Origin of the sequence: Candidatus Merdisoma sp. JLR.KK011 (genome assembly GCF_036941125.1) — a bacterium.
Taxonomy (GTDB): Bacteria; Bacillota; Clostridia; order Lachnospirales; family Lachnospiraceae; genus Laedolimicola.
Genome location: NZ_JAYWSZ010000001.1, coordinates 1 through 57,671 on the forward strand (window position 1 = coordinate 1; position 57,671 = coordinate 57,671).

The following is a 57,671-nucleotide window of genomic DNA, read 5'->3' on the forward strand; positions in this document are numbered from 1 at the left end:
TTTCATGCAGGGGCGGTCATCCCGCCCCGCTCATTCCTACCCGTTTACGACCTCGGTGATTTCTCCCTTGATGACCGCCCCTTTGTCAACGGGCTGCACATCGAAACGGTCTCTCACCTTGATTCCGGTCAAATCCTTTTCCCACAACCCCGCACCTTTATCATTGAGGTCGATGGTCAGCACATTCCGGTCAAAGAGTGTGATTGCCTCTTTCAAATCACCGCAGAAAACCGGATGTTTGTACCCTTTGACCGTCGTTCCATCCTCCGCAAGAATCGGCGTGGATTTCAGCGTCTTTTTTGACAGTTTTACAATCTGATATTCCCCGAAAAGCAATTTTCCCTTTGTCTGCAAAGTCGGGTCTTTCTGCAAGATATAGTTGCCGTCTGAATCTTTCAGCTTGTCAAGGAAGTTGAAACCGCTCTGATTCGTGATGACGATGGAGGATGCTGCGATTGCAGGGTCAAGCAGTTCGTTGAAAATATCCTTGAGGCTGTCAAGATTGGAAACGACCACCTCTTTCCCTGCCGTTATTTCATTCAGCTTTTTCAGAATCATCGCATTGCGGGTCGCCTTTGTCTTTTTTGCAATCCATTTGTTGATATACGCCATGATGTTGGCTGCCGTGTCCTCAAGCAGTTCGGCGGTCATCTTGAGGATGCCACCTTTTTTCTTGACCTTGTATTCGATAGGCTCGAAAACAGGTTCATCCATTTCCGGAAAGTCCGCAGCCTCATCCACGTTGTCAAACGGAGTGGATTCCGCATCGACCTCAATGTTCCTCGTGCCTGTCTTTGTGGTCACACCCTCAACATTGACATACTGCTCAAGGTTATCATCGGAACGGCGCAGTTCAATGATGTCGGTTCTGATGTCCTCCGGAATTGTCACGCCGATGCCCTGCTGCCCGTCGTCGTTCGGCGTTGCATCGGATGTCAGTGCGTCCTTGTAGACTTTCACGTCTGCCTCGTCCGGTTCAGTGTGCAGGAATCCGGCTTTGATGATATTGACGAAAGATTTGACAAGGTTCTTTTTGTCAGTCTTTTCACCGCCGACGACCTTTGCCGTTCCTGCCGTGACTTTGTCCTCGATTCCCTCACGCTCCTCCTCGTCCAAATCAAAGAGCAGGTCAAATTTTTCCTGCAACGTCTTGAGTTCCTCTTTCGCTGCCCTTGCCTTATCCAGTTTCCCGTCATTGACAAGGCTCTTGACCTCATTCTTTTTGTCATTGATTTGTTTCAAAAGTTTCTGCATTTCTTTGTTCATGGTCTCTTTTCTCCTCTCCATTCTTTAAATGCCGTAAAAATCCAAATCCGCAAGAATCTCCTGTTTTTCTGCCTCGATTCTCTGATTTTCACGGTTCTCAATCTCTGCGATGACCGCATCGACAATGTCTTTTGTTGTGGTTTCTCCCATTCCCTCCGGAATGTTCGTGTACCTGTCAAAGAAATCCGACGCACACGCTGCGACTGCTGCCCGCTCCTCGACCTCAACATCGAAATACTCTGCAAGTTTTTCCCCGTTGAACCACGTTTCCGCTGCCATGAGAGCCTTGAGTTTATCTCTCGTGACACCGTCTCTCGTGTGCTGCTCATAAATGTCGAGAATGGAATCCTCGCACAAATTCAACTGTTTTATAGATTCCTTGTGGTCGTCCGCATTTCCTATCGTGATGCACAAGGGCTTGTGAATCATCGCTTGTGCGCCCGTTGCGAAATGCAGTTCGTCACATGCAAACATGATGACGGATGCGATTGACGCTGCCATCCCGTCCACATAGCCGACCTTGTGTCCGTTGTACCGCTTTAACTGGTTATAGATTGCCAGTCCTGCAAATACATCACCGCCACCGGAATTGAAATAGATGTCAATGTCCTCATATCCATCCAACTGGTGCAGAAAATCAGCGATGTCCTGCGGGCATTTGTCCTCCTCATACCACATGGATTCCCATGTCGCTGATACGATGTCGCCGTAAAAGTACAAGGAACATCTGCCCTGCCCCTCGTCCTCCATAAAGTCCACATAACCGACCTTTTCCGTCTTTCCGGTGCGCCTGTTCTTTTTTGTGAAATCAAAACGCTTTTTCAGTGCCATTTCACTCACCTCCCTCCTCTGTTTCCCCGTCCTCTGCCTCGTCGGTTTCGTCCGGTTCGTTTTCCTCTGTGACCTGCTGCCCCGTTTCCGGTTCATTTTCCTCCGGTTGCTCCGGTTCGGCGGTCTCCTCCTCTGTCTGACCGCCTTTCTGATACGCTGCCCCCGCCATAGTCAGCGGAACAATGTTTCCATTCGCAAACAGTTCATCGCCTCCCTCTGCATCCGGCATGTCGAGTTTTCTTCTCGCCTCGTTTGGCTTGATGATAGAGCCTCCGACACCCTCTTTCAGATAAGACATTTGTGTCTTTGAATCTGTCCGGAAAAGCACCTTTTCGTTGTACTTGTAATAAAATCCGGAATCCTGCTCCTCCTCCGTTGTCATCTTGTAGTTGATTTCCTCCTCATACTGCTTGATGATGAACAACTCCGTGTCAACGTAGAAAGACAACTGCTGCAATTCACTGTTTGCATAGGATGATTTTGAGTAGTCGTTAATCTGATTCGGCTTTACTCCGAACGCTGCTGCAATCTGTAAAGCTGTGTATTTTTTCAGTTCAAAGAACTGTGAATCAGTCAGTTTGATGTCAAGGGGAGTGAGTTTCATCCCCAACGGCACGGGCAGGATTTTCCCGACATTCTTCGCCCCGCTGCCGAACTCCTCGAACGACTGCCGGAGAGCCTCTTTCGCCCCCTCATTCAGTTCGCCCGTGTATTCAAGCGTTGCTTTCGCTGTCAGCCCGCTCTCATACATTTTGTTCATGAAATCCTGTGACGCTGACGCTCCGCTCACCGTATCTTTCAAAATCTGCTGCACGGGCAGTCCGGTGATTCCGTCAAAACTGAATGATGTTTTAAAGTGCATCACCTCGTCGGTGCTGAAAACGTACTGTCTGCCGGATGTCGGGTCTGTGTAGACGTACCACAAACGCCCCACCCCTGCGAATATCCCCGCATCATCGACAACTATCTGCACACAATTTGACTGCATCACCCACAAGTCAATGATTCGGAACTCTCCCCCGTACCGCTGCCGGATGAACTTTTTTCTCATGTAGACATAGGCGTTCCCGTAATGGTTGCGGTTCATTTCAACGGTGTTCCAAAATACAGTAGGTGTCATGAACGGGTTCGGTCTCTTTGTCAGCAGCTTTGACGTTTCGGTCTGCTCTGCCTCCACGATTCCCTTGTCCGTTCTCTGATAGTATTTGATAGGCATTTTTGCAAGCGTCTCCGACAACATCTTGAGGCATGTGAAATATGTCACCTCTGATGTCGGTTTCCTCCTCCGGCGCAGCCCCAACGATTCAAGGAATGATGTTGAGTTCAGCGTCCTCACGCCCCCGCTGTCCTCCGGTGCGCCCCTCCACCAGTTCACGAAACGGCTTGCAAGCCTCTGAAACGGATTCATTCTCTATTCACCACCTTTCATATATTTCTGATATTGCACAAGCCAGTCATTCACGGATTCATTGATGTCCGGCTTGTATTCCTCTTTCATTGCTGCTTTCCACCCGTCGATGATTGCGTCAATCGGGTCGATGCGGTCTGTCGTGATGTCCTTGTCAATCTTGATTTCCCCATAATTGTTGGAAATGGTCTTTGCATTTGCGATTGACCATGTCAGCAGTTCATCGAATGGAACGACTTTCTTTTTATCGCCCTTTCCGACCTCAACGCCCTCAATCTCGACGTTGCCCGCAAGGATTTCCAGTCTGAAATCTACGGTCGCATCGTTCAACTCTTTCGCCGTCTGCGTCACTGATACGGAATCGAACCCCAACGCCTCAAGGTCTGACAGGAACGCCGACGCATTGTGCGGGTCATAACAAATCAACTGCGGTTTCAAATCATGCTCTTTCACGAGTTCCTCAAGATATTTGATGATGTATTTATAATCTGTCTTGATTCCTCCCAGTGTTTCCGTGACCGTCACAAGACCCTTTTCAATCCATAAGTCATACGGAATCTTGTCAGTCTTGATATGGTCATCAACCCGTGATTTCGGGATGAATGAATGTGTATGTACAAAATACTTTTTCACATCGCCGACCATGTGCGGGATGATGATTGCGATTGAGGTCAAATCCCCTCCGGATGACAGGTCAACCCCGACATAGCATTTTGAGCCTTTGAAATCTTTCAGCGATTTCAGAACGGCGCACATCTTCCACTTTGCAATTTCCTTGATGTACATGGAATTTGACCACTGCATCCACATGTCAAGCTGCTTTACAAGGAAATCCCGCAAGTCCTCCCCGCCCATGTCACGGGCGGTATGTGCGACCGGAATGAGGTTCTCGACCGCATCCGCATCAAACTCAAGAATCGGGTTCGCCTTTATCCAGTTTTCCGGAGTATACCAGTCATCCTCTGCGTCCATCTGTGCGATATAGACGAACTGACTGTCATTCTCGAACACGCCTCTCAAGAGATTGCAGCAGTATTCATATAATTTGTAGCAGGGCGATTTCAAATCGAATCCCGCCGTTGTTATGACTGAAATCAGTGCCGACTTGAGTTTTTTGATTCCACCCTCAAGCAGTTTGTACATCTGATTTGTCTTGTGTGCGTGGTACTCGTCAACGATTCCCAAATACGCACGGTGTCCGTCCAGTGACTTGGTATCTCCGGACAGGGCTTTTATTTCCGAATGAGTGAACAGGCAGTCTATTGTGTGGTTATGCTCGTGTACTCTGAACCACTCCGACAAATCCTCGTCGGAATTGATGAATTTAACAATTTCATCAAAGACAATGTTCGCTTGGTCTTGCTTTGTAGCGGTGCAATATATTTTCCCGTACTTGTAGCCGTCAAAATTGCCGTAATATGCAGCTAAAATCCCATTGATGAATGACTTTCCGTTCTGCCTCCCCAACTGTATGTAGGATGTTCTGAACCGTCTGTATGACTTTTCTTTCGTCCTCCACCCGTTGATTGAGCCTAAAATGAAACATTGGAACGGGTACGCTGTGACGCTTTCCTGCTCCTCGCCCTCTGCAATGGTGAGTTCCTCCGCAAAATTGATGATTTTCTCGGACTGCTCAACATCAAAATAGTATTTGTACGGTGCAGCCTTTGACTTTTCAATGTCGTCAAGATGCCTCTGACATGCCAGTCTGACAAGTTCTCCGGCTGTGATGCGCCCCTCTGTGACGTCAAGGGCGTATTGTGTGCATCGGTCGGTGATGCGCTCCGTTTTCGCCATTATGCGTTAGCGTATTTGCTGAACTTGTTTTCCGGTTTATCTGTTTTCGCTTTCGGAACGACCAAACGGCAACGGCTCGACACCGTCATCCCGAAATCGCCTGCCCCCTGCCGACACTGTTTCATGCAGCGGTCTTGTATAATCATGAGACGCTCACGTTCCCCGTTCACGACCTGCCGTGTTCCGACCTGCACCTGCTCTTTTTCCCCCGTTTTCGGATTTGTCTGCGTCTCATAAACCGGAACATCCAACATCAACGGCGTTTCCCTTATCTGTGCCGTGATTTCGATATATTGTTCCTGTGCAATCAGCAACCTCGCAAGCGCATCACAATCAACATTCGCAATCAGCTTGATTTCAAGCAGGTCTTTCGCAAGTTTCCGGAACTTCTTTTTGAGTTCCGGCGTTAGGTACGGCGGGGGCTTGACCTTGTCATTCGGTGCGACGACCTCGGCGTTTTTCCTCGCCTCAATCTCTGCTTTTGTGAGGTGTTTTTTGCCTTTCATGACCACTAAATCCGTGGGCTGTCTCTGTCCTGCCATTGCAACGTCAACCCCCTTTCTGTCTAGTGTTCATCGGTTTCGTGTCACATTCTGACACCCTTTCCGGCGCACCCTGTTTACTGAAATTCCCGTGGGGAGTTTTCTCAAAGGAAAAGAGGGGGCGTGACTAGAAAAGCGTCACTCAAAACTTTTTCATACCCCCCTGCCTCTCGGAAATGGTATTCAATCAGTGACCTCAACCGTTTCTGTGTTGCTCTCATGCTTGCGTTGCTTTGTTTATATAGTGCTGTGATGGTGCTGTGTGTCTCGTGCTTGAGTGGTATCAAGTTCAGAGGGTTCAATCTCTGCTCCCAGTCCTCCTCAAGTTCCACGATGTGATGTATCGGGTCGGATTCCTCAAGCGTTTTCAATTCATGCAGGACATACAATGCGTATATATCCACATGGTCATAAACACTCATGATGACCGGACGCAATGCCCGCCACTCCCTTGATATATAGAACTCTGCTGCCCTCTGGTCTCTGCGTGTATTGTTGTACACCACATACCTTGACTGCTGCCTCCGCTCGCAGTCCTCACACATCTTGAGTGATTGAGGAATCAGCTTTCCACACCTGCATGATTTCAGCAGCATCATCCATCCTCCTCCCTTTGTTCCTGCTCCTGTCTCTGCTTTTGAGAGGCGGGCAATAGACCGCATCACTGCGCCCTGCTGCCCGCATATAACAGGAGGGCAAACAGGCAAGAAAAAAGCGACTGCATCTCTGCAATCGCTCGTCTCAACTGTTCACCCTACCACAATAACACATTTGAATCGCCTTGTGTTCACCCACTTTTGACCCCCTTTTTCACCCTGTTTTCACTCGCTTTTCACCCCGTTTTGTTCAAATTGTTTTTATTTTCAATGCAATTTGCGTCGTTTTCTAACGCTTTCGCACCGAATAACTTTATTGCCAACCTCGGAATCATTGCCTTGCACCACTTCTTTGGAGAGTTCTTTCCGCATCCGGTCTCTCTGACAACCTCCTCGTATGTCATGCCCTTAATGTATACCGCCTCAAGTGCCTCATACTTGTATGCCTCACCTGCTGCCTCTGCATCCTCTTTCAGCGATGCAAGAGCCTGTTTCAAGTGTTCAAACAGGATGACCGTCTCTGCCCTGCACTCCCTTATTGATTGCAGGAACGCCCGCTCTGCTGATATGTTATATCTGCCCGCATCCGGAATCTGCGACACTTCCGACACCGCATCATTGATATACCGTTCCATTTCACGGTAATTCTCAAGATATAAGTATGTCTTGTCGATGACCGTCTGTTCTTTTTCCTCTTTCACGCCGATTCCTCCGTTTCTGTTACCCTTTCTTTATTCGTCGCTTTCTTCTTTCAGAATATACTCATTCTGCATCCTCTGTAATTCCATCAAGCCCTTTTTGAACTCCATGTCATCACCGTTCATGCAGATGTCGAAAATCTCCTCATACTTCTCAATATTATCGAAAATGAATCTTGCCTCCGCTGCTGACCTGCTCGCATTGAGGAACATCCCTTTGATTGCCTCTCTCATGGTCTCACGCTGCAATCGCTCCTCCTCTGACTGTGGCGGTGTCTCTGCCATCATTTTGTCATAGGTTTTGTCAATTGCATCCGAAATCGGCTTTTTCCATCCAACTCCCACGGACATCAACTGATATTCAATATCCTCAAACGTGTTCCCCTGTGCAATGCCCGTGATTCTGATTTCTTTCTTTCCCTTTGCGGAAATCAGAATCAAATCATCGTCATAGGCGTTCATGTAATAATCGAACTTTGTGTCAAAGTTCTCTTTCGGGTTTATGATGATTTCCGGTTGACTGCTGCCCTCGGTCTTGATGCTTACACCGATATATCTTGCCCCAACCGCCATTGCGTTGATAAATACTGCTTTTAATGCGCTTTTATTCATTGTCCTGCTGCCTCCTGTTTTCTCTTTTCTACTGCGATAATTCCTGCAAATACTCTGTCTGCACATGGAATCGCAATGCTATTCCCTAGCGACATATATCTCGCCGTGTCTGATGAATCTTTTCCGTCTGACCTTTTTTCCGTCCATCCGTCCGGAAATCCGTCAAGCCTTTCACACTCTGTCGGTGTCAGCCTCCTCACTTTATAATTTTGATTTTTTTTGCCTTGTAGCAGATAAAGCGGTATTTTCCATATACTTTCCTTTGGTTCTTCCATTTCCGGAAAGTCTATGTAATAATCAGCCTCATTTTCACAACCTGCCACGCTGCAAATACCCGCTCCCACATCATCAAGCAGATTTTCGGAAATATTATTCTGTTTTACGCACCTTTCGCAAATACACGCCCAATATTTTCCATCCTCGTTTTTTACGAAATCATCAAACAATATTATCTCATTTTCAATTACAAGGCTCGTGTCTCCCCTTATGGACGTATTTGCCCCCGCCGTCTGTGTATTGGCTACACCGCTTATTCTATATCCATGATGCTGATATGCCTCCGCAAACGTCATTTCTTTTCTAACAATCAGAGTTTCGCTGCCTCCCCCGTTGTTTCCCCTGCTTGCCCTTAATGTGCCGATACCCTCTGCGTATACCCCATATCCGCAATCCCTATATGGAATATGCTCTATATTTGTTGTTCCAACGCCTCTTTCAAAACTCCGGGCAATATCCTGTTTCTCCTTTCTGCCCTGCGGAGAATACCCAAGCACGCTTTCGCACTCAAATAATATTTCTCCTGCGCTGTCTCCTGCAAAATCGTGTACAAGGTAGATGCGTTTTCTACGTTGGGGTACTCCCCAATATTGAGCATCCATTCCTCGCCATGCGGTACTTCCTGCGCTGCTTCTAACCATTCCGGCTGTCGCCCATTTTCCGCTTTTAGGTACTGGAATATAGGCTTTTGTGATTTCTTCAAGCACCCGGCGAAAATCCTGTCCTTTATTGCTCGAAAACGCTCCTGCCACGTTTTCCCATATAATGTATTTTGGATATTTTCCATCTGTCGCACCTCTCATTTCATACACGATTCGTATTGCCTCGAAAAATAGATTTGACTTCTTTCCGTCAAGCCCTCTTTGGTCTCCTGCTATCGAAAGATTCTGACACGGTGAGCCGAAACTAATAATATCCACGGGCTGAATTTCTCCTCCCTTTATTTTTCTTATGTCTCCTAACTGCACAACATCCGGAAACTGATATTTTGCAATTTCAATACAATTTTCATCAATCTCACTCGCCCATACTGTTTCTATTCCGTTTTGTTTCGCTGCTAAAGGAAACCCGGCTATTCCATCAAACAGACTTCCTAATGTCATTTTTACATTATTCATCGTCCTGCTGCCCCCTCGCCTTATTCTCTCCCACCGTCTCTCACGATGTTCACTGCCTTGTCAATCAAGATGTACTCCTCTCCTCCCTCGATGTACCCGTCGCCGTTCGCTTTCAAGTCGGCGCATATCTGCCCTAAATTCGCATTTTGCAGCGGTTCTCCGTCCTTATCGACAAGCGATGTCGCCATGATGCAGAATCCCTCCTCAAGTCCGGTGTAGTCCTCAAGGATATATGTCACCATTTTTCTCACCATGCGTCCGGTGTTCCTGCCGTCTGCAAATTCCATCAACTCAAGGATGTCGCCCTTTTTATAGCCCCTGTCATTCTTCCGGAGTTCAAAACTCTTGATATTGCTGCAAGCGTCCTCGAAAAACGATGCTCCCAGTCTTATCTGATGCACTTTCTTACCGCTCTCTCCGGATGCAGAGGGAATATTGTTCATCCGCTCCTCGTCTGCCTTTTCACGGAGTTTTCTTTTTGTTTCCCTGTCGATTTCGTCCTGCTCCTCGGAATACCGCTGTTCTTCGGTCTTATATGCCTCTGCTCGGTTCTTGTACTGGTCGCATTTTGTACACGTTCCGGTCTTTACGTTGCAAGTCTCATATTCTGTACAGGAATAGCACAATGAGGTGATTCCCTCCGGATGCGGTGTCTGATATTCGTCACCTGCTGTCGGATGCTCCTTACTGCCCTCCTGCGTCTCTGTATTCGCCCCATTTTCGCCCGTTTCGGTCTCCGGTGTACTCTTTTCCGTCTCTGACCCGTTCTGCCCCTCTGTGGCGGTCTCTGCGCCCTCTCCGGTGGGTTTCTGCGTGTCCTGCTGCCCCGTCTTTTCCCCTTTCATGGTCTTAATGTCTTTGTGGGAGAGTTCACCGGATTCCTTGAACCTCTCAAGTGCCTCCTGCTGCTCCTCCGTCGTCATTCCGGATAATTCATAGGCAGCAGAAAACGTGAGACGCTCACTTTTCAATTCTTCCTTAAATTCCGGAATCAGATTGTTATTGACTGATTCAATCTGTGCAACCTTTGTCTTTGACATATGCAGCATTGAGGCGATGACATCCCGCAGCCGTCCGGATGTGAGGTCGTACCCTTTTATCTGCTTTCCTGCTGCTTTCATCTTTTCCAGTGATTCCTTGAGGCGTTTTTCCTCCTCAATCATGTCGGCGACGCTCTTATTCCGGTATGCGTTCGCAATGATGATTTCGACCTGCTCCTCGTCCGCATCCTGCGGTGTTGTCAGCTTACTCGTCGCCATTTCAAACTCTTTATAGCCTTTTGAAACAAGCATCTTGAGGGCAAGCCACCGCCTCTCACCTGCAACAATCCTATATTCGCCCTTTTCGCACGGCTCATATACTAACTCAAGATTCTGCTTGAGACCGAATGTCAGAATGTCTCCCGCAAGTTCTTCAACCGCTGCGATGCTGTAAAAGTTCATTTCATTCCGGTACATTTTAAAAATCGAAATATCTTTCGTGCGAAATCTCGCTTTCGGTGTCTCCTCGATGCCCGCCTTGCTATTTTTGTTTAATGCGTCCATGACGCTGAATCCCGTTGCCATGTTCTCTCCTCCTGTTCAATTCCTGCTCTGCCTCTTTTGCTATCCTCTGAAAAATACAGAATCCTTTGCACATATCCGGCAATATTCCGCATGTTTCGCATGGTGGATATAGCGAACCGTCCTGCCTCCTCGGTCTTTTGTCTACACTCATTTTCCTTTAGCCTCCCATCTCGTGACGGTCGCCTATTGCCATCGGGTCAATCATGTATGACCTTTTCAATTCTGAATCTGATAATTTTTTCTTGAGTTCACGGATTTCCTCGTCACGCTTTTTTATGGTCTCAATTTTTATTTTTATAGTCTTTTCTTTTACCTTGATTTTCTCCTCTGCCTCTTTCAGACGTTTCATGATACCCGCTGCCGGACAGTCCTCTTTCAAGTCGCACTCTGTATCTGCCATGTACGCCTCACACATTTCACAAACAGATGTGTCCTGCTGTCCTGCTGCCTCTTTCCAATCCTTATATTTTGGAATCCGTCTCTTTCTCTGCGCTGATTCTAAAATCAGCGGAATCCTTGCAAATTCCTCTTTCGTCATTTCTGAAAGTTCATAGTGCATATCTGATTTTTCGGAATCCATGAACTCACGAATCAATCTCCGCAGACAACCCGTAGACACGATAATTTGCAATGTTCCCGCTGCCTCTTTAAGTAATCGAGAGAGGTCATCGTCTGAAACATCTTTCATTTCATCAATCTCCCTGCACTTTTTCTCATACTGCTCCGAATCTATTTTCTCAATCAATCCGGATGCAAAACCCCGAACACTTTTGAATAGCGTTTCATATTCCCGCAACTCGTCCAGTGTTTCAAGACTTATCGTCACCGTTCCCTCAATAACGCTCATTTTTTCTCTGTCCTCCTGTTCTATTTTTCACTACCTTGCAACGCCCGCACAATCTCACGGTATTCCTTTTCCCTCTCGGAGATTTGAGCCTCCAAAACGTCCAACCGCTTATATAACTGATTGATAACACGAGAGGGCAACTTTTCACCGTTCTTGACTAAAATTCTGATAATCTCATTCCGGCTCACATCGTTCAACTCTGCTAATATTTGCAACTGTGTATTCTGATTCCTTGCATCCCGATACATGCAGCAGATTTCCCTCTCTGTCACGCCCTATCCCCTCTATTCTGTCAGTTTTTGCTTTTTGGTCTCCGTCCGCTCGACATTTATCTCGCCTTTGCTATTCTGTGAAATAGAGGCTTTAACGCCCCCCCCCGTAGGTTCAAAGTGACCTTTGCAAGCCCTCCCGAATATATCTCCTCGACTGCTGCCCGCAGGATGCTCACAATCCCCTCGCCGATTCTTTTCTCCGGTGCAGCATCCTCACCGAAAAGAACGGAAACATTTTTCAACGCTTTTTCTTTCCGCTGCTTTTCTTTCTGATACTCGACCGCCTCCGGACAGGTACAAGACATTGTCGCCTTTTCCTCTGCCTGTGGCTTTGTCAGCTTTCCATCTGCCTCAATCTGCACCATCTGTCCGCAGAATCTACACGGTGCAGTGCTTATGTTATTTCCCATTCTCACACCTCCCTCATAAGTTCCTCAACCATACTCCGATAGTCCTGTGATACGATTCCCCGCCGTGAAAACTCCGGCAATGGTTTCATTGCCATGCTTGCCTTTTCTGCGATGATTGACCGCCGAATTGGCGTTGTGAACATATTCCACCCGTACTCCTCATGCAACCACAACTCCATGTCAAGAGAAGTCTTGTTTTTCTGTCGCATGGTCATGATGATTTTTATTCTCAAATCCGGATTGAACTTTTTTAAATCCTCGACCTGCTCCTCAAGATTGCGGAGAGCCTCGTTTTCATATCCTCCGACCTTTGCGGGCGCAATGACAAGGGATGCGGACAGTAAAATGTTGATGACCACCATGTCAAGCAGCCTCCCGCAATCACAAATACAATAGTCATATGCTCCGGAGACCTCCTCAAGCGCATCCCGCAGCCTCGTGACTTGGTTCTCCTCCTGCTTGAGCATGAGATTCATGTCTGTCCGCATGAGATAGCCGTTCGCCGGAACGATGTCAATGTGTTCATAGCGGGTCGTCTGAATGAGTTCCGATGTTCGGTAATCTCCCCCAACATTGACATGACGCTCAAGCAGTTCACTCAACCCGATTCCCTCCGGCTCATATGCGCCGAACGTCTTTGATGTGTCTCCCTGCGGGTCTCCGTCAAGCACAAGCACACGTTTCCCGTACTCCTCGCCCAATATGTACGCAACGGAATCCGCTGTTGTGGTCTTTCCGATTCCTCCCTTTGGTGACATTACTGCAATAATTTTCATGTTGTTTCCTCCTGTTCTCTCTCAATCAATAATCTCTTTCGTGACATCCGCATCGGTGCATGTATGCCATGCTCTCCCCGACCCTATAAAGCAGAATCCCGAACATAACGAACGCCCCCAGTGTGATGACACCTGCTGCCGTCAATGCTTTTTTCATTGTGCTGTTACTCCCTCCGTGAAATACTCGTTATACGGACACGCCCTGCAATCCTGCTCCATCTGCCCGTCATCCGGATTGTAGCATCCGGAACACTGACCGAAACCGTTCACAATCGGAGGCTTGAATCCGAATTTGACCTGTCTGACCGCTGCCTCGCATTTCTTGAGAAACCGTTTCAACTCTTTGGACTGCTTTTCAATCCTCTGCCACTTTGTCACCCGTTCCACCTCCTCTCTTGACCTTGCCATTCTTGAGGATGCTGTTGTTCGGGATATTCATTCTCAAATTCCGCTCTCTATGATTCCGGTCTGCAAGATTCAAATATTCCGTGAGGACACTGATTGCCTCCTCTGCTGAATAGCAGGTTGCGACAAAATGCCCCACCTCTGCCATTTCCTCAAGGAACTCTTTTTGTTTCTGCGTCCGTGCATTGTTCCCGTACTTCATTTCGATGTAAAGCCCGCAATAACTTCCTTTCGGATATGGGAGAATCAAATCAGAGACACCCGCTTTCACGCCCATCTGTTTCAATTTGACCGCCTCAAGTTTGTTCCTGCTGCCCCCGTTCGGGCAATGATGCAGCCATTTCAACTCCGGAAAATGGTTCATGTTATACTCTGACCACTGGATGACTGCAATCTGCTCCGTGTCCTCACTCCTCATTGCATATTTCATATTCATTTCTTTTTTGCTCCTTTCCGTTGCCCCGTCTGCGGTGCAAACATGATAATATTCGCAGAACAGGCAGACATGACGGCAATCCTTGACCTTGAACATCCACAAAAACCTCCGGAAAAGCTGCCCGATTGTCCTCACCTGCCCTCTCCCTCCTCGCTGCTGAAATAATGATGTCCGATGACCGTGTACGGCGTTCCAAACGAATGAAAACGCCCCTCACGGAAATAAACCACCGAATCCGGAAAAATCCTCTCGTTGACTGCATCCTGCACCGCCTCAAGACATTCATCATCAATCGGCGCAGCCTCAACCGAACCATTGCCCCATGATGAAAATGCCCCGTCCTGCTTGATGACCTCCTCCACCGTGTCCGGAAAATTCTCTGATTCGACCCGATTCAGAATAACCTCCGCAACGGCGACCTGCCCCTCAAACTCCTCCGTCTTTGCCTCTGCAAATACGGTCTTTCCCATGAGTTCAAAATCGTCCAGTGATATGTAGTCAATGCCCTCCCTGCCATATACGGGAACCATGCCCTCAATGTGAGGTTTCACCCACTCCTCAAATTCCTTTTCCTGCTCCGGTTCTGCTGCCCCTGTCAGCGTGTGGACGGTCTGCGTATATGATGGAATCTGTTCAAACTTCCCAACCTCTGACCGCCCCTTTACACACTCCCCGTCATCACTTCTCCCCGCTGCTGCCGTGAGCATGAGGACGGTCGTTGCCACCACTATCAAAAGCAGAATCATCCGGATGCGCTCTCGCCTTTTCCTCCGTCGCCTTTTCATTGTCCTTTTTCCTCCTCATTCTTGCGTTTATGTAGAACATATAATTGAAATCGTTGTAATAAACGCCCGCATCCGTGAAATCAAATTCCGGATACCAACCCGCAAGCACTTCCCGAATGGTATCTTGATTCTTGACCATGCCGTCAACGTATTTCCCTATCGGTTTATAACTGCCCTTGCCCCTCTCCTGCTGCTTTGAATGAACGACTTTGATGTTCGGGTCTTGCAGCCCTTGAGAACTATTCCACCGTTTTTCCGACTTGATGCGTTTCTTTTCCTTGACCATATACCTTGACATTCCGGTGAGACCGTTTTCATCCTTTTGCAGCCTCCTCACCTCATTCCGGCTTGACTGATTCCAACATTTTTCAACCACATCCATGTCAAGCGCACCGTCCATAACAATGTGATGATGCCACCGGATTTCTGCCTCCTCGTTGTACTCTGTCACATAGACATACTTTGCGTTCGGCAATCCCCTCTTTTTTCTCTGATAGTTCACTCTCCGGATGTAGTTCTGCATGTTCTTGATTGCTGCGTCGATGTCTCCGTCCGGAGGGAGGTGGTCGTCATCATAGGTCAGCGTCAACCAAATATCACGGTCGCCGAAATTCTGATTGATTAGCCGTTCCACATACTTTCTTGCATTTTTATCATTCAGATTCTTTTGCGCCTTGCTGTTATCCTTGACAACCCTCTGCCCCTCTTTGGGTACATCATCCATTTTCCGGAACTGCGGGTATATCTCAATTTCAAACTGTTCTCCTGCTGTTATTTCCTTGAGGGCATACACCACCTTTTTTCCGTGGGAGAACATCTGCTCCACAAACCACTCATTCAAATCTGTCAGTGCTTTGTTGTATGCTGCCTCATAGTCATAGGGGATGAACACTCTCCCCTGCTTTTTCCTCTTTCCTTTCCGCTCCATCTGACACACTCCTGTCACACCTGCCTCATATCCCTGTTCATAGGTTTTCGCAGACTTGTTACTATCTATTACAAGGACGCTGAAAACCTTGAAATCCCTTGAAAAATGAGGCTTTTTTCATGATTTTCTGCTTGTGCTTTGGTGTCAGATTTGCTATAATAGATTTGTTAGAACAACTGACACAAAAACACGATTGAAACGGACGACTGCTGCCAACGGTCGCCCGTTTCTTTTTCTCTCTTTCAAGCTGCTGCCTCTTTCTCTCTAACCTGCACCGTCACTTTGACCTGCTCCCGTTCAGAGATTATCCGTGCAATGGTCTCATAAAATTTCTTGATATTCTCTGCGCTCATACGCCGTCGCCTCCTATCCATCTATAAGTCGAACTCATAATCCCACACTCTCTCGTTTCCCTTGAGTTCAATATCTCCATCGTGCATATATGCTTTGCATTGAAAGAACGCCTCCGAATGGTCGTGTGATTCTTTCACTTTGCTTTTGTCAATGTTTATCTCAATCACGCTCATTTTCTTCTTTCCCCGTATAACAAGGAACTTGCAGGAATCCTCCGGTCTTTTACAGAGATAAACTTTTCCATCCCATGACTTTCTGATTCTGCCCTCGCCGACGATTTTCTCCATCGTTTTTCTAGGGGGCTGCATGATAAAATTTCATATTCTTTCACCTCGTCATTTTCCGGTAACTGCTGCCCTGCCGTCTCTGACAGGGCGCATCCTGTCACCTGCTACCGTCATGCCGTTGCGACTGCTGCCTGTTTCCGTTCCTGCTCCTGCTGCCACCTTGCACGTTCCTCCTCTTTCCCTGTCAAATACCCTGCAATGAAAGACTTGTCAGATTCCGGCAATAACAGGAACTTTTCTGCAATGCCCTCAACCATTTCCCTTTTCTTTGCCTTTGCTGTCATGATTGTTCCTCCTCTCTATGACCTGTTTGTTTTATCAATAATCATCCTCAATCTGTTCGTCTGCCTCCGTGTAATACTCTCCGTCATATCCTTTTGACATGAGCCTCTCCCAACACTGGCGACAAACAAGTCTGAATGTGATTCCATGACAATCTCTCGTGAAATCCATATCCTCACGGTCAACCTCGCTATTGCATACCGGACACATCCGGATGTCTCTCTCCTCGAACTTGCAGGACAATCCCCATTCACGCCTCCGGCAATCTTCAACCGTTCCATCCTGCCCCGTCATGAATTTGTGCTTGCATATATCGCAATCATTTCCCTCGTTGAAACTTTTCTGCATCCGCTTTCCTCCTTTGGTGGCTCTCTCGGTCTTTTCAACCCGCTCACCTCTATTCCGGCGATGTCTACCGTGTTTTGATTTTTCACCTTAAAAAATCAAGAAAAACCTGTCATCCGACTATGAACTTTCTAGCAGGTTCACCCGCTGCCATGTTTCCCACGGTATCACTGACTTTGTCTCTCGGCTTGCCATCGTCAGACACAAGGTTGCCATCCTTGCATGACGGGGCGACTGCTGCCCCGTTTCGGCTCATATATTTAATAATTCACTTGGTTTTCATACCCCTTTGAATTTCCTACAATTTCAAACCCGTCACGTTTCGCCCATTTCTTGAGTTGTTTCATCGCATGTGCAAAGTCGCAAGCCTTAATCTCCACATTGCTGAACCCTTTCCCTTTTACCTCAAAATGAAAATCCATGAATCTCCATCCTCTTTTATGTATCACTGGTGGATTTTCGCCAGTGCATCCATGCCCCTCCCCGTAATATCCATAACACGCTCTACTTTCCATTCAATTTTCTCCTCCCTGCTGTCCCGTTTCGACTTTCAGAACGCTTTGTCAAGGTCGAACTTCCCTCCTGCTGCCACATCGTAAAGACGATTGTTTTTATCCTCAATCTTTTCCATTCGTTCCTTGAGAGGTGCTGCCAAATCTCCCAGTGTTGACCATCCCTCAAGAATCTTGATGCAGCTTTCAAGTGCCTCTATCTGCTTTGCGTTTGTCATGAGTTCCATGATTGCCTTTTCCTTTGTCATTGTGATTCCCTCCTGTTTGTTATGTTCGGGAGGCTTTCGCCTCCCTGCCTTTCCTTTATGCTGTGAGTTTGATTTCCCTGTGCTGTGTATCAATGCACTTCATATAATCAAAATCAAAATCCGTGCTATAATGCAGGTCGCATCCCTCATTTGACAATTTTTCAAAATCCTTGTCCTCAAGAGCCTTTATGATGTACTTTCCGGTTTTCACATCAATGTCAACCAGTTCAACATATCTAATGTGAAACCAACATCCGTTTGGAGTTTTTCTGAATCCGCTCCGGTCTCTGATACACATTTTTTTGATGTTCTTTTCCTTTTCCGGCTCCGGAATTGTTTTCAGCATCGGACGGATGCTTTTCACAAAATCCTGTTTGTTGAGTGTGCTGCTCATGTATAATTTTTCTATTGCCTCGAACTGTTCGTCTGTGACTTCCCTTTTTGCAAGTGCCTCAAATTCATGTTTCATCATGGTTCATTTCCTCCTGTTCTGCGGGAGGCTTTCGCCTCCCTGCCCTGTTTTGTTATCTCTTTAACTGAAAAATCATCCCCAAAGCACAATGCAGGAAAAAGTTTTTGATTTCTTTTTCAGTATCTTCATAGTTTGTTCTTACAATCAGAGTGCAGTTTCCGGCACAATTACTCCATGCAATATCAAAATTCATGTATGTGCGACCTTGTAACTGTTCTTTGATTGCCTCGCACTCTCTTTCGCTGAAATATCCTAATTCCTCAAATGTGTATTCTTTCATGTTCGTTCCCTCCTGTTTGTTGTCTATGGTTACATTATAATCGCCTACGGTCACTTTGTCAATACTTTTTGTTGCCTTTGGTAACTTTTTTATTGATTTTTGTTTTTACTCGTGGTATGCTTGAGAAAACAAGGGAGGTGATATGCTTGACGCAAGGTGAGCGTATAAAAGAAACTAGAAAATCCCTCAATCTTACTCTTGAGAAATTCGGTGAAAAAATCGGTGTTACAAAAACTGCTATCTCAAGAATCGAAAAAGGTGAGCGTGGTTGCACCGAACAAATGACAAAAGCGATTTGTCGTGAATTTGGTGTCGATTACATATGGTTGACCACTGGTGAGGGAGAAATGTTTGTTGATTCTGACGATGATTTCATCGAAAAGATTGACCGCATCATGGCAGGTGAGAGTGACATCCGAAAAAATGCAATAAAAGCCCTCGTCAATGCCAGTACAGAGGACATTGAGGCTCTTGACCGCCTCATTGACCTATATTTGCAAGCTAAAAATGAAAAAGACTGACAGTCTTTTCAACTGCCAGTCTCATTCTTTGGTGTAAAGGTACAAAACGAATTTATATATCCTCTTGAGGATTCTTTCGCTATGTATCTTCCCGACTAACTCAATGATAGCCTTTTTGTAATTCAAGGGAACACCACCCCTTTCCGAATCACATTGTAGCACAAATTTCCATGATTGTGGAAATCGTGAGGCACATTTCCATGATTATGGAAATTTTCTCACCTGCTGCCGACATCCTGTCCGGCGTGTGATACAATTATTTGTATTCGGATTCAAACAGGTCAGTGATTTTGACATCAAGCGCAATGGCTATCGTTTCAAGCTGAAACAATGTCGGTGACACCTTGCCGTTTTCGATGTTGTTGAGCGTCGATTTTCCGATTCCGGATTTCTTCGCTAACTCCATCAAAGTGAATCGTTTTTCGGTTCTCTTTTCCCATAACAGAACTTTCACCCTGCTCACCTCCTTTCACAAGGAAGTTTACAAGGTGACATAGTTCACATATAGAAATGGAGGTGCTTTGTGTATGAGTATTCTGAATAGTTATGATGTCAAAGTTGTGGGTGTTACATATGACAATGACGATGGTAGCAGTCGTCAAGAAATTCTCTCAAGGACTGACCGATGCGACCCTCTTTTTATTGATTATTTTGAATATTGCGGGTCTCCCGCATATTCTGTTAATAATTTAGACGGGGAAACAATCGGCAATCTCCCGAAAGAATTATCTGCGGAAATATATAAAAAATATCCCGATTCTTCTCTTGATGCCCGTGTGGTTGACATTCTCGGAGGTGATGACGGTTTAAAATATGGTTGTATGATTCATATTGATGTCTTGAGCAATGACAATACATCCGGTTCATCGGATTCAACACCTAATATCTCAGATGTTCCGATTCAAGCGAAACCTGCATCCGGTTCATCAAACAAAACATACGGCATTATATATATCATTCTTGGAATTATACTTGCTATTCTCGGACTTTTGGTTTTTCTTGTCGCTCCGGTCGGTGGATTGCTTTGCATTGTTGGCGGTATTCTTTCAATCATCATCGGTCGCAAATATAAAAGAAAATCGTCCGGTTCATAATTCCGGACTAAAAAAAGAGCGGTCGCCACGCCAATGGAAACCGCTCTCAAGAAACACTCACACCTCGCAAAATGCACGGTGATGAAATGTCTCTCCGCAAGTCTCATTTTATCACGAAACCGTGCTTTTGCATAGGTTTTATTTTTATACCTTTTTATGATTGGAGTTGATAAAATGAGACGGAAAACCGTTGCATCGGTTGAAAAAATCCTGCTCCGTGTCGCAATATATATCCGTGTTTCGACTGACAGGCAGGTCAAAGAGGGAGATTCCATGCGTGACCAGTTAGCGACCGGACAGAGATACATTGACACGCATGAGAACATGATTCTCGTCGATACCTACATTGACGACGGAATCTCCGGGCAAAAACTCAAGAGAGACGATTTCCAACGCCTCCTCGATGATGTGCGGGCGGGAAAGATTGACCTTGTCATCTTCACCCGCCTTGACCGTTGGTTCAGAAACCTCCGGCATTATCTGAATACTCAAGACATCCTCGACAAGCACGGCGTTTCATGGACTGCCATTGAGCAGCCTTATTTTGACACATCCACGCCCCACGGACGGGCGTTCGTGAATAATTCAATGATATGGGCTGAACTTGAGGCTCAAAACGATTCTGACAGAATCCTCGGCGTGTTCGATGACAAGGTTGACAACGGTGAGGTGCTTTCCGGCTCAACTCCTCTCGGATATTCCATCAAGGACAAACACCTCACTCCGGATGACGATGCGCCGACCGCCGTTGCAATCTTTCAATTCTACCGAAAGAACGGGAATTTGAGTGAGACGCTCCGGCATATGGAATCGGAGTTCGGACTGGTTCGCACTCATGCCAGTCTCAAGAATATGCTCACAAATACAAAATACATCGGAGTGTTTCGGGATAATAAAGAATATTGTCCGGCAATCATCGACCGTGAACTCTTTGAGGATGTTCAAAGACTTCTCTCAATCAATATCAAAGACGGGAAAAAGTATGATTATATTTTCAGTGGGCTTGTGGTCTGCGAGGACTGCGACCACATCATGAGCGGATGTCAGCAGCGTTCTTATGGTCGCCCCCGTGCAGACGGTACACGGACAATGTACAAATATAATAGTTACCGATGCAGACAGGGGATAAACCTGCGCCGATGCCCCAACCGAAAAATTGTCATGGAATCCACCCTTGAGGCGATGATGCTTGACCGCATCCGTCCGGAACTTGAAAAGTATATTGCAGAATATGAGGTTGCGAACCTGCCCGCCATCCGGACGGACGCAAAACGACGGAGTGTCGAAAACAAATTGCAGAAATTAAAGGATTTGTTTTTGAATGACCTCATAACGATGGACGAGTTCAAACTGGATAGAGAAAAGCTACTTTTGCAGCTTGAGAAAATCAATGCAGAGGATTCCCGCCCCGCCAAGGATTTATCATATCTGCGGGATTTCTTGAAAATGGATTTTGAAAGTGTATATGATTCCTTTTCCATTCCGGAAAAGCGTGAATTGTGGCGGTCAATCGTCAAGGAAATCCGTGTTGACCATGAAAAAAATATCCGTATTATTTTTTTGTGATGTTTTTACTACTAACTTTCCCCCTCCGGTCGGCTCGTCGGCCAGCACGATAGCCGGTTTGGTAATCAGGGCGCGGGCAATCGCCACACGCTGCTGCTGGCCGCCGGAAAGATTGGTCGGCATATTTTTCAATTTATCTTCCAGCCCCAGCAGGTGAACGATCTCGTCCAAAAACTTCTGATCCACCGTGTCCCCGTCCAGCTCCACCGGCAGGACTATGTTCTCATACACATTCAGGATGGGAACAAGGTTATAGTTCTGGAAGATAAAACCGATGTTGCGGCGGCGGAAGATGGTGAGCTGTTCGTCGTTCTTCTTTGCCAGTTCTTCGCCCCGGACAATCACGGTTCCGCTGGTGGGAGTGTCCAGCCCGCCCATCATGTGAAGCAGGGTAGACTTGCCGCTGCCGGAGGTTCCCACAACGGCCACAAATTCGCCCTCGTCTACGGAGAAGTTCACGCCGTCAAGGGCGCGGGTAATGTTCGGCTCTGCACCGTAATGCTTTTTTAGGTCAATCGTCTGTAAAATGCTCATATTCAAAACTCCTTTCAAGGCTTTCTGCCTGTTGATAAGGGTATTGTAAAACCCAAATGTCCGCGAAATGTTACAGCGGCCCAAAAAATTCATTGAAAATCGGGGTGAAATGTTACAACGCTCGGACATTTCAAAAATTTCTATGATAATTCCCGTATTTGATCTACCAGAGATTGTTTTTTTATCTGCCGAATTGCCAAATACGAGAAAAGCATTTGGACGGCAAGCATCAGTATAAAATAACTGAACATTTCAACTGTCGGAAAATGATAGCTTACTTTTCCAAAAATACTCATTGCACTAAAGACGGTGCAGAGAAGATACCCGATAAGAGTTCCGCATGATATGGAAAGAAGCAGTACCCCTAATGTATAGAACAGTCCCTCTATCAATAACATTTTTGAAAGCTGTTTACTGCTCAAACCAACCGCTTGCAAAACACCCAGTTCTCGCTTCCGGGTCAAGATGTTTGTTATCAGTGTGTTTAGCAGATTGATAATGCCAAAAACCCCAATAAACATAACAAAAATGTAGACTGGCATACGATAGTTCAATAGTTTTTCGTTGTATGCCTCTACCCAATCATTCAAGGTACTAACATAGAGGCTGGAAGTCGGTGGAATTATCTTTTGGATTTCATCTTTTGCGGCTGTCCATTTACTGTCATCTGTATCTACAATAAATTGATAATTGAGGTTTTCAATAGGAACGATCTTTGACAGCATTTCTAAAGGAATAAATAGCGTATCATATCCGCCATACGGGATATTAGCGTCCACAACTCCCATTACTTTTACTTCCAATGTTTGTCCGCCAACCTCAATCAGAAGTTCGTCCCCAATCGCTGCATCCCACCCAAAAGTTTCTTTCCACTGTGGGCCATTTTCAATAATAATGCCATTATTATTAAGTAGTTCCTGCAAATCTGCTGTACCATCAATCAAATATTCTTCAAGTAATTTTTGAGAGCTTGGCATATATGCGTCTGAAACAATCGGTTCAATATCTCCTGTTGGCATACGAACATTCAAAACGGTGCCTTGGTATTCTTTTATTTCTTCCACACCATCTATGTCCAAAATGGATTCTCTAAAATCTTCTGTGAGCAGATTCGATTTTTGGAGTTCTGAATATTGTTCGCTGTTATGTGCCTGCGGCCCGTAATCGCCTAATTCAAGGCGAATTTCTCCGTAAGGAAAACTCCTACGCGCCATCGCTAAAGGATCAATGGAATTAAAATATGCAGAGCTTGCCATCAGCAAAATTCCACATACCCCTAACGACAGGAGCGTTAAAGCGGTTTTCTTTCTGTTCCTTGCAAAATTAAGGAAAGCTAAATTTTTCGCGGATAGAGAACGATGTAACACTTTTGTACTGTTGGACATTACATCATTATTGCCCGCCATATAACGGACTGCTTCAATAGGCGTAACGTGAGCAGCAATTTTGGCTGGCTTAATTACAGCAATCATAACGCATAGATACACAAACAGAGCTGTGACAGCGGCAATTACAAATACCATTAAAGTGTTCCAGCCTTGTGGGACAAGGACATATCCCGCTATTGCACCGGCTAATATTCCAATCGGAATACCAATTCTGGAAAGATGGAATCCCTCTCTAAAAACGATTTTTTTCATCTGTTTTCCAGTTGCCCCTATTGTCCGCAGTTTCCCATATTCTTTTGTTTTTCTGGCTATGGACACATAGAACAGACTGTAAATAACAAGGGTACAAGCCAAAGCGATAATAAGACTGATAAATGCTATTACAGCGATATATTGACTGCTTCTCTGTTCAATGAGAGAAAAATAATATGTTGAAAACTGCATTTGCTCCGGCTGTATTTCCAATTCTCTGCACAATGTTGATAATTCAGCTTGTATAGCGGCCTTAGACCAACCATCAGATTCATTCAGACGGATATAAGCGGAGTATGCCGGTTCGCTGAGCTTGTTTTCAATATAGGACTGCGACACGAATACGGAATAATTTGAATTTTCGACAGGCAAAATACCACATAAGGTATAATCTTTTTCTCCATCTCCCAGATTTAACGATATAGTATCGCCTATGGATTTGGACAATCCAGTTCTATCAAGAAACGTCTTTGTGATAGCAATTTCATTTGTGGATTTGGGCAATTCTCCCTCTAAATCAGGATATTTTGCTAATTTCATCAGCGTTTCGTCCATTGAACGAACGGTTAATTTGTAGTCCCCATAAGATACTAAACCCAACAAATGACTTACACCCACTTGAACCCTATCGTCATTTACTAATTTCGTAATGGTATCATTATCGACTTCATTGATGATTGCTTGATAACGCCCAGCCGCATCATTTAATGATTTTCGCTGCGAAGCAAAAAAATACAAGGTCGTTGTCATTATCAAACAGGTAGCTAAGGCAATCGTAATGATAATGAGGATGTTTCTACTTTTATCTGCTTTTAAGTTTCGTTTTGCCAACTTTTTTGTAATGGCGCTTGTATCGTTTTCAAAAGGCCATGTCATAGTTGTATCACCTCCATATTTGATAAGGCTATTGTAAAACCCAAATGTCCGCGAAATGTTACGGCGGCCAAAAAATTTCATTGAAAATCGGGGTGAAATGTTACAACGCTCGGACATTTCAAAAAAATTTGCGGCGGGCAGCCGGGAATGGCCGTCCGCCGTGTTCTATTTTGTCGGCAGCATAATGGAAAATTCCGAACCCCTGCCCGGCTCCGAAACTACTCTGATATAGCCGCCCTGCCGCGTTATGATCTTGCGGGCCAGATACAGGCCAATGCCCACGCCCTGTTGTTCGTGTACTTCTTCCTCACGATAGAAGCGCCGGAAAATGGCGGCCTGATTGCTTTCGGAAATGCCCTTGCCGGTGTCGGCCACTTTGATCTCCACATACATTTCCCACAGTACCACCGACACTGTGATTTTCCCGCCTGTCGGGGTGTACTTCACCGCATTGTCCAGCAGGTTAAAAAGGGCTTCGGATGTCCACTTGCTGTCATGGGAAGCAGCCAAATCCTCCGGGCAGTCCACTGACACGGCGATTTCCTTTTTCTCCGCTGCATAAACGATACCACTCATGGCCTGCGCCACGGTATCAAAAAGGCGGCCCGGTTTCTTATCCAACTGGATCACGCCCGTTTCCAGCCGGGAGGTTTTCACAAGGGCCTGAAAGAGAAAATCCAGCTTATCCGTCTGGCTGCGGATTCCCCGGATAAAGTCAGTACGCTCCGCCTCGGTCATAGGCTTTTCCAGCAGGGTGTCCGTTGCCATTTTCAGGTTGCTTACCGGCGTTTTCACTTGATGGGAAATATCCGATACAAGGGCCTGTAACTCCTGCCGTTCCTCGTCCACAAGACGGCGGTTCTCCTGCATGATCTGATAAAGCCTTGCCAGCCGGTGTCCGATTCTGGCAAGCTGGGTTTCGCTGTCCTCTGGACGTTTTGGCGCTTCATTCCCGGCGATCATGTGGTCTAAAGTCTGGCACAGGTCAGCGGTAAACTGTGACAGCCGCTTTCCAAACGCCTGTGTCAGTACAAAAATCCCCACAAGGGCGCACAGCAGCAGCGCCCCACCAGTCAGCAGCACCGCTGCCTGTTTTGTCACAAAAAACAGGGCTATGGTAATCCCGGACATGGAAAGGACAAGTCCCATTGCTACCCGGCCAAACACCCGCTTTACCGAGAGGTTCTTAAACTTCATTTCGCCTCGCCTCCCGTCCACTGATAGCCCATGCCGTAAACGGTCTTGATGTAGGGCGTGCCACCGTCGGATTCAATCTTGCTGCGAATCCGGCTGATGGAGGTTGTCAGGGTGTGTTCATCCACAAATTTCTCGTCTATATCCCACAGCTTTTCCAGAAGCTGCCCACGGGTCAGCACTTGCCGGGGATTTTTACGGAACAGGTTCAGCATTTTGTATTCCATCGGGGATAGGGTCAGGGGCTTGCCGTTTAAGGAAGCTGTCTGCTCCGAGAAGTCCAGAAACAGCCGCCCGTCGTTGTAAATATCCTTGGCCGGTTTGTGGTGTTCCAGCATGGCGAACATGGCTTTGATTTTCCGTTGCAAGGCCCCGATCACAAAGGGCTTTGTGATGTAATCCACCGCGCCCACTTCATAGCCCCGTATCTGGTCGCTCTCCTGATCGTTGGCGGTCAGGAAGATTACAATGGTGTCCGGGTGCTGGGGCTTTATCAGCCTGCACAGTTCAAAACCATTCCCATCCGGCAGGTTGATGTCCAGCAGCACTAAATCAAATTCCCGCTGGCGCAGGACATCAGCTGCGGTTCTGGCATTTAGGGCAGAAGTCAAGCCGTACCCGTCTGCGGTCAGGTTATAGGCCAACATCTTATTCAAAAAACTGTCGTCCTCGACAATTAAAATCTGTTTCATATCCTCACTTCCTTTGCTTTTTGCAGATAGTATAACAGGCAAATGTCCGCGAAATGTTACAGCGGACAAAAAATTTAATTTTTTGCATTTCTTTGTTATAGCAGTTCAAAATCAATGTCATTAAGTTAAACAAGGCTTGTCAGAGGAACCCTGCCATAAATCAGCCATATATTGTGATGATATGAGGATTCTGTTAGCTGTCAGAAGTTCTATAAGCTGATCTGCAGTATAATGGGAAGTTTTTTGGTATAGCAAACAGACAGATTGCATATCTGCCTCAAATAATGGTATACTGTTAGCGGCAGTTGCGCTTTATATGAAACGATAAGCGAAACTGGCTGGTGCTTGGAACCTTAGCTGGCGGGCATAGGTTCTCTCTGGCCTGATCGGCAGTATATAACGGCTGATCAGGTCATTTACGCTTCCGGGACCCACATGGTCTGAAAGGAATGCAAAGCATATTTTTATTGCCATAGACAAATTGACTTGATATTCCCATTTCTCCGTTCTCTTTTCTATGGGAACCTCCATGGTTATAATCGTGCAAAAATTATACAGGGTCATCCGGCTAAGAATCTCGAACTCGATGTATTCCGGAGACTTGGAATGAAAGTTTGCGGTTCCGATTGTATGCTTCAAATCACGGAAAGAAGTTTCCTGGCCCCACCGGAGATAGTAAAGTCGCTTTATCTCTTCCAATGAAAATTCATCCGAGGGGAGATTGGTAAGGATATTCTCAAAAACCCCTTCCGCTATCTGAAAACGAACCACACGCAGCCGCATATGGTATTCCGGAGAGTTGTCCGAGATAAAGTCAAAGGGGACAGTTTTGCATATATAGCGGTACAGGGGGGCTGATTCCGGGTGCTGCATTTTCTTTCTGGCCCTGGACCGGGAAAGGATAACTTCTGTCCAGCCATCCATCCGGTCCGTCAGGCTGTCGGCTGCAAGGAGACGTTTTATGTTGATGTCTTTGGTGCGGATGGCAAAGAAACAGCCTTTTTCAATGGCATGTGCAAAGACGTTATAGCTGGAAAACCCCCTGTCAGCCACGAAGATTGGGAAACCGCCATAAATATAGCGGTCAATGAGCTGGCAGATAGCGTGAAATTCATTTTTGAGTTTTCCCGGCTGGAGAACCACATCCAAAAACCTCTTGGAAAGCAGGTCATACAGAGAAATGGTATGGAGAGAGTTGAAGCCTCTTTTAGACCTTCCGCTTGTAGGATGGAAGGTGGAAGGGTCCCCAGGGTTCCGGGCAATGTTAAATTCACAGCCGTCTACGGCAATGAGGGAATACTTGCCCCAAAGCCCTTTTGCCGGGAAACGAAGGTTAAACTGCGTGAGGACATGTCGGAAAGCTTCGGGAAGGAGCTTGGCCCGCTGTTGGATGAAGGAGGAAGCAGAGGGGATTTCATCGGGAAGGAAATAAAAATATTTCAATAGTTCGTGGTTGATGCAGCCGCTTTCCATAGAGAGAAAGAAACGGATGAGTTGAGCAAAGCCCAGCTTACGGTTACGGGTAAAGTCCTTTTTTGGTTTTTTAACGAAGCAGGCAGTGTTGCAGGCCATGTTGTCCACGATCGCCCAAAGAGTGGACTTGACCTTTTGAGGAAATGACATATAAGTACCTCCTTGAAATTGAAATAATAGTTTTGTCTTCAATTTCAAGGGCCGCTCTCGCCGCCTCTTAAAATATAATCAGCAGCGAGAGCGGCCGCACATTTTAGGCTCTGTGTCAACCACTTTTTGAGAAATTTATTGATAAATTTGAGTTAGACCATAGGATAAGATTTTTTCAATCAGCTTAACTTAATGACATTGCGTACCGAGGTCTAACGCCACAACTACGGTTACTTTCTTCACAAGTATCTTTTCCTTATGATTTTCACCGATTTTGTTGAAACTGAAAAATGTCACAAAGTGCATAAATTCAAGGATTTCTAGGTATCTTTCCTTTGTATCAACACCACAGTCTCCACATGTGTCGGAGCTACTATGTAAACACAATTTTTCAGCCTCGTCAGTCATATAGGAACACAATTTCTATCTTATGATTTATTAAAAAAAAGTCATTTCTTTTTACTCATCAAGCATTAGCTTTCCTTTTTTTGCTTTTGCTTTCAAACGTGCCATCTGCTCTTTTTCTATCTGTTGGATACTCTTTTCTGGAGTGGGTAAATCCTCAGGCATTGTCCAGCCAATCTTTTCTATTGCAGTCCGCACCTCTCTCCCCACAGAATAATGAACCGACGTTACCGTTTTTAGCATTATCAACCTCATCTTTTCACAACTTTTCTTCAGTCCGGGATATGCTAAATAGATTTGCAATCAATTCCGTACTATCCATATAATTAAGGATTTTCTGTCCAACTTCCAATCCCTTTTTTATATGAATATCATCTACATCTAAGCCGCCATACAACCCCATATGACCTGCATTTTGAAAAATTGCAAATTCCTCATTTGTAATAACACCTGCTTTATACGCTGTTTCTGCAAACATATCTGGACAATTCATAATCCTTTACAACCTTGTTTGTTGCTCCCACTTTCACGATTTTGCTGACTTCGGCAAAATCGTGAAAAACAATATGTCCACTGTTCTCACGGGCAATCATTGCACGTTTTATCACACCAGTAAAATTTCTCCACTAAGTGTAATCCAAGGCAACTGCAAGTTCTCTCGCACTCCAAAATTCTGAACCATCCTCACGAATCTGTTTATTATCTTCAAACCATTTATATTCTTCTGCAATCAGTTTCATATACAATCCCCTTTTTCTGTATAGTCTTTAAATAATTCCGCATTAGGAAAAATATTTAAGAAATTATTTAATTCACCTTTCATAAGAACTCTAATACATATTAGATTATTCTTTGCCCGTGAACATGCAACATATATCAACTTTTGCGAATCGTTTCTTTTCTTTGCTTTTCCTTCTGTAAACGGAGAATATATCAAAGAAAAATCATACTCACTCCAAAAATATTCCTCCATCACAACAATGACAGATGGAATACTCGTTCCTTTCGTCTTATGCATCGTTATATATTCTGTTTCTTCATTAAGATACCTTGTATAATTCAATACTTCTGAAAATTTTAATTCGTCAGAAAAAAATTCTGTAATAAACCTTTCTTTTTTCCAACGAGATTCATAATCTTCAAATTCTTCTTTAGAACTCAATTCTAAACTATCTTTCATTTTATTAAACGTATTTTTCCCAGATAAATATTGCTTTTTGAATTTCTCATAAAAATTATCCGACTTAAGCTGTTCCAAAAAATTAAAATTCCTCTCAATAATATTCTTATAGGTTTCTGTTTGCTTTATAAGCTTTTTTGAACAAGCTATTTTAATAACAGATTTTATTGAAAGGTCTTTGCTACTTACAATTTTATGCATAATGTCATAAAGCTGTTTCTTATCATTCGCATTGTGAATTATATATCCACCTTTTCGTACCAGCTGAATTAATAAATTATAGTCTTTTGCCAAAAAAAGATTACATAAATCAGCCACATCCAGCGCTTGAATTGAACACAAATACTTTTCTATCCTATCTTTAACATCTGCATATCGATCATCAAAGACTTTATACAACTGTTGAAATCCATTTTTCTCTGCGATTGCTTTATTTGTTAAAATAAGGACTTTTGAATCGTCAGCAAACTTTTTTGCTTCCAAGAGAGCTTCATTTATTACTGACTGATACTCTCTTTTCTCTTCAGGAGAACTAAATGCAGATGGTTTGCTATCTACAAGCGAATACATCACTTTTACAAAACCATGTCTATCTGCTTCATTTTCATAAATACCATTGTCAAGTTTTTTTAATGCCACATTCTGATTAAGACCATCCAACCTAAGAGAGTTGATTACATCAAGAACCTCGTATGAGCACCTAAAATTATCCTGTTTTAAAATCGGTTCAAGCGTTCCATCATTTATGAAAATGTCAAGATCATCAATACCTTCATCATATATGGATTGCATATTGTCACCAAATAAACCTATAGCCACTCCATATGTCTGACTTAAAGTTAGTATATCACAAAGTACCTCTTTCTGAGTATCCTGATATTCATCTATAAAAATGTAATCATATTTGTCCGAAATTATTTTCCCCAATAATGGATACTTTTCAAATAGTAGATGGAAAAGCACAAGCAAGCCATCATGTCCATAACTCAAATCATTTAGCCCATCAAATTTTGTTTGATTATAATAAATAGCTGAATATTCCTTACCATCAATAATATCCATAATTTTCCCATTCAACAACCGAATTTTTTTATTAAGAAACTCATTATATCCCTCCGGCTCCTTATCATACTCTCTTTTCCCTGTTACCTTTTCAGTATTCTCTTTGCAAATTCTATAAAGATTAGACGCATATTTTTCATATGCTCTTTTATATTTCTCATGCTCCATTTTTTTATAATCAGCTTCTTTCTGCTCTTTCAATTGTTCCGCACGAACCATTTCCGGCACAAAAAACAACTCAGAGATAACAGATTTTATATTCTTTTTGTAATGCCCAATCAATCCGTATAAGAAAGAATGGATTGTACTTATCAGATATTGTTCTCCTACCCTCCCTACTATCTCATCTACCGCCGCATTTGTATGTGTAATACATATAACCCTTGCTTTAGGATGTTCTGTTTTTATATAGAGGAGAAGTTCTTTAAGAGACTCTGTTTTTCCGCTGCCTGCACCACCTTGCAAAACAAAACTTTTTCGTGAATCGATGCATTTTTTACACCTATTCATAGCATTTATTGTTTTTGTAACCATTTAATGCCCTCCTGTATGTATGAAGGTGCACTCCAATTTATTTCTTTTGTGTATGCCAAAAATAAAATGGATGATGCAAAATCGGACTTCTTTTCAATAACAGATTGCGTAAAATTATATCTATTATTCACTGAATCCTCATCTTCAAATTCTTTAATATTCTTCAACCCTCTTATACTCTCCAAATTATTTTTTAAATTCTCAAAATTCATGTTAATAAACGCATCCTCAAAACTTCTCGCATAATAACCGTTTTCCTCCATTTGATAAGTCACATATATTATTGGACTTACACATTCTTTCTTATGAAGTAATACTTCTTCAAACCATGTCTTATATCCAGCTTCATATTGTTTTTTATATTCTACATCTTTCTTTGCTTTGTCCTCATCGTATTTAGGAATATCAAAAAAATATTTTATTGACGCATTGCTTGTACCGCTGGTCTCATTACATTTCACAGGGCAAGATATATACCGAATTCCTTTATCTGTTGTTTCAGGTTTTATTGTATCTATATCAGTTATAATCAATGTGGGGATTTCCAAAAAATCCAGGAAATGACAAAATGCTTTTGAATTTGCCCCCGATTGTATAATTGTGACATTTTGAGCTGTCAATGGAATATAGGATGGCTTAATCTTGGGATTTATTTTGATTGTTTCCTCTTCTTTTTTTAATTCTACTTTATCCATATTGGAAATAAAGTGCTGAAGTAATATGCCTTCCGAAATTCCTTCAATAAAAATTGCCTTATCCGCAAAAAACAACTCAGATGATTCAATAGAAAGATATTGTTTTAAAAATTGAAATTCTTCCATCTCATTTGCATACTTTTTACTTAACTCTTGATAGAAATTCTTAATAACGATATTAGAAAACCCATTATCATCTTTCACGCAGGACATATAACGAATATTCTCAAATGGATGACTTGCAACAATGTGTGGGGAATGTGTCGTTATTATAGTTTGCATCCCAGGAATTCCACATACAACTTCACTCACTTTACGGGAAAATATGTATTGTAGCTGTGGATGGGTATGTGCCTCTGGCTCCTCAATACATAATAATTTGATATCACTTTTATTACACATAAAATTGTTCTTTTTTATTTCGATATTAAGTAAAAGGTAAAGAATATTCATATGCCCCAACCCATTCAAATATTCTGGCAACTGCTTTTCATCATCACCGTATACAACCTCTGAGGCATCAGAAAAAATCTCACTAGCTTTTAAATTTGATTTTACTTTCAGTTCTCCCATACCCAAGAATTCTTTGGCTGTATTTAAAAAACTTTCAAAAAAGGCATCATATTTTACGTTTAAGGAATCATCCATATCTTCAATCAATTTGTTAATTCCTTCAAACTTATCTGGTGCAGATATATTTAAATTATTGAAATAATTTGTTGTCAATTTTGAAAGGACTTTCATTCCCCCTTTTTCTTCTGAACTTGAAACACTCCTCTTCGCATGAATAATTTCAAAGTCAATAAGCTTTTTTACATCCTTTAAATTTTTCTTAATTAAGCGATAACGATTTTCAGTTTTTAGGTCATCCAAGCTATCAAAAGTGTAGAGTCTTTTTTCTAAATACTCATGCAGATATTTCTTTATATATTTTTCCTTTGCTATTTTTCCTGCATTCTGTATGCCTTCTAGCAACTCTTCTTTTTTTATTGCACATTCAAATAATAAGTTTACATCCTTTCTATCTGGCTCTAAATCAACAATAAATTCAGAAACATTGCATAAATCATCATCTTCTTCATACTCTATATTTAAAATCAATTGGATCGCCATTTCTGTCTCTTCTGTTTTCTCATTAAATTTTAGAATTTTTCTACGTTGTGTTATAGAGAAATCATTGAAATCAAACCCCAATTGTCCAAAGAATTTCTCAAACAAAACCATCAGAGAAGTTTTTCCCGTATTATTCCTTCCAATCAAAAGACACATTTCATTATCAAAATCCATTTTAGAATTTGATAAAATTCTAAAATTACGGACTGCAATTTCTTTTATACGCATATATACTCCTAATCATTAGCATAAAATCATTTCATTTTTTCTTAATTGTGTAATTGCCTAAAACAAGCATTTCTTATAATCTTTTCTTGAACCTGTCGGAATTTCCGACAAGTTCATATCCCATCTATTCTCACACATTATAAATTATTTTTCTGTTCCTCATCCAACCATTCCTTCAATTTTCTCTGTAACAACTTTTTATCTGGCAGATATAGTTTATATTCTTTTGCATAAATGTTAGCATTCTCTGGAAGTGTCAAATTCACAAGAGCCTCATCACTCTGCTTGCAAAGTAAAATACCAATCGTTGGATTTTCATCTTCAACCCTTTCATAACGGTCAAAATAATTCACATACATCTGCATCTGTCCTAAATCCTGATGCGTAAGTTCATCAATTTTAAAATCTATAAGGACATAGCATCTTAATAGTCGGTTATATAGAACCAAATCCACATAAAAATTTTTATCATGAAATGTAAATCTCTTTTGGCGCTGTTCAAACAGAAAACCCTTACCTAATTCTAAAAGAAACTTTTGCATCTTTTCTATTACTGCTGATTCCAAATCACTTTCATGATAAGAAGCCCTGTCTTCTAATCCCGCAAATTCCAATACATATGGCGTATGTAAAATATCTTGCGGTTTTTGCGGAACAGCTCCTTCATTTGCCAGCCTCATCACATCATTTTTATCTCTGCTTAATGCAAGCCTTTCATACAAGCTAGAATGAAATTGTCTTTTTAAAGTATTTACATTCCAATTCGAGCGTATTGCCTCGTTCTCATAAAAATCTCTTTCATCCCTGTTTTCTATACGCATAAGCACCTGATAATGCGTCCAACTGAGTTTAAAAGGTAGATTGTTATATGCCATTTCCAATTGTCCAATTCCCGATTGGATAATTTCAAAAGTCTGCTCGAATCGTCCAATTCCCGACTGGATAATTTCATCTTCCCTGTCTTTATATGCCACATAAAACTGTCGCATCCCTGCCACATTGCTTCTTGAAAAACCTCTACCATATTCTTCTGTCAGATATGCCGACAAAGAATCTACTATTTTAGCTCCATATTTTGCCCTTTCAGAGCCTTGTTGTTCCTGTTCAACAATATATCTCCCCAGCAAAAAACTTGTGAGTATCGTAATTGCATTTGCCATTTGTCCCATATTGTTTCTGGCACTATCAATTAACTTCTTTGATTTATCATATAAAGTCTGAAATTCTTTATTATCTATCATTTCCTTTTTTTCATTCTTCACTCTTGCACCTCCAAATAGTATCTTAACTATACATAGTTAGTATTATATGATAGCTTTAGATAAGCAACACAAGCATTGAAATTATATATCTCTTTTTCGGCTAATCATTCCAAATATCTTTCAGTTGTTCGGAAATTCCGAACAACTGATTTGTCCTCTAATGTTTTCTTATTAAACAAATTCCTTTGTACCCCCACACCCCACATCAACCACCGCCGAAACCTCAAAATACTTCTCTATCCTCTTATTCCGATTCCCCGCTTCATCTTCTACAAACACAAAATGCCTGTAAAACTGCTTAAAATAAAGGATTTCTAGATATGTTTCCTTTGTATCCACACCACACATTCTGTATGAACCGTAAACGGAAAAAGATCCACCCCAACAGCCTTCTCCACCCGATACCCCCGCCCCTGCAGCAGTTCCAGATCCCGCACCAAGCTCGTAGGCTTACAGCTAATATAAACAATCCGCTCCACCCCAAAGTCAATAATCCTCTGAAGCGCCTTCGGATGCACTCCGTCCCTGGGCGGATCGAGCACAATCAGATCCGGCTTCTCCTCAAGCTCATCCACCACCTTCAACACATCCCCTGCAATAAAGCTGCAATTTGCAAGCCCATTAAGCCTGGCGTTCACCTTAGCCGCCTCCACGGCCTCCTCCACAATCTCCACTCCCACAACCCGTTCCGCCACAGGCGCAAGCATCTGGGCAATCGTCCCTGTTCCGCTATAGAGATCAAAGATCACCTTATCTTTTGTATCCCCAATATAGCTCCGTGCCGTCTCATAGAGTACCTCCGCCCCCAGGGAATTCGTCTGGAAAAAGGAAAAGGGCGAGATCCGAAACCGAAGCCCTAAAAGCTCCTCATAAAAATAATCCCGTCCATAAAGAATCTCCGTCCGGTCGCTCTGCACCACATCCGCCAGGCTGTCATTGAAGACATGAAGAATCCCCACAATCGTTCCCTCAAGCTTAAGCTCCAGAAGCCGCTCTACCCAGGGCCCGTCAGGCGCCTCCATCTGACTGCTTGTCACCAGCGCCACCAAAAGCTCCCCGGTTCTGACCCCTTTACGCACCAAAAGATGGCGCAGATACCCCGTATGGCGGAGCTTATGGTAAAAAGGCAGCCCCTCCCCTTTAAAATAATCCAGCACACAAGAAAGAATCTTCCGGTAATCCTCGTCCACAATCCGGCATTCGTCCACAGTCACAATATCATAAAAGCTCCCCCTCCTGTGCATGCCAAGAGCCAGAGGTCCGTCCTTTTCCTCATCTCCAAAAGAAAATTCCATCTTATTCCGGTAAGCCCCGCGGCAGGGACTCTCCTTCACTCCCTCGAACTCGTAAGGCTCCAGAACCACACTGTCCAGAAGGGCCTTAAGCTGGCTGCCCTTTAAGCGAAGCTGCTCCTCGTAGGGCAGATTCTGATAAGTACATCCTCCGCAAGCTGTAAAATGCGGACACTCCGGCTTGATTTCCAAAGGAGAAGGCTCCAGAACCTCCAGCAGCCGTCCCTCGCATTTCCCCTTTCGGATCTTATTCACCTGGAAACGCACCTTCTGCCCAGGAACTGTATTCTTAACCAAGGCGCTGTGCTCCTCACACCGAACCAGACCCTTATTGGGAAAATCCACCCTTTCCACCATACCCTCGTAAATCTGCCCTTTTTTCATTATTTTCTCCTCACATTCTTCTCGTCATCATCCTTCGGCCAGCGGAATAAGACCTGTCCCACAAGGGCGCTGCCCCCCGAAAATCAAAATCAGCATCACCAGATAAACATACAGGCTCACTCCCCGGAACACAAACTGCAGGTTGGAAATAATGGAAGCCAGAATAATCATCCCAATCACAAACTGTCCCAAAGGATTTCTCTTTTTCCTCATCTTTTCTTCCCCCCTTTTATGTATTATAACATCCTGCCGGATATCATTTTCTCTTTCCAATTGAAAAAAAGGGCTGCCGCCTGTGCAGCAACCCCTTTCCTGCTCTCTTATTCTTCCTCGTCCTCTCCGTCCTCAAAGAAGTCATCGTCGAAGTCATCGTCAAAATCATCCTCAAAATCTTCCAGATAGTCGGGAGTAAAGAAACGGTATACCGCATAAGCGATACCGGCCACGGCTGCTACAGCCCCAATAATTGCCAGAATCCAAAGCACCGTGTTTTTATTCTTCTCTTCTACCTCTCTCTTATGAAGCAGCTCATTCAATTTTGTTGCTGTCAGAAAATCTTCCATCTTATTCATCGCACGCACCCTTTCTATTCGTTGTTTGCAATTCATGCTCTGCCTGCGGCCCGCATCTTCCAGCGCTGAATCTCAATCCGCTTCATGCGCCTGCATGGCCAAAGCTCACATTCACTAAGTGCTCATATTATACCACAAATATATTCAAATTACTATCATTTCCGGAAAAATTATTTGCATAATCTTACAATTTGTAAAGGGCAGCCGTGATGGGAGGAAACCGGCTTTACTGCCGCTATAGCTTCTTAAGTTTGGCGAAGGAAGCAAACAGCCTCTTAATCCCGGCTGTGTCAAACTCCACCTTCACCTCATAATCCTTCTTCCCTTCCGTAATCTCCAGCACCGTCCCGTCCCCGAACTTAATGTGCCGCACCCGGTCTCCCACCGTATAATCCAGCCCGGAAGCCTTTTTCACCGTAAGGCTCTGGGTTTCGTAGGGCTTAGCCCGGAAGCTCTCCTTCGGCTGAACCCAGGCCGGCTGCTTCGCTGTGTTAGACGGCTTTTCGGAACTCCTCTTTTTATTTCTGTTCTCCAGATACTCCTGGGGAATCTCCCGGATAAATCTGGAAACGGCGTTGTACATGGTCTGTCCGCGAATCATCCGCTGCCGGGCCGCCGTCAGCATCAGCTCCCGCTTCGCCCGGGTAATCCCCACATAGCAGAGCCTTCGCTCCTCCTCAAGCTCCTCCTCCGGATTGTCCGCGCTGATAGACATGTAGCTGGGAAATATCCCTTCCTCCATGCCTGCCATATAGACATAAGGAAATTCCAGGCCCTTTGCGCTATGTAAGGTCATAAGAATCACATAATTGCTGCTCTCCTCCAGACTGTCAATATCCGCCACCAGGGCAACCTCCTCCAAAAAGCCGCTTAAAGTCGGCTCATCAACCGACTCCTCGTAGGCCGCAATCTTGCTGAGCAGCTCGTCGATATTCTCAATCCGCCCCTTGGCTTCTTCCGTCCCTTCCGCTTCCAGCTCCTTGACATAGCCGGTCTCCTCCAGAAGCTCTTTGGTAAGCTCCACCAGAGACATTGTTCCAAGCTTGCTTTGCATGGCTGCTATCAGCGTGGTAAAGGGCTTTATCTTTCCCCCGCTTCTGCCAAGGTTCGGAATCTCCTCTGCCCGGACCAGAGCGTCGTAAAAGCCGATCCCGTAAGCCTCCGCATAATCTCCCACCCGGTTCAGCGTAGTCGCGCCGATTCCCCGTTTGGGCACATTGATCACCCGGCGGACGGCTATCTCATCCCTTCCGTTGTCAATGGTTTTCAAATAAGCCAGCACGTCTTTGATTTCCCTTCGGGCGTAAAAGTTTACGCCGCCAATCAGCTTGTAGGGAATGCCGGCCAGAATCAGCTTTTCCTCAAAAAGACGTGACTGGGCGTTGGTGCGGTACAGGATGGCGTGATCCTGGTAATCCGCCTCCTTGCTGCGCACATGGCGGCAGATGTCCCCGATAATCAGCTCTGCCTCCTCAAAGGCATTGGGCAGAAGACGGAAGGCAATGGGATTTCCCTCCTCGTTTTCCGTCCAGAGGCGCTTTTCCTTGCGGCCGTAATTGTTGCGGATCACCTCATTTGCCGTATTTAAAATATTCTGGGTAGAGCGGTAATTCTGCTCCAGCTTAATCACCCGTGCATCGGGAAATACCTGCTCAAAATTGAGAATATTGTAAATATTAGCTCCCCGGAATTTGTAGATGGACTGATCGTCGTCGCCCACTACACAGAGATTCCGGTATTTTCCTGCCAGAAGGCTGATCAGCTTAAACTGGGCCGTGTTCGTATCCTGGTACTCGTCCACCATCATATAGCGGAAACGCTCCTGGTACGCCTCCAGAATCTCCGGGCAGTTCTGGAACAGCTCCACCGTCTTCACAATCAGATCGTCAAAATCCAGGGCATTGTTCCGGCGAAGCTGCGCCTGGTACTCCTTGTAAGCCTCCGCAAGCAGCTTTTTCTGCCAGTCGGTCCCGGCGGCAACCGCCATCTCCATCGGGGACACCAGCTCGTCCTTAGCCCTGGAAATGACGCTCATCAGATACCGCTCTTTGTAAACCTTCGTGTCAATATTCAGCCGCTTGCACACATCCTTCATCACCGTCTTCTGATCGTCTGTGTCATAGATGGAAAATGTGGTGTCAAAGCCCAGATGGCCGATATAACGGCGCAGAATCCGCACGCAGGTGGAATGGAAGGTCGCTACCCAGACGCTGTCCGCCCCCTGGCCTACCAGACTGTTCACACGCTGGCGCATTTCTCCTGCCGCCTTATTGGTAAAAGTGATTGCCATAATATTCCAGGGGTTCACCCCCTGCTCCATCAGCCAGGCTACCCGATGAATCAAAACCCTCGTCTTTCCGGAGCCGGCTCCCGCCAAAATCAGAAGCGGCCCTTCTGTGTGAAGCACCGCCTCCTTCTGCTCCGGATTTAAGCTGTCATATATGCTCATGTATTTCTCCATTCCTCTAAAAATGCTTTCCGGTCACTTCGTTTACACGTTCCGTATGGACATCTCTGGCTGCCAGCCCGCCGTCTAAGGCTTTTATGGGAACTTTTATACCAGTTTCTTTCCGCAGTTTGAACAGAAATTAGCTCCGTTTGTCTTAGTTCCGCAGTCGGGACAGAAATTCGGGACTGCTCCCCCGGCCGCCTGCTGCATAGTTCCGGCCTGCATCTGCTGATTCTGCTGTGCCTGCTGGTTCTGCTGCATCTGGGCTGCCATCTGCTGTCCCATAGACAAGCCCATGGCAATCCCTGCCATATCGGAGGCCGCCCCGCCTCCTCTTCCGGAAGCAATTGCTTCTCCCATAGCCACCTGCTGGAAGCGTCCCACATCACCGACCATGCTCTGGGCCGCTGCCTTTTCCGCCATCTTCTGTACCTCCTCCGGGTAATTGAAGCTGGAAATGGCAAAGCTTGTGATGCTGATTCCGATTTTCAGCATTTCCATATCCAGATCCTCCTGGATGCCCCTTCCGATCTCGGAGGCGCTGACCTGAAGGTTGAACATATCACGTCCCTCTTTTGCAATCCATTTCATCAGAAGCTGATCCAGCATGGAGGTAATGCGTTCCTTCACCTCTTCCACCGAGTACTGCTGGCGGATTCCGGCAATCCGCTCTATAAATACATCGTAATCCGCAACCTTGCAGCTAAAGGTTCCGAAAGAGCGGATGGGCATGCCTCCCGGAAGTCCCGGCGCAGGAATGAGAACCGGATTCTTGGTGCCCCATTTTACCAGAACCTCCTTCGTATTGATAAACAGCACTTCCGCCCGAAGGCCGCTGTTAAAACCAAATTTGAAGCCCTTTAATGTGGAAAGAAAGGGGATAATCTGAGATTCCACGTCGTAGCTTCCGTCATCCCGGAAAACGCCCTCCACCTTTCCGTTATACAGGAAAATGGCATCCTGGCCTGGTTTGATAATCAAGCGGCTGCCTTTCTTAATCTCCTTGCTGCTCCATTTCCAGAACAATATATCATCCCGGAATTCCTGCCACTCTACTACGTTGGCAAATTGTCCTCCGAATAATCCCATGACGTTTCCTCCTCGTAATCATATATCTGCTCTTCTTCCCATGCAGGCAGCGTATCGGCCCTCATATTTGAGCCGCTGCTGTACCAATATACCAGAGCCAGGATAAAGAGTGCCAGAAGAACAATTGCCCCAATCCGTACCGGACTTTTGGGATAATCTCCTTCCACCCTTCCGCTCTGCCCGTTGATCAGCACCCGGTAATGCCTGCCTTTATATGTATAGGCTGTGGAATATATGGGAAGCAGCACATGCTTGTAGGTCTCCTCCTGGTAATCTGCCCGTACATAAATGTCCCGGACCTCATCGTATCTGGAAAGCACCTCGCTGCGTGCCATATTTTCCAGCTCACGTTCCATAGCTCCTACCGCCTCGCTGTGGGCCGCATTCAGATCCACCGTGTAACACTCAGCACTGTAGCCGGATAAGTATTCCGGCCCATAGGGCACAATCTGCTGGGTTCCGAAATATCCCGTCCTCCGCAAAAGCCGCGAATCCATTTTTTCAGAGGCCGGCACCAGAACATCGTCAAAAAAATGGCGGAGATTTCCGGAGGTTGGATACCAGTCGGTTACAATCTGGGTCTCCGTTTTCCCGTCTGCCCCTTTCCGGGTAACTGTCCGATGCCGGCCGCCCATTGCCGTATAACGGGCGTTTACTTTGGCGTCAAAGGTCCAGTAGGGCACGTAAATCCCTTGGAGGCGATCCTTCTGATACAGATGCTTCAGCTCGCCGGGGGCCAGCCAGCGGCCCTTCAGCCACCGGCGGAACAATTCTCCTACCCGGTTTTTATCCACCTGGAAGGGCAGTACTCCGTCCGGAATCACCGCATCGGCTTCCCGTTCTGCCAGCACGTAATCAGATCCGCAGAAGGGGCATTCCGCCGCTCTGCTGGTTCCTTCCACCTCAATCCGGGCGCCGCAGCCCCTGCACTCCATGGTATGCGTCGTCTTTTCGCTGGCCCGGATGGTTCTCATGGCATGCCGGGTAAGGCTGTGCTCCACCAATCTGCCCTTGTCCGGGGAAATGGGTACTACCTTATCGCAGTTTGGGCATTTGAGACTCTGTGTGGCCACGTCGAATTCCATGACTCCGCCGCAGCCCTCACAGTAATAGATTTTTTCTTCCATGCTTTACAGCCCCATTTTCTCCTTCAATGCTGCCAGTTCATCGTCTACGGAGGACGTATTTCCGGCCTCATCGTATTTTGCTGCCAGATCGTCGATATCGTCTGTTCGGGAATTCAGCTCGGACATGGCATTTGCCTCGTCCAGCATCCGGTCTACCTTTGCCTCCATGCGGTCAAAGGCTGCCATAGCCTCTCCTGCTCCGGACACGCTGGCTCCCATTTTGTTGAGCTTTTCCTGGGTTTTGGCGACTGCTGCCTTGGCCTTGATGGAATCGCGCTTATTTTGAAGCCCCTCCAAATCCTTTTCCAGCTTGTCGTGCATCTCGCGCATCTTGGCAGCATTGGCGGCTGCCAGATCGTATGCCTGCTGTAAGCCTGCCTGCTTGCCTGCAAGCTCGCCCTTTTTCTCCAGGAATCTGCGGGCATCGCTCTCGCTGCCTGCTGTCAGAGCCTTTTCCGCATATCTCTGCATCTTGGCAATCTCATCCTGGCACTCGGCCAGCTCGCGCTTTGCCTTGGCCTCTGTGGCCATGACGGCTGCAGTCTCTGCTTTTACCTTCCGCATGTCTTCCTCAATGTCTCTGATATATTTGTCAATCATCTTTTCCGGATCTTCCGCTTTGTCCAGAAGTGCGTTGATGTTTGCAGACATAATGTCGCCGAATCTCTTTAAAATATTTGCCATGTTATCCTCCTATTTGAGTTCCGTACCATCCCCTACAGTACACCCACATGAAATCAATTTCCAGCCACTTAAAACTGTGTCTGTAAATTGATTTGTGCACTGTAGGGGATAGTACTGTTTCCAGTTCCGTACTATCTTCACCAGTTCCGTTTTTATTATAATACATTCGTCTGGTTCTGTCATTCTTTTTATCCTTTCAGAGAAAAAAAGCACTGGAAACCTGTTTTCCACAGATATCCAATGCTTGTTACAGGGGATGAGAGAATCGAACTCCCACTAAGGGTTTTGGAGACCCCTGTCATGCCATTTGACCAATCCCCTACTCAAACGTACTTATTATTTATACCACACAAACTTACCTTCTGTCAATCCCTAAATTTTATCATTCTCCCGTTTCTGATACCATAGAATAAACTCTTCTTTTCTTTCCCCTGCGTGCTCCTTTGCCTGGTCTATGGTAATAATTCCGGCCTTCACAAATTTCGCTAGGACTTCAAAGCTTCCAAGTGCTATTCCCTGCTGCCTTCCCTGAATAACACCTTGCCTTATCCCCTGTTCTATTCCTTGTTCTATTCCTTGTTTTATTCCTTGTTCTATTCCTCGTTTTATCCCTTCCTCAAGGCTCTCTTTCCTGAGATATTCCCTTTCCGCCTTCTCATCATACTCTTCTAACAGCATATTCTGAACCTCCATCTGGCATTTTCTTAATATATCCGCCAGTATTCCGTGTGCAAGGCAGTATTCTATGGACTTCTCTACCGCTTTCTCCAATGCCATTCCTTTTTGGAGATTATCTCGTATTCTCTGGATGAATTCAGCATACTCATGCAGTCTCCGGCACTTCTCCATCAACTCCCGGTTGTGTCCGCTGTTGATATTCAGAATCGTTGCACGACACTCAAGCGCCGGCCGCAGGCCTTCTCTCTGTTCCTCAAATGCTTCTGACAGAGCAAGCTCTGTCCGCTCTGCTTCCCATTCCAGGCCGTTGTAAAATACAATATAATTAGGAAAAGGCAGCGGAATACGAGTGCTTCCTGTCAACCGGTAACCCTGGCCGTTTATATACCGCTCATACAGCTCTGCAAAATAGAACAGGCCGCGCAGAGGCATATTGGGATTCCATGTACTCTGATGTTCATAGAGATTCATGGACGCCCCTACCAAAAACGATAAATCGTTTTTCATTTTCATGTAAATTACATTCTCCAGGGTATTGATCTCCAGTTCCTCAGGGTTTTTATAATCTGTTCCATTGATAGCATTATACAGGGACAATAGATCCTTCTTATCACGAAAGATAAACCGGAACAATACATCCTTGTATTTTCGATTTACCTTTCTGCGGAAACGGAATACTTTGCTTAATCTTATTCTCAAGTTTTTCTCCTTTCATTATACGTTTTTCTTCTTTATCCTGCAAGCCCGGAAACAGACAATTATAGACATCACGTTCACTTTTTGGTTACTTTCACACAGTGGTGTATGAACAGTAAAGCTTTATGTTCCTTTTTATCCTGGGAGTCAGAAAACGGAATCGTCTTCTTTGGGAATCCTTGAAAAACTCTTTACAGCTCGTCTTTCAATGTCTACTTTATATTAACATATTAAAAATCGCAGCGCAAGAAAAATTTACAGAATTTTCTATTTTTTTTAGATATAACATTACTGTTTACTCCATGACCAGTAACGTTATAACAGACCTTATAAACATGTCAAAGGCCGCCTGGCGCGCCGCTGGTTCACCCTATTCCGGCATGTCTATTTGAGGGCATGCTGTATCAAAGAGCCGCACACAGATTTCTCCATGTGCGGCTCAATCGGTTTGCTTTTTATAAATCTTGCTCGTTATGCCATTTCATAACCTGGTTTTTGTTTGTTGTCGTCATCGCCTTTCCTTGTTTTCTTAGACAAGAGCAGCAATGCCCCATTTGCTACTGCAAATACAAGCATCCATAAGGTCCACCTGTCTGCAAAAATCATTGGATTACGCATATCCTCTGTCAGGATAAAGAAAATCACGGATACAACTGCCGGAAGAATACTTAAGATGCGGACAAGTCCCTTTCTCTTCAACTCTTCCTGCTCCTCATCATCCTGGTACTCCTGGATTTTCTCCTCTTCCTCTTTGTCCTTCTTCTTTCCAAAGAAATAACCTGCCAGAAGAATTGCACTTACTGCAACCGTAAGTATAGAAAGAATCAAGTTCAAAAGCGCCCAGGCTCCCGGAGCCGCCAGAGGTGTTTCTTCGTCTTCTATCTCAATGTTCTGGGCCGGCGCCTCGGGTTCTTCCGGTGTTTCATTGCTGGCAAGAGGTGTCTCTTCGTCTTCTATCTCCTGTACCGGCTCTGCTTCGGGTTCTGCCGGCTGTGCAGGCGTGGGCGCAGGTGTCGGATCTGGTGTTCCGCCACCGCCTCCGCCTGTTCCGCCGCCTGTTCCGCCACCTTCCGGTGCAGGCGGTGTCGGAGGCGTAGGTGATGTGGGAGGTGTAGACGGTGTCGTCTCAGTCACCGTCAGAGTTCCCAAGACTGCAGTCACTGCATAATTGCTTTCCTTGGCATTTCCCCAATTTATGCGACAAGTATTTGTGCTGCTGCCTACCGTTGTCTGGCTTCCTGTAGCCGTTGCTGTGATCTCCTCGCCTGCAACAGCGCCTCCTGCAACAGAAACCACAGCCGTGCTGTTCGTCAGCGGAGTGCCGTCATATATTTTTCCGGCGCTTGCAGTCGTTACGGTTAAGCTGCGCCTGTAAATGGTCACGGCTGCCTCATACACTGCTGTTTTGTATCCTTCCAGCTCTGCCTCGATTCTTGCCGTATAGTTTCCTGCATCCTTTGGCGCATCTGGAAGCTCATTGCCCTCTGCATCAAAGTAAGTTACCGTTATCCTTGCGCCTTCTACATTCGCAGAAGGTGTCACGGAATGTCCATTGCCGTCATAAACAGCGCTCACGTCGCCTGCAGTAACAGCCAGTGTATCATTCTCTGTAATTCTTAACCAGCCGTCCGTCACCTGGAATGTGACGCTGTATTTCTCTGCATCTGGGCCGCCCAGGGTAAACTTGCTGTTGTCAAGTCCCATCGGATAGGGCGTTTCGCTAACCTCTGTTCCCTTCGCAGCACAATCTGCCTGATCTGGCGTTACGGTAAGGCCTGTGGGAAGAGAAATTTCCTCATTGTTTTCATTTCTCACAGTCATAGTATATCCGGTCACAGACTGCTCGCCGCCGTTGTAGGCCACTGTAGCATTGCTGCCTGTAATCTGGATCTCCAAGAATGCTTTCTGCGTGAAGTTTGCGGTAAAGGTATACACAGCTCCGCCCTTCACAGGAATGCTGCCGCTCAGTACTGCATTGTCACTGGCTGTATAGCTCCAGCCGTCATGTCCGGCAGCTTCAGCCGTCCAGTTGGTAAAGTAACCACCTTCGTCAGCTATAGCTTCAGCAGAAACGGAAGTTGTACCATCTTTGCTATATCTGTCGTTATTCTTGATAGTCACATATCCGTTTTTGCCTGTCTGGCTTCCGCCTTCTGCAGCCTGGTAAACGATCTTGGCTTGGTATTTATCGGGGATACCATCCGAGCCGCCCTCCTCCTTGTCAGGAGCGGAACCGCCTTTCATATCCAGAGTGTAAATCAAATTCTGGATAATGTCGCTGGTTACGCCACTCACACTTGCTGCTTTCAAAGCAGCAAGGGCAGTTTCGCTTTCAATTTCATCCAATATGTAGGTTTTTCCGTCCTTTGTAATGATAGAAGGAATGGAAATTACCGCTGTTCCTGTATCTGCTCTGTTGCTGCGCGCAGCTCTCTGTGGCCGGGAGCCATCCACGCCGAATTCAAAAGCTTCTCCCCATTTAAACTCATTCTCGCTTGGGTCTCTTAAGTCTTCCGGATCTTCGTCGTCGGTTATAAAGTTGATGATAACCTTATGTCTTTCTTCTGTATCCGCTGTTCCGCTTCCTTTTCCGTTTTCTCCATCAGGTCCTTTCGTTGTATCCGGATCCTGACTTTCCAGATTAGCTTCATTGGTCAGCTTGCCGCCTTCTATATTGCCCTTTGTAAATGTTTTGGTAACATAAATCTCGGCAGAAGTTTCTCCTTCTGCAATGGTTCCGGTAATGATCAAGTCATCGTCCTGGTATTTATAGCTGCCACCGCCGCTGACCCACTTTGCGCCGTGGTCGGTCACTTTGTACTCTGCACCTGCTGTTCCTTTTACTGTAATCTTATACAGCAAAGTCACTGGCTCTGGGTTATCTCCTAGAAATACTACAGTTGGGTCATAGTTAACCTCTACTCCGTTCGGAAGAGTTACTCCAGGCGGAGGCGTTGTCAGGCGTTCCTTCTCAAGCTTTGTAAGATCAGGCTTGGCTGCAGGGTTCGTCCAAATTGCAGTATAAATAATCTTATTATCTGCATTTGCATCTTCTGGATTTATTTTAGGCTGCACACCTTCTTTATTGGGTTCTACACTAGTAAGCTTCCATCCGCCAAAAATATAATCTTTGCGCTCGGGTGTTCCCGAAAATTCAGGTGTTTGTTCTCCTTTCTTTAACTCCTCAAATCCCTGATCTGGGAAGACAGTCTCCCCAGGCACTCCATCAGTATAGATTACTGTATATTCTTTCTCATCCTCTTCTTCCCATACAGCATAGAGGGTTTTGGAAACAGGATTAGAAGTACTGCCTAAACCTTTACTCCAATGCAAAGTGACGCTCTTACCTGCCGCATATTCTGGTTTTGCTGTCTTTCCATTTTCTTCATCTGTCCAGCCTAAGAATTTATAACCTTCAAGCGTAGGTGTTGTATTAGTTATAACTAAGGATGTGCTCTCCTTTGCAACCGAACTTGTTGTTGGTGCAATATAACTACCTGTTTTTATGCTACCATCTTCTGTAATTAAGTTTGTTTCATAATTCAAAGCATAATTGGCCTTGACAATAATATCCATAAATGGAGATTGTTTATACCAATTGCGATCAGGCAAAATGTTTATGGTATGAGTCCATGGCCATCTACAACTGCTACATACCACATAATAATCTCCTGCATAATTATAATTATAGTAAAGCTCCAAGGTTGTTCTAACTTTTCCTGGTTTCACAGTTTCATATTCAAATGCTAGAGATGGGTATCCATAGCCTGGTTTTGGATAAACTTTCTCGGAATATCCTCTGCCTTCAATTGTACCAAGTCGCTAGCGCGACGGCTAGCTCCAGTTATAATTATTCTCGCTACATTATAGAAAAAAGTAGCAGTTTTTGTTTTTATGTTGTATTGTTGAATTACCCCTAATCCACAATCACATAACAACCAAAACTGCTATGCTTATTTTATCATGGATTTCTCATTTCAACAACTGTATATCTTATTTTCCTCGTCCGCCGCCTTTTCTGAAATGTAACCCGTTGTTTTCTTACATTTCATCAAAGGAGATTTTATTATGGACAATTATTTAAACACTTTCCGGGAGATGATCTCCCTGCGTGGCCTTACGGACCATACACTCAAAAATTACTGCACCTATATCCGTGCCTATCTGGATTACCTTTCCCGCTTTCTCCTTAAAGCTCCCGAAGATGTTTCCTGGAATGAATTGCGTGATTATATCCGCTGGATCCAGAAATCCAGAAACCTTTCTGACAGGACTATCAACTGTGCCATCTCACAGCTCCGCTTTTTTACCATCTATGTCCTCCACAAAACATGGGACGATACCCAGCTACCCTTCCGCAGGTTCGATGAATATCTTCCCTATGTCCCCTCCAGACAGGATACCTGGACTTTCATTTCCACTATGCCTGATTTGAAGCAGAAGACCATGACCGCTTTGATGTATTCCTCCGGCCTCCGCATCGGCGAGGTATGCTCCCTGCGTTATGAAGATGTTGACAGAAAGAATCTCAGGCTACATATCACTCATGGCAAGAACCGGCATGACCGCTATGCCATCCTTTCAACAGCCGCTCTTGACCTGCTTACCCAGTACTGGTTTCAATACGGAAAACCCCGGGGATATCTTTTCCCCAAGCAGAACGGACAGGACAGGCCCATTGACACCTTTTTCCTTTCCAGACATATCCATGCCCATGAGGACCGCCTCGGATGGGAACGCAGACTCACCTGTCATTCTTTCCGGCATGCCTTCGGCACCCATCTGTATGAGGATGGCGTTGACCTGCTTACCATTAAAGCTCTGCTGGGACATAAATCTTTAAGCTCCACCGCCATTTATGTCCATCTGGCCTCCAATGGCACCGGCTCCGCCGTCAGCCCTTTTGACCGCATGGCAGGTGTTTCTCATGGGTGAATTTAAGATCCGGCAGGTATTTGAAGCTTCTTATCAGGCTTATTCCGCAAAAGCGCCTTATCTGTCGGATGTACAGCGTAAAGCGGCACATTCCATCCTGAAATGTAAATCCCCTTCCCTCGGGTGTAACGTAAGCCGCTGTGACTGCTGCGGACATATGGTATTCCACAATAATTCCTGCCGTAACCGCAGCTGCCCTGACTGTCAGGCTGTCTTAAAAGAAATCTGGGTGGACAAGCGCAGGGCCGAGGTTATCGATTCCCCCTATTTCCATGTGGTATTTACTCTTCCACATGAACTGGGGCCGCTCTTTTACCACAACCAAAAGCTTCTTTACGGACTCTTCCACAGATGCTGCGCCCAGACCCTTCTCGAATTAGCTTCAAGCAGGAAATATCTCGGGGCTGTGCCCGGCATCATACAGGTCCTCCATACCTGGAACCAGGAGCTTTCCTACCATGTCCATATGCACTGTATTGTTTCCGGAGGCGGTCTTACAAAGGACCATAAGATACGCCTCTCTTCCAATAACTTTTTTATTCCGGTCAGGGTTCTGAGGGATAAATTCAAGGGAAAGTTTATGGCCTGCCTCAGCCTGCTTTACAAAGACGGCTCCCTTGTTTTTCCTTCCTCCTGCTCCGCTCTTAAAAATCCCTGCTCTTTCAGGGAGTGGAAGGATTCCCTTTATGCAAAGGACTGGTGCCCTTACATAAAAGAAACATTCAACGGATTCGGCAATGCAATTGAATATCTTGGGCGTTACACCCACAGAATTGCTGTTTCAAACAGCAGGCTCCTTTCCGTTTCACGGGATTCGGTCTCTTTTTCTGCCAGAGGTTTAAAACCCGGCGGCCCAAAACGCACCATTACACTGGACAACATTGAATTCATCCGCCGCTATCTGATGCACGTCCTGCCTTCCGGTTTTCAGAAAATCCGGTACTATGGTTTCCTGAACAACCGCATGAAGACACACAACCTGACGGTTATTTTTAAACTTCAGGGCGGACAGCGTTTCCGGCAGCGTTATGCCGGTATGACCATGACGGAACTGCTCAAAGCGGTCTGGAATTTTGATATCCGCATCTGCCCGGAGTGCGGCTGTGCATCCATGAAGCAGCTTGGAAGAATGCATGCGCCTTCCGGATAAAACAGCGTTTTTTCATACTGTTTTTCAAGACCTCCCGGCGGAAGGTCTGTGAAGCATGCCCTTAAATACGAATACCGCATAACAAAGACCTGTCTTCACAGCTTTTTTCATAGGATTCTCCTGTTTAAGGGAGCTGGAAAAGATACTATCCCCATATACATACCGGCTGCACGTCCGCGAATTGGTACAATTGGAAAGAATCACATTCCGAGCAGTTTTATCTTTTGTATAAAGCTGTTCTCTTTTTCTGCTCTGAATCTGATACTTTCCTTAAGAATTATACCATCTGTATCTACACTGTACTCTGAAGGAGTAACAGCATACATGTCTGGAATAAGTGTAAGCATTGCATCTCCACACCCTCCACATGTTGTTATATCATAAGGACAATAATAATATATCCCTGTTTCACCTACATTTTTTGTAATACTTGTTGCATCTAAAAAACCCATGTTTATATATGGCTTACTATTATTCCAATAATAAATTGTAATTCCACTCACATATCGTTCAGCTACTGTCCCTGCCAAATCATCCAACTTTCCAAAAGCTGAAATCATAACTTCAACTGCAATCTGAACATCCTCACGTTTCTCGTACTCTGTTCCAAGCAGAACTTCATATGCATCTGACACCGGACCATAAAGAAGCTCTCTGACTTCTTCCAAATTGTCCGCAGTAATCTCTTTAGGAAGCTGAGCTACCGCATCCAAAAAAGCCTGAACCTCTGCCGGAACTTCTTCCAGCAGCTCTTCCTCATCCAGAACTTCTTCCTCATCAGCTTTAGAATCATCTATCGCAATCCCATTCTCATCCAAATCAGCAGCCTTGTCATCTTCGGAAGCAGCATCCTTTCCCTCTTCCTCCGTTACCTTCTCCTGATTTGCATCATTTTCCTGATTGCCTTCCTGGTTATCTTCCAGATGAACCTCATCTTCCTTATTCTTTTCGTCAGAAGTCTCCTCGGATTCCTCTACCTCTGCTTTCTTATCCTCCGAGTTCTCTTCCTCCGACACATCCTCCTTAGATGCATCCGTCTTCAGTTCTTCCTCCTTCAGCGTATCCGCTTCCGGTTCTTCCGTCTCCGGCGCGTCCGCTTTCGGCTCTTCCGGTACAGTCTCAATCGTTTTATCTGCATCCTCTGCGCTTTCCTCTGCAGCGGCAGTCTCATCTACGGCAGCCGCAAAGGTCGTGGACACAGTCAGATTGCTCAGCATCATGCTGGCAACCAGCATAAAGGCTAAAACCTTCGCCCAGAATCGCTTTTTTTCTTTTGTTGTCATCCTTGACATCCTCCTTTCATCCTTTTACCCCTGTTTTCAGAGCATTTTGTTACAACCAAGGGCAGATCCCCCCACTTGTAACATAAAAATAACAGGCCGCCGTTAGTAACCTGTTATTTTTTGTAAAAAAACGATCTTCAATTTTTATTCCTGCTCAGCCTGTATGGGGGAAATATGATAAGTAAGACAAGCCTTCGAATGACGATAGATTTTATGAAAGCTGGTGTCAATCCGGTTCATCACAAGCTGCGCGCCCTCCTCATCGGCGCCTTTCAGCATCAAAATATAAGCTCCTGCCTCCAGCCTGGCAATCGAATCCCCTGACCGCAGCCCTTCTAAAAGAACCCTTTCCAGCCTCCGCGTATCAGCGGCAAGCACAGCCTCCCTTCCCAAAGTTACAATCACAAGGGAAGAATTCTCCTTTGAACGCCCCATATGCCGCTTTTCCAAGGTCACAATACTCTGAAACATTTCAAAGGTACAGAAAAATGCCTGCGGCTCCAAATCCTCCCCACATACCAATTTAAATATATCCGAAGCACCCAGCTCCTTTTTTCCGCTCCCCACAGCCAGAGCATAGATCCGCTCTATCTCTTCTCCGGGAAGCTGTTCAAATTCCTGAAGCATCTTTGCCCGAAATGCCCCATAGAGCTCCACAGCCTGCCCCGTCTGCCCAAGAGCAATCAAAGCCCGCATCCGGTAGGCCGTAAAATCCTCCACCGCAAAGTCTATCTCATAGGCCTGCTCGCAGATGGTAATAATCTCCATCCACCTGTTCTTTTCCCATAAAACAGGCAGAACATTCTTACAAGTATCCAAATACAAGGCCCGGTAATACTGCCGCAATACAGGAACCCATTCACTGTCATTGGAAGAAAGAAAATCCCCTCTATACAGCGCAATTGCCCTAAGCAGCAATTCACAGTAGATATCCCCGGATTCCCTTTCCGCCTTCGAACAGACCTCCTCAAACTCCTCCGTATCCAACACAAGACAGACATCCGGATTCCAGGCATAATAACCAGAAAAAGTCAAAAGCAGCTCCTCCTGATCCGAAAACATCTCCTTCAAAAGCTTCCGGACCTTAAACAACATATGCCGCAGCGCATTTGCCGGCCCGGCACTTCTGCTGTCCGCCCAAAACCGTTCAATCAGCTCCTCCGAAGAAATATATCTATTATGATTTACAATCAAATACTGCAAAAAAGACAGGGTCTTCCTTCCTGCCTTCGGCGCCGACTTCTGTTTGACTGCTTCTCCCCCTTCACCACTTCCATAAGTAAATGAGCCCAACAACTCAAAATGTACACTCCGTTTCCCCTCCATACCGATACGGCCCCCTCATTCAAAACCCCTCACTGCCCGCGGCCACTTATCCGTCGCTTCCTACCTCACTTCTCCATTGTCCTTTCCCAAGATTTTAGCAGTTCTAAAGCTTTTTTCACAAATATGACGCAAAGGATCATACTCTGCGACATGGATTTCTTGATCTTTGACTTCTTTTATTATACTCAGTTGATTGTGATTATGCAATATAAAATTTTTTCCTGATTTGGAGATTTAGGCTGGGGTATTTGGGTATAAAAGATTAAAAAAATGGGGGGTTGAAATAGTATTTATATTTGATTGTTGAAGAGGGGGAGGGGAAAGTTTCCGATATAGGCCTTTTATGTCGCAGAGTATGATCCTCTGCGACTTTTTTAACCGCAGCCACCACCCAACCGCCCTGCCAAAGTGAAAAAGCGGCCTGCGGCGAAGGAGCCGTCAGCCGTTTCCAATATCCAGTGTCCGGCTGTTCGCGCACACACTGTCTGATATGGACGAACATTGCTCCCCGCCCCACAGGAGCCAAAACCCAAAAGCAATGTTCGCCCAGAGCAGACAGCGTGTACGCGAACCGTCCGAACACAGGATATGGAAACGGCCGACGGCTCCTTCGCCGCAGGCCGCTTTTTCACGCCTCATTCCCCCTTCATTCTCCCCCCAAGAACCCGAAAGAGCACCCCAGCCCCCAGAATCCCCGCCAGATAAAGCTTCCCGAAAAAATCCGTCACCAAAGGCAGCAAAAATCCCAGCAGCGGTATAGACAGCGCCACCTTCCCAATCACATTATGATAAGCAATCGGAAGCATATCATTTCCCTCATTGGCGTCCCCCTTCGTCAAAAGCTCCTGTTCCTCCAGGTGGTTCTCTACCGTCCGGTGCGTTATAACCGTTGTAGAATCATGCCCCCCATAAAATACAATCACATCGCCAGCCGCTATCTCCCCAGGAGAAATCTCCTTTGCATAAACCACACTGCCCACCGGAATCGCAGGCTCCATACTTCCGCTGACAATTGCATAAAGCTCATACCCAAACATCCTGGGCACGGTAAGAGGCAGGCAGATCAAAATCACCAGAAGAAGCAGCGCCAGGCCGAAAACACTGCACACCGTCCCCAGCCTGGATCCCTTCTTTTTCTCATTTATTTCAGTTCCCAATTGTCCAGTTCCTCATACGCATGTTCACGCCGCTTTTTCCATATCATAATTCCCATTGTAATCAGCGCGGCGGCCGCCGATAAACCGATGATAATGGATGCTCCGTATACAAAACGCCCTTCCGCATTGATAATCAAATCCCGGATACCGGCCAGAGGAACCTCCTCGTCATCCAGATCCATGAGCTCGCCCGGCCCCTGGGGCACCGCAGCGTCGGGAATGGTTGTAGTAGTATTGTTGTCCTCGCCTTCCGCAGCTTCCTCCCCCTCTGTTCCGGTTCCGCCTTCTGCCGTTCCGCCCGTGCCTGTTCCTCCCGTGCCAGTTCCTCCTGTTGTACCGCCCTCGCCGGAAATAACGTTAACACTGCCGGGAACAATCACCGTATTGGTTCCTCCATCCGTCACGGTTGTGGTAGTTCCGGCAGCCGTCCGCCGGTATACAAAGGTAAATTCATTTTTCGATTCGTCGCTTACCAGGGTTCTGGTCAAATTGTAGGCCTGAGGCTCGTATCCCTCGATATACAGGAAGGCCATCACCGGCTTATCCCCCACATTTCCAAAATAAGTCTCGCTGGGCGCAAGGGAATTGCCTGCCTCATCCTGGTAATTCACATGATAGGCTACCATATCTCCCTTGATGCCGTAAGCCACTACAAAATCCCGGTCACTCTCCACCAGAATAGAATTGCTCCTTACCTGATCCACCGTATTGTTGTCCCGGCCGCTCTGACGGATTCCTTTTACATAATACTTGCTGTCCGCCGGAAGCTGAATGGCGGCTGCCGCATTGAAGCTTACCCGGTCACGATAACTTAAGCCGCTGATGGTGATCTTATCCTTGCTTCCAGTGACAGTATACTTTGAAGAAAGTCCCGACAAGCCGCCGGTTCCGGAGAACTCTCCCTGGTTGCCTGCATAAAAGGTCAGGGTATAAGTATAAGCCTCTTTATCCTCCGCCCTGCTTTCCATGACGGGTGCCGCAGAAATAAGCAGGCACAGGGACAGAATCAAAAGCCCGGTTCTTCGCCATCTATTCATGCTTATCTCCTCCTTTACCCTTGCGGCTGGTAACCGCCAGGCCCATAAAGCCGATACCTCCCAGCAGGGCCAGCAGCGACCATAAGAGAATCCGGTTCTGATCCCCTGTCCGCACGTCGCTTCCTACCTTATAAATATCGTTGGATTCCCGGCGGCTTGCATTGGATGAGGTGGCTGTATTCGTGCCCCTCAGCTTTTCCACAGCAAAATTCATCTGCAGCTTTGCAATGGTATTCTGATAAGTATTTCCGCTTGTCTCCCCGTCCAGAGCAACCTTTAGGGAAATGGAAGCCTTTGCTTTGCTGTCCAGCTTATCCAGATAAAAGTAGTCCTCCAGTCCGTCCGTGGCCTCGTGAAGGCCCTCTCCGGCTCCGGTCACCGTCTCTCCGCCTACCGTCTCGCTGCTGTAAAGGGTTTTATCCTCTCCCTTGCTGTTCTTGTAGGTCAATACATAGGTATAAGCGCTGCCTTCCGCCACATTCTGGCTGTCCTCCAGGCTTTGGAGCACCTTATTTGTCATATACCAGTCGGTAGCCGAAGTATCTTTATTTTCCAAACTGATGCTGATAGCGATACTGTCTCCCGGCTGCAGGGCTGAGATAGCGTCTGCAATATCCGAGGACTTGAAGTTGCTCTCCATCTTATTTCCCACAAACCGCACATACCAGCCGTTTCCGCCTATATAATCCTCCGCATGGGCCGTCAGCGTGCTTCCCGCCGCAAGAAGCAGGATCAGAAAGAGACTGCACAGCTTTTTTTTCATATTCTCCTACCTCCTCAAAACCAGCTTTCCGTCTGCGCCCACTGTCACATCCACGCCCCAGGCGCTCTTAACGGCATCCTCTGCGTTGTGGGTCTGTACCGCATCCACGTCAATCTCCAGCACAAATTCTACGCCGTCATAATCATAGGTCATGGTAATGGTTTTGTAATTCCCGTTTACAGTTTCCGTTGTCGTTACCTTTTTGGCCACCTCTCTGTCAATGGAAAGAGTATCTGCAAAGGAGGGACTCACCTCGCCGGTCTTTAAGATTCCCGTGTAGTAGAGAACCGTCCGCTCCTCTGTGCTGGCATTCTCATCCAGCACCCATCCGTTAAACTCCGAGGACATTCCCTGGGCCGTCCAGGGATTCAGCTGTATCCACTCGGGAGATATGTCTCTGCGCTTCCTGCGCTCCTCCACAGGAACCGGGGTCTCGTTCTCTCCCGGGGCATCCACCCAGTAGCGGTAGATCATCACCCGGACATACTGATCAATATTTCCCGTATTGCGGACGCAGAGCTCTTCCTCGTACTGCCGCCCCGGCTGAATCTCAGCCGTCTTTTCTTCTTTGCCCCCCTGGGTATCCACCAGATGTGTCAGCAGGGCGCTGCCGCCCTCGTACCACTCATCATCCTTCTGTGTATAATTCCTCCAGCTCACATCGTTTCCGTTTTCCACCAGGGTGACGCCGATGTCGAACATCTGAAGCTCCGCCGAATAATTTTCACTGTAATAAGTCAGAGCCGCCTGGCTGCTTCCGGCTACGCTTCCAAGAAGCAGCAGCACAGCTGCGCCAAAGAGTATTCCTGTCGTATAGGTGCCCTTGGATCTGCTTTTATTCTTCTTCTTTTTCATGATCCGGCCTCCTCTTCAGACGTTATGGACAGATTCCAGTCCGCATAAGGGGTGCCGTCCTCCCGGTAGAGCACCGGAGTGCTCTCCTGAACAACAACCACATTGAAATTGTCAATCTCGAGATCCATCATTTCTCTTGTCACTTCAATCTTAACGGACAGTACGTTTGTCAGCTCCCCTGGCTTTAAAATGGCCTCATAGTACCACCAGCCGTCGGCATCCTTTCTCCAATGGCTGCTGCCGCCCTCAGGCACAACCTCGCTCTCCGCAAGGCCAAGAAGGCTTCCGGCATAGATACGTGCCCGGACAAAGCAGTCTGTCTCTCCCGTATTTTCAATCTGAATCTGCTTGGTCTGACGGTCTATACTCTCTTCAAGCTCCGACCGAGGTCCCAGGGCCAGACGGGCGCTTCCCCTTGTAGTGGTATAGGTTGTAAAATATGCCAGTGAATCCTTAAGGGATGTTCCAAACAGCAGCACCAGGGCTAGGAGCGCCAGAAGGGCTGTTCGTCTGCGATATGATTGCTTCCTACTCATTGGCCGCCTCCTTCTTGTATTCTCCTCCCGTTATCTGCGTGCCGACCCATTCTTTCGTGTCCTCAGAATAGGTAAAATGGTTGACGATGCCTGTTCCAAAGGCGGTGGTTCCGTCATAATCGTTGGTAAAGGTTATTCTTGCTCCAGTCTCAATGCCTTCCTCATCGACTCCTCCGTTTACTTCGCCGGAGGCGGCCAGAAGACTGCTGATAACTACAGCCAGATTGTCTGAGCCTGATGTAATGACCTTAGATTCTGGATTCCAGGTTTCTCCTCCCTTGTCAATGAGCTTATAGGACGCCCCGGTATAGATCTCCTTTACGGTTACCTCTGTGCCTGCAGGAATCTTCCTTATCAGAATACTCTGCTGACCGGGCTCATTGAAGTTCATACCCAGCATATCACTGTATACAACTTTCCTGGTTTCCGCCCCTTCTGCATTCTTTTCTACCCTTACGGCCTCTACCTGGAATACAAACATGGCCTCGCCTAAAGACTTATTATAGGTAGGAAGGTTTTTTACAATCTCCAGATTCAGATAGCGGATCTGGCGTCTCGGCTTCACTCCGACGGTTACGTCATATATCCATTCGTCTGAATCTGCATTTGCATCTCCCGGTCTTCCGTATGCATTGTCCGGAACGGATACCAGATACGGAAGGAAGGTATATTCATACTCGCCTGTCACAATGGGCTTCGCCCATACCAGATACAGTCCCTGCTCTACCTCCGTCTGCTCTCCTGTATGGATGGTTTTGTAATAACAGGGAGCAGAAGTAAGCTCTTTCTCGTCCGGTATCACAAGAGTTTCCTCATCCTGCGCCGGTTCCTTCCCTTCTTCCCCTGCATCCGCAGCCGGAGGAATAGGAAGATTGAGAATCCCTGCTATATAACGGGCTTCCTTTCTCCACTCGTCCGCCGTCACTTCGTAAATTCCGTCATTCAGCTTCTCTATATCCCAGGTTTCGGGATTTGGATACTGACTTCCTGCCGCTTCTTTAAATTCCGGATCCACGGTATATCTGCCATATTCATCCATCTTGGCAACCTGGTACAGGTATATCTCCAGTTCAACGCCGTCAGCCGTCAGA

Annotated in this window: 59 protein-coding genes, 1 tRNA gene and 1 pseudogene (1 of these 61 running past the window's edge); 5 read left to right on the plus strand and 56 right to left on the minus strand. The window is 45.8% G+C overall.

Annotated features, from left to right (window positions below; all coding sequences use genetic code 11):
• Nucleotides 1-36: 36 nt before the first annotated feature.
• The 26 genes from VV089_RS00005 to VV089_RS00130 form a co-directional block, all read right to left on the minus strand.
• Nucleotides 37-1,266 (minus strand): phage major capsid protein, encoded by a 1,230-nt coding sequence (locus VV089_RS00005; protein ID WP_334334458.1) that lies wholly within the window; start codon nucleotides 1,264-1,266, stop codon nucleotides 37-39.
• A gap of 24 nt (nucleotides 1,267-1,290) precedes the next feature.
• Nucleotides 1,291-2,097, minus strand: coding sequence for a head maturation protease, ClpP-related (locus VV089_RS00010; RefSeq protein WP_334334459.1), 807 nt, complete (start codon nucleotides 2,095-2,097; stop codon nucleotides 1,291-1,293).
• Between the two features lies 1 nt (nucleotide 2,098).
• Nucleotides 2,099-3,505 carry a phage portal protein gene (locus VV089_RS00015; RefSeq protein ID WP_334334460.1) on the minus strand — a complete coding sequence of 469 codons (1,407 nt, stop codon included), beginning with the start codon at nucleotides 3,503-3,505 and terminating at the stop codon, nucleotides 2,099-2,101.
• Between the two features lie 3 nt (nucleotides 3,506-3,508).
• A complete protein-coding gene (locus VV089_RS00020) occupies nucleotides 3,509-5,302 on the minus strand; it encodes a terminase large subunit (RefSeq protein WP_334334461.1) in 1,794 nt (597 codons plus the stop codon).
• Entirely contained in the window at nucleotides 5,302-5,844 is a 543-nt protein-coding gene (locus VV089_RS00025; RefSeq protein ID WP_334334462.1) for a phage terminase small subunit P27 family, read from the minus strand. The genes VV089_RS00020 and VV089_RS00025 overlap by 1 nt, the downstream gene beginning before the upstream one ends.
• Before the next feature lie 104 nt (nucleotides 5,845-5,948).
• A complete protein-coding gene (locus VV089_RS00030; protein ID WP_334334463.1) occupies nucleotides 5,949-6,506 on the minus strand; it encodes a hypothetical protein in 558 nt (185 codons plus the stop codon).
• A 170-nt stretch (nucleotides 6,507-6,676) separates the two neighbouring features.
• Complete coding sequence (locus VV089_RS00035) at nucleotides 6,677-7,141, minus strand: hypothetical protein (protein WP_334334464.1); 465 nt, start codon at nucleotides 7,139-7,141, stop codon at nucleotides 6,677-6,679.
• 30 nt (nucleotides 7,142-7,171) lie between these two features.
• On the minus strand, nucleotides 7,172-7,750 hold the full coding sequence (locus tag VV089_RS00040; RefSeq protein WP_334334465.1) for a hypothetical protein: 579 nt from the start codon (nucleotides 7,748-7,750) through the stop codon (nucleotides 7,172-7,174).
• A complete protein-coding gene (gene dcm, locus VV089_RS00045) occupies nucleotides 7,747-9,144 on the minus strand; it encodes a DNA (cytosine-5-)-methyltransferase (protein ID WP_334334466.1) in 1,398 nt (465 codons plus the stop codon). Before dcm ends, VV089_RS00040 begins: the two co-directional genes overlap by 4 nt.
• Nucleotides 9,145-9,164: 20 nt before the next feature.
• The gene (locus tag VV089_RS00050) at nucleotides 9,165-10,709 is read right to left on the minus strand and encodes a DUF3850 domain-containing protein (protein WP_334334467.1); all 1,545 of its coding nucleotides are present in this window, start codon (nucleotides 10,707-10,709) and stop codon (nucleotides 9,165-9,167) included.
• A gap of 157 nt (nucleotides 10,710-10,866) precedes the next feature.
• Nucleotides 10,867-11,556 (minus strand): hypothetical protein, encoded by a 690-nt coding sequence (locus VV089_RS00055; RefSeq protein ID WP_334334468.1) that lies wholly within the window; start codon nucleotides 11,554-11,556, stop codon nucleotides 10,867-10,869.
• Between the two features lie 20 nt (nucleotides 11,557-11,576).
• Nucleotides 11,577-11,828, minus strand: coding sequence for a hypothetical protein (locus VV089_RS00060; RefSeq protein WP_334334469.1), 252 nt, complete (start codon nucleotides 11,826-11,828; stop codon nucleotides 11,577-11,579).
• Between the two features lie 56 nt (nucleotides 11,829-11,884).
• Nucleotides 11,885-12,238 (minus strand): hypothetical protein, encoded by a 354-nt coding sequence (locus VV089_RS00065; RefSeq protein WP_334334470.1) that lies wholly within the window; start codon nucleotides 12,236-12,238, stop codon nucleotides 11,885-11,887.
• A gap of 2 nt (nucleotides 12,239-12,240) precedes the next feature.
• Entirely contained in the window at nucleotides 12,241-13,014 is a 774-nt protein-coding gene (locus VV089_RS00070) for a ParA family protein (protein WP_334334471.1), read from the minus strand.
• A gap of 25 nt (nucleotides 13,015-13,039) precedes the next feature.
• A complete protein-coding gene (locus VV089_RS00075) occupies nucleotides 13,040-13,171 on the minus strand; it encodes a hypothetical protein (protein ID WP_334334472.1) in 132 nt (43 codons plus the stop codon).
• Nucleotides 13,168-13,392: a hypothetical protein gene (locus VV089_RS00080; RefSeq protein ID WP_160568753.1), complete on the minus strand. Its 225-nt coding sequence runs from the start codon at nucleotides 13,390-13,392 to the stop codon at nucleotides 13,168-13,170. Before VV089_RS00080 ends, VV089_RS00075 begins: the two co-directional genes overlap by 4 nt.
• Nucleotides 13,370-13,990, minus strand: coding sequence for a VRR-NUC domain-containing protein (locus tag VV089_RS00085; protein WP_334334473.1), 621 nt, complete (start codon nucleotides 13,988-13,990; stop codon nucleotides 13,370-13,372). The genes VV089_RS00080 and VV089_RS00085 overlap by 23 nt, the downstream gene beginning before the upstream one ends.
• The gene (locus VV089_RS00090; protein WP_334334474.1) at nucleotides 13,987-14,601 is read right to left on the minus strand and encodes a cell wall hydrolase; all 615 of its coding nucleotides are present in this window, start codon (nucleotides 14,599-14,601) and stop codon (nucleotides 13,987-13,989) included. The genes VV089_RS00085 and VV089_RS00090 overlap by 4 nt, the downstream gene beginning before the upstream one ends.
• Nucleotides 14,534-15,568, minus strand: a complete 1,035-nt coding sequence (locus VV089_RS00095) for a rolling circle replication-associated protein (RefSeq protein ID WP_334334475.1) — start codon at nucleotides 15,566-15,568, stop codon at nucleotides 14,534-14,536. The genes VV089_RS00090 and VV089_RS00095 overlap by 68 nt, the downstream gene beginning before the upstream one ends.
• A gap of 374 nt (nucleotides 15,569-15,942) precedes the next feature.
• Complete coding sequence (locus VV089_RS00100) at nucleotides 15,943-16,209, minus strand: hypothetical protein (RefSeq protein WP_334334476.1); 267 nt, start codon at nucleotides 16,207-16,209, stop codon at nucleotides 15,943-15,945.
• A gap of 110 nt (nucleotides 16,210-16,319) precedes the next feature.
• Nucleotides 16,320-16,493: a hypothetical protein gene (locus tag VV089_RS00105; RefSeq protein WP_334334477.1), complete on the minus strand. Its 174-nt coding sequence runs from the start codon at nucleotides 16,491-16,493 to the stop codon at nucleotides 16,320-16,322.
• Nucleotides 16,494-16,527: 34 nt separating this feature from the next.
• Entirely contained in the window at nucleotides 16,528-16,839 is a 312-nt protein-coding gene (locus VV089_RS00110) for a hypothetical protein (protein ID WP_334334478.1), read from the minus strand.
• A gap of 257 nt (nucleotides 16,840-17,096) precedes the next feature.
• Nucleotides 17,097-17,351 carry a hypothetical protein gene (locus tag VV089_RS00115; RefSeq protein WP_334334479.1) on the minus strand — a complete coding sequence of 85 codons (255 nt, stop codon included), beginning with the start codon at nucleotides 17,349-17,351 and terminating at the stop codon, nucleotides 17,097-17,099.
• Between the two features lie 35 nt (nucleotides 17,352-17,386).
• Nucleotides 17,387-17,596 (minus strand): hypothetical protein, encoded by a 210-nt coding sequence (locus VV089_RS00120; RefSeq protein WP_334334480.1) that lies wholly within the window; start codon nucleotides 17,594-17,596, stop codon nucleotides 17,387-17,389.
• 55 nt (nucleotides 17,597-17,651) lie between these two features.
• Complete coding sequence (locus VV089_RS00125; RefSeq protein ID WP_334334481.1) at nucleotides 17,652-18,068, minus strand: hypothetical protein; 417 nt, start codon at nucleotides 18,066-18,068, stop codon at nucleotides 17,652-17,654.
• A gap of 52 nt (nucleotides 18,069-18,120) precedes the next feature.
• Nucleotides 18,121-18,348, minus strand: a complete 228-nt coding sequence (locus VV089_RS00130) for a hypothetical protein (RefSeq protein ID WP_334334482.1) — start codon at nucleotides 18,346-18,348, stop codon at nucleotides 18,121-18,123.
• Between the two features lie 137 nt (nucleotides 18,349-18,485).
• On the opposite strand from VV089_RS00130, the gene VV089_RS00135 reads away from it, so the two are divergent.
• Nucleotides 18,486-18,869 (plus strand): helix-turn-helix domain-containing protein, encoded by a 384-nt coding sequence (locus VV089_RS00135; RefSeq protein ID WP_334334555.1) that lies wholly within the window; start codon nucleotides 18,486-18,488, stop codon nucleotides 18,867-18,869.
• 256 nt (nucleotides 18,870-19,125) lie between these two features.
• On the opposite strand, the gene VV089_RS00140 is transcribed toward VV089_RS00135, so the two are convergent.
• A complete protein-coding gene (locus tag VV089_RS00140) occupies nucleotides 19,126-19,323 on the minus strand; it encodes a helix-turn-helix domain-containing protein (protein ID WP_334334483.1) in 198 nt (65 codons plus the stop codon).
• Nucleotides 19,324-19,396: 73 nt separating this feature from the next.
• Here VV089_RS00140 and VV089_RS00145 point away from each other — a divergent pair, with 73 nt between their 5' ends.
• On the plus strand, nucleotides 19,397-19,963 hold the full coding sequence (locus VV089_RS00145) for a hypothetical protein (protein ID WP_334334484.1): 567 nt from the start codon (nucleotides 19,397-19,399) through the stop codon (nucleotides 19,961-19,963).
• A 174-nt stretch (nucleotides 19,964-20,137) separates the two neighbouring features.
• Nucleotides 20,138-21,529, plus strand: a complete 1,392-nt coding sequence (locus VV089_RS00150) for a recombinase family protein (protein WP_334334485.1) — start codon at nucleotides 20,138-20,140, stop codon at nucleotides 21,527-21,529.
• Nucleotides 21,530-21,553: 24 nt separating this feature from the next.
• Here VV089_RS00150 and VV089_RS00155 read toward each other — a convergent pair.
• From VV089_RS00155 to VV089_RS00250, 20 genes and pseudogenes are all read right to left on the minus strand, one after another.
• Nucleotides 21,554-22,063: pseudogene (locus VV089_RS00155) on the minus strand (ABC transporter ATP-binding protein); the annotation flags it as partial.
• Nucleotides 22,064-22,203: 140 nt separating this feature from the next.
• Entirely contained in the window at nucleotides 22,204-24,579 is a 2,376-nt protein-coding gene (locus VV089_RS00160; protein ID WP_334334486.1) for an ABC transporter permease, read from the minus strand.
• 165 nt (nucleotides 24,580-24,744) lie between these two features.
• Nucleotides 24,745-25,776, minus strand: a complete 1,032-nt coding sequence (locus VV089_RS00165; protein ID WP_334334487.1) for a sensor histidine kinase — start codon at nucleotides 25,774-25,776, stop codon at nucleotides 24,745-24,747.
• Nucleotides 25,773-26,465, minus strand: coding sequence for a response regulator transcription factor (locus VV089_RS00170; RefSeq protein WP_334334488.1), 693 nt, complete (start codon nucleotides 26,463-26,465; stop codon nucleotides 25,773-25,775). Before VV089_RS00170 ends, VV089_RS00165 begins: the two co-directional genes overlap by 4 nt.
• 312 nt (nucleotides 26,466-26,777) lie before the next feature.
• Nucleotides 26,778-28,088, minus strand: a complete 1,311-nt coding sequence (locus VV089_RS00175; RefSeq protein WP_334334489.1) for an IS4 family transposase — start codon at nucleotides 28,086-28,088, stop codon at nucleotides 26,778-26,780.
• Nucleotides 28,089-28,547: 459 nt separating this feature from the next.
• The gene (locus tag VV089_RS00180; protein ID WP_334334490.1) at nucleotides 28,548-28,736 is read right to left on the minus strand and encodes a hypothetical protein; all 189 of its coding nucleotides are present in this window, start codon (nucleotides 28,734-28,736) and stop codon (nucleotides 28,548-28,550) included.
• A gap of 16 nt (nucleotides 28,737-28,752) precedes the next feature.
• A complete protein-coding gene (locus VV089_RS00185; RefSeq protein WP_334334491.1) occupies nucleotides 28,753-28,986 on the minus strand; it encodes a hypothetical protein in 234 nt (77 codons plus the stop codon).
• Nucleotides 28,987-29,229: 243 nt separating this feature from the next.
• The gene (locus VV089_RS00190) at nucleotides 29,230-31,269 is read right to left on the minus strand and encodes a UvrD-helicase domain-containing protein (RefSeq protein WP_334334492.1); all 2,040 of its coding nucleotides are present in this window, start codon (nucleotides 31,267-31,269) and stop codon (nucleotides 29,230-29,232) included.
• On the minus strand, nucleotides 31,251-33,305 hold the full coding sequence (locus VV089_RS00195) for an ATP-dependent nuclease (protein WP_334334493.1): 2,055 nt from the start codon (nucleotides 33,303-33,305) through the stop codon (nucleotides 31,251-31,253). Before VV089_RS00195 ends, VV089_RS00190 begins: the two co-directional genes overlap by 19 nt.
• Before the next feature lie 137 nt (nucleotides 33,306-33,442).
• The gene (locus tag VV089_RS00200) at nucleotides 33,443-34,567 is read right to left on the minus strand and encodes a PDDEXK nuclease domain-containing protein (protein WP_334334494.1); all 1,125 of its coding nucleotides are present in this window, start codon (nucleotides 34,565-34,567) and stop codon (nucleotides 33,443-33,445) included.
• A gap of 314 nt (nucleotides 34,568-34,881) precedes the next feature.
• Nucleotides 34,882-36,243, minus strand: a complete 1,362-nt coding sequence (gene rlmD / locus VV089_RS00205) for a 23S rRNA (uracil(1939)-C(5))-methyltransferase RlmD (protein WP_334334495.1) — start codon at nucleotides 36,241-36,243, stop codon at nucleotides 34,882-34,884.
• A 27-nt stretch (nucleotides 36,244-36,270) separates the two neighbouring features.
• Entirely contained in the window at nucleotides 36,271-36,456 is a 186-nt protein-coding gene (locus VV089_RS00210; RefSeq protein WP_334334496.1) for a hypothetical protein, read from the minus strand.
• A gap of 107 nt (nucleotides 36,457-36,563) precedes the next feature.
• Nucleotides 36,564-36,815: a DUF4366 domain-containing protein gene (locus VV089_RS00215; RefSeq protein WP_442891440.1), complete on the minus strand. Its 252-nt coding sequence runs from the start codon at nucleotides 36,813-36,815 to the stop codon at nucleotides 36,564-36,566.
• A gap of 235 nt (nucleotides 36,816-37,050) precedes the next feature.
• Entirely contained in the window at nucleotides 37,051-39,264 is a 2,214-nt protein-coding gene (gene pcrA / locus VV089_RS00220) for a DNA helicase PcrA (protein WP_334334497.1), read from the minus strand.
• A 105-nt stretch (nucleotides 39,265-39,369) separates the two neighbouring features.
• Nucleotides 39,370-40,353, minus strand: coding sequence for an SPFH domain-containing protein (locus tag VV089_RS00225; RefSeq protein WP_334334498.1), 984 nt, complete (start codon nucleotides 40,351-40,353; stop codon nucleotides 39,370-39,372).
• Nucleotides 40,320-41,480: a hypothetical protein gene (locus VV089_RS00230; RefSeq protein WP_334334499.1), complete on the minus strand. Its 1,161-nt coding sequence runs from the start codon at nucleotides 41,478-41,480 to the stop codon at nucleotides 40,320-40,322. The genes VV089_RS00225 and VV089_RS00230 overlap by 34 nt, the downstream gene beginning before the upstream one ends.
• 3 nt (nucleotides 41,481-41,483) lie before the next feature.
• Nucleotides 41,484-42,164, minus strand: a complete 681-nt coding sequence (locus tag VV089_RS00235) for a PspA/IM30 family protein (protein WP_172540325.1) — start codon at nucleotides 42,162-42,164, stop codon at nucleotides 41,484-41,486.
• 250 nt (nucleotides 42,165-42,414) lie between these two features.
• Nucleotides 42,415-42,485, minus strand: a tRNA-Trp gene (locus VV089_RS00240).
• A gap of 51 nt (nucleotides 42,486-42,536) precedes the next feature.
• On the minus strand, nucleotides 42,537-43,541 hold the full coding sequence (locus VV089_RS00245; RefSeq protein WP_334334500.1) for a hypothetical protein: 1,005 nt from the start codon (nucleotides 43,539-43,541) through the stop codon (nucleotides 42,537-42,539).
• A 468-nt stretch (nucleotides 43,542-44,009) separates the two neighbouring features.
• Nucleotides 44,010-46,406: a hypothetical protein gene (locus VV089_RS00250; protein WP_334334501.1), complete on the minus strand. Its 2,397-nt coding sequence runs from the start codon at nucleotides 46,404-46,406 to the stop codon at nucleotides 44,010-44,012.
• A 1,200-nt stretch (nucleotides 46,407-47,606) separates the two neighbouring features.
• Here VV089_RS00250 and VV089_RS00255 point away from each other — a divergent pair.
• Together VV089_RS00255 and VV089_RS00260 are read left to right on the plus strand one after the other, a co-directional pair.
• A complete protein-coding gene (locus VV089_RS00255; protein ID WP_334334502.1) occupies nucleotides 47,607-48,473 on the plus strand; it encodes a tyrosine-type recombinase/integrase in 867 nt (288 codons plus the stop codon).
• Nucleotides 48,466-49,623, plus strand: coding sequence for an IS91 family transposase (locus VV089_RS00260; RefSeq protein ID WP_334334503.1), 1,158 nt, complete (start codon nucleotides 48,466-48,468; stop codon nucleotides 49,621-49,623). Before VV089_RS00255 ends, VV089_RS00260 begins: the two co-directional genes overlap by 8 nt.
• Before the next feature lie 200 nt (nucleotides 49,624-49,823).
• On the opposite strand, the gene VV089_RS00265 is transcribed toward VV089_RS00260, so the two are convergent.
• From VV089_RS00265 to VV089_RS00305, 9 genes are all read right to left on the minus strand, one after another.
• Nucleotides 49,824-50,906, minus strand: coding sequence for a hypothetical protein (locus tag VV089_RS00265; RefSeq protein WP_334334504.1), 1,083 nt, complete (start codon nucleotides 50,904-50,906; stop codon nucleotides 49,824-49,826).
• Nucleotides 50,907-51,050: 144 nt separating this feature from the next.
• The gene (locus VV089_RS00270) at nucleotides 51,051-52,232 is read right to left on the minus strand and encodes an AfsR/SARP family transcriptional regulator (protein ID WP_334334505.1); all 1,182 of its coding nucleotides are present in this window, start codon (nucleotides 52,230-52,232) and stop codon (nucleotides 51,051-51,053) included.
• Nucleotides 52,233-52,670: 438 nt separating this feature from the next.
• Nucleotides 52,671-52,871 (minus strand): hypothetical protein, encoded by a 201-nt coding sequence (locus VV089_RS00275; protein ID WP_334334506.1) that lies wholly within the window; start codon nucleotides 52,869-52,871, stop codon nucleotides 52,671-52,673.
• Nucleotides 52,868-53,389: a signal peptidase I gene (locus VV089_RS00280; RefSeq protein ID WP_334334507.1), complete on the minus strand. Its 522-nt coding sequence runs from the start codon at nucleotides 53,387-53,389 to the stop codon at nucleotides 52,868-52,870. Before VV089_RS00280 ends, VV089_RS00275 begins: the two co-directional genes overlap by 4 nt.
• Complete coding sequence (locus VV089_RS00285) at nucleotides 53,374-54,426, minus strand: MucBP domain-containing protein (protein WP_334334508.1); 1,053 nt, start codon at nucleotides 54,424-54,426, stop codon at nucleotides 53,374-53,376. The genes VV089_RS00280 and VV089_RS00285 overlap by 16 nt, the downstream gene beginning before the upstream one ends.
• Nucleotides 54,419-55,189: a hypothetical protein gene (locus VV089_RS00290; RefSeq protein ID WP_334334509.1), complete on the minus strand. Its 771-nt coding sequence runs from the start codon at nucleotides 55,187-55,189 to the stop codon at nucleotides 54,419-54,421. Before VV089_RS00290 ends, VV089_RS00285 begins: the two co-directional genes overlap by 8 nt.
• Nucleotides 55,190-55,195: 6 nt before the next feature.
• On the minus strand, nucleotides 55,196-56,044 hold the full coding sequence (locus VV089_RS00295; protein ID WP_172543552.1) for a hypothetical protein: 849 nt from the start codon (nucleotides 56,042-56,044) through the stop codon (nucleotides 55,196-55,198).
• Nucleotides 56,041-56,580: a hypothetical protein gene (locus tag VV089_RS00300; RefSeq protein ID WP_334334510.1), complete on the minus strand. Its 540-nt coding sequence runs from the start codon at nucleotides 56,578-56,580 to the stop codon at nucleotides 56,041-56,043. The genes VV089_RS00295 and VV089_RS00300 overlap by 4 nt, the downstream gene beginning before the upstream one ends.
• Nucleotides 56,573-57,671, minus strand: the 3' portion of a protein-coding gene (locus VV089_RS00305; RefSeq protein ID WP_334334511.1) for a hypothetical protein. The gene runs 179 nt beyond the window's last position; the window shows 1,099 of its 1,278 coding nt (coding positions 180-1,278); its start codon lies off the right edge, out of view; its stop codon occupies nucleotides 56,573-56,575. Before VV089_RS00305 ends, VV089_RS00300 begins: the two co-directional genes overlap by 8 nt.

Excerpts from the sequence above, each read along its gene's own strand:
- VV089_RS00015 (WP_334334460.1), bottom strand. The coding sequence starts at position 3,505 with ATGAATCCGTTTCAGAGGCTTGCAAGCCGTTTCGTGAACTGGTGGAGG.
- VV089_RS00075 (WP_334334472.1), bottom strand. The coding sequence starts at position 13,171 with ATGAAAAAAGCATTGACGGCAGCAGGTGTCATCACACTGGGGGCGTTC.
- VV089_RS00040 (WP_334334465.1), bottom strand. The coding sequence starts at position 7,750 with ATGAATAAAAGCGCATTAAAAGCAGTATTTATCAACGCAATGGCGGTT.
- VV089_RS00070 (WP_334334471.1), bottom strand. The coding sequence starts at position 13,014 with ATGAAAATTATTGCAGTAATGTCACCAAAGGGAGGAATCGGAAAGACC.
- VV089_RS00175 (WP_334334489.1), bottom strand. The coding sequence starts at position 28,088 with ATGTCATTTCCTCAAAAGGTCAAGTCCACTCTTTGGGCGATCGTGGAC.
- VV089_RS00095 (WP_334334475.1), bottom strand. The coding sequence starts at position 15,568 with ATGGAGCGGAAAGGAAAGAGGAAAAAGCAGGGGAGAGTGTTCATCCCC.
- VV089_RS00150 (WP_334334485.1), top strand. The coding sequence starts at position 20,138 with ATGAGACGGAAAACCGTTGCATCGGTTGAAAAAATCCTGCTCCGTGTC.
- VV089_RS00215 (WP_442891440.1), bottom strand. The coding sequence starts at position 36,815 with ATGAATAAGATGGAAGATTTTCTGACAGCAACAAAATTGAATGAGCTG.
- VV089_RS00105 (WP_334334477.1), bottom strand. The coding sequence starts at position 16,493 with ATGACAGCAAAGGCAAAGAAAAGGGAAATGGTTGAGGGCATTGCAGAA.
- VV089_RS00130 (WP_334334482.1), bottom strand. The coding sequence starts at position 18,348 with ATGAAAGAATACACATTTGAGGAATTAGGATATTTCAGCGAAAGAGAG.
- VV089_RS00260 (WP_334334503.1), top strand. The coding sequence starts at position 48,466 with ATGGGTGAATTTAAGATCCGGCAGGTATTTGAAGCTTCTTATCAGGCT.
- VV089_RS00195 (WP_334334493.1), bottom strand. The coding sequence starts at position 33,305 with ATGCGTATAAAAGAAATTGCAGTCCGTAATTTTAGAATTTTATCAAAT.
- VV089_RS00270 (WP_334334505.1), bottom strand. The coding sequence starts at position 52,232 with ATGGAGGGGAAACGGAGTGTACATTTTGAGTTGTTGGGCTCATTTACT.
- VV089_RS00210 (WP_334334496.1), bottom strand. The coding sequence starts at position 36,456 with ATGAGGAAAAAGAGAAATCCTTTGGGACAGTTTGTGATTGGGATGATT.
- VV089_RS00300 (WP_334334510.1), bottom strand. The coding sequence starts at position 56,580 with ATGAGTAGGAAGCAATCATATCGCAGACGAACAGCCCTTCTGGCGCTC.
- VV089_RS00050 (WP_334334467.1), bottom strand. The coding sequence starts at position 10,709 with ATGGCAACGGGATTCAGCGTCATGGACGCATTAAACAAAAATAGCAAG.
- dcm (WP_334334466.1), bottom strand. The coding sequence starts at position 9,144 with ATGAATAATGTAAAAATGACATTAGGAAGTCTGTTTGATGGAATAGCC.
- VV089_RS00235 (WP_172540325.1), bottom strand. The coding sequence starts at position 42,164 with ATGGCAAATATTTTAAAGAGATTCGGCGACATTATGTCTGCAAACATC.
- VV089_RS00285 (WP_334334508.1), bottom strand. The coding sequence starts at position 54,426 with ATGAATAGATGGCGAAGAACCGGGCTTTTGATTCTGTCCCTGTGCCTG.
- rlmD (WP_334334495.1), bottom strand. The coding sequence starts at position 36,243 with ATGAAAAAAGGGCAGATTTACGAGGGTATGGTGGAAAGGGTGGATTTT.
- VV089_RS00115 (WP_334334479.1), bottom strand. The coding sequence starts at position 17,351 with ATGGAAAGTAGAGCGTGTTATGGATATTACGGGGAGGGGCATGGATGC.
- VV089_RS00190 (WP_334334492.1), bottom strand. The coding sequence starts at position 31,269 with ATGGTTACAAAAACAATAAATGCTATGAATAGGTGTAAAAAATGCATC.
- VV089_RS00065 (WP_334334470.1), bottom strand. The coding sequence starts at position 12,238 with ATGGGAAATAACATAAGCACTGCACCGTGTAGATTCTGCGGACAGATG.
- VV089_RS00110 (WP_334334478.1), bottom strand. The coding sequence starts at position 16,839 with ATGCAGAAAAGTTTCAACGAGGGAAATGATTGCGATATATGCAAGCAC.
- VV089_RS00160 (WP_334334486.1), bottom strand. The coding sequence starts at position 24,579 with ATGACATGGCCTTTTGAAAACGATACAAGCGCCATTACAAAAAAGTTG.
- VV089_RS00025 (WP_334334462.1), bottom strand. The coding sequence starts at position 5,844 with ATGGCAGGACAGAGACAGCCCACGGATTTAGTGGTCATGAAAGGCAAA.
- VV089_RS00120 (WP_334334480.1), bottom strand. The coding sequence starts at position 17,596 with ATGACAAAGGAAAAGGCAATCATGGAACTCATGACAAACGCAAAGCAG.
- VV089_RS00010 (WP_334334459.1), bottom strand. The coding sequence starts at position 2,097 with ATGGCACTGAAAAAGCGTTTTGATTTCACAAAAAAGAACAGGCGCACC.
- VV089_RS00265 (WP_334334504.1), bottom strand. The coding sequence starts at position 50,906 with ATGACAACAAAAGAAAAAAAGCGATTCTGGGCGAAGGTTTTAGCCTTT.
- VV089_RS00255 (WP_334334502.1), top strand. The coding sequence starts at position 47,607 with ATGGACAATTATTTAAACACTTTCCGGGAGATGATCTCCCTGCGTGGC.
- VV089_RS00185 (WP_334334491.1), bottom strand. The coding sequence starts at position 28,986 with ATGAATTGTCCAGATATGTTTGCAGAAACAGCGTATAAAGCAGGTGTT.
- VV089_RS00100 (WP_334334476.1), bottom strand. The coding sequence starts at position 16,209 with ATGGAGAAAATCGTCGGCGAGGGCAGAATCAGAAAGTCATGGGATGGA.
- VV089_RS00030 (WP_334334463.1), bottom strand. The coding sequence starts at position 6,506 with ATGCGGTCTATTGCCCGCCTCTCAAAAGCAGAGACAGGAGCAGGAACA.
- VV089_RS00180 (WP_334334490.1), bottom strand. The coding sequence starts at position 28,736 with ATGCTAAAAACGGTAACGTCGGTTCATTATTCTGTGGGGAGAGAGGTG.
- VV089_RS00230 (WP_334334499.1), bottom strand. The coding sequence starts at position 41,480 with ATGGAAGAAAAAATCTATTACTGTGAGGGCTGCGGCGGAGTCATGGAA.
- VV089_RS00225 (WP_334334498.1), bottom strand. The coding sequence starts at position 40,353 with ATGGGATTATTCGGAGGACAATTTGCCAACGTAGTAGAGTGGCAGGAA.
- VV089_RS00275 (WP_334334506.1), bottom strand. The coding sequence starts at position 52,871 with ATGAGGCGTGAAAAAGCGGCCTGCGGCGAAGGAGCCGTCGGCCGTTTC.
- VV089_RS00145 (WP_334334484.1), top strand. The coding sequence starts at position 19,397 with ATGAGTATTCTGAATAGTTATGATGTCAAAGTTGTGGGTGTTACATAT.
- VV089_RS00170 (WP_334334488.1), bottom strand. The coding sequence starts at position 26,465 with ATGAAACAGATTTTAATTGTCGAGGACGACAGTTTTTTGAATAAGATG.
- VV089_RS00290 (WP_334334509.1), bottom strand. The coding sequence starts at position 55,189 with ATGAAAAAAAAGCTGTGCAGTCTCTTTCTGATCCTGCTTCTTGCGGCG.
- VV089_RS00005 (WP_334334458.1), bottom strand. The coding sequence starts at position 1,266 with ATGAACAAAGAAATGCAGAAACTTTTGAAACAAATCAATGACAAAAAG.
- VV089_RS00055 (WP_334334468.1), bottom strand. The coding sequence starts at position 11,556 with ATGAGCGTTATTGAGGGAACGGTGACGATAAGTCTTGAAACACTGGAC.
- VV089_RS00125 (WP_334334481.1), bottom strand. The coding sequence starts at position 18,068 with ATGATGAAACATGAATTTGAGGCACTTGCAAAAAGGGAAGTCACAGAC.
- VV089_RS00020 (WP_334334461.1), bottom strand. The coding sequence starts at position 5,302 with ATGGCGAAAACGGAGCGCATCACCGACCGATGCACACAATACGCCCTT.
- pcrA (WP_334334497.1), bottom strand. The coding sequence starts at position 39,264 with ATGAGCATATATGACAGCTTAAATCCGGAGCAGAAGGAGGCGGTGCTT.
- VV089_RS00295 (WP_172543552.1), bottom strand. The coding sequence starts at position 56,044 with ATGAAAAAGAAGAAGAATAAAAGCAGATCCAAGGGCACCTATACGACA.
- VV089_RS00165 (WP_334334487.1), bottom strand. The coding sequence starts at position 25,776 with ATGAAGTTTAAGAACCTCTCGGTAAAGCGGGTGTTTGGCCGGGTAGCA.
- VV089_RS00090 (WP_334334474.1), bottom strand. The coding sequence starts at position 14,601 with ATGATTCTGCTTTTGATAGTGGTGGCAACGACCGTCCTCATGCTCACG.